Annotated in this window: 52 protein-coding genes (1 of these 52 cut by a window edge); 34 read left to right on the top strand and 18 right to left on the bottom strand. The window is 70.6% G+C overall.

Going from position 1 to position 56,185, the window contains the following annotated elements; genetic code table 11:
- The 6 genes from QZ772_RS23280 to QZ772_RS23255 form a co-directional block, all read left to right on the top strand.
- Positions 1-176 carry the 3' portion of an ABC transporter ATP-binding protein gene (locus QZ772_RS23280; protein ID WP_295531745.1) on the top strand. It extends 871 nt beyond the left edge of the window, so the window shows 176 of its 1,047 coding nt (coding positions 872-1,047); the start codon falls outside the window, past its left edge; its stop codon occupies positions 174-176.
- 14 nt (positions 177-190) lie between these two features.
- On the top strand, positions 191-1,240 hold the full coding sequence (locus tag QZ772_RS23275; protein ID WP_295531741.1) for an oligopeptide/dipeptide ABC transporter ATP-binding protein: 1,050 nt from the start codon (positions 191-193) through the stop codon (positions 1,238-1,240).
- Between the two features lie 81 nt (positions 1,241-1,321).
- Positions 1,322-2,971: an amidohydrolase gene (locus tag QZ772_RS23270; RefSeq protein ID WP_295531738.1), complete on the top strand. Its 1,650-nt coding sequence runs from the start codon at positions 1,322-1,324 to the stop codon at positions 2,969-2,971.
- A gap of 43 nt (positions 2,972-3,014) precedes the next feature.
- Complete coding sequence (locus QZ772_RS23265) at positions 3,015-4,031, top strand: GTP-binding protein (RefSeq protein WP_295531735.1); 1,017 nt, start codon at positions 3,015-3,017, stop codon at positions 4,029-4,031.
- A gap of 52 nt (positions 4,032-4,083) precedes the next feature.
- The gene (locus QZ772_RS23260; protein WP_295531732.1) at positions 4,084-5,019 is read left to right on the top strand and encodes an EamA family transporter; all 936 of its coding nucleotides are present in this window, start codon (positions 4,084-4,086) and stop codon (positions 5,017-5,019) included.
- Between the two features lie 47 nt (positions 5,020-5,066).
- Positions 5,067-5,951 carry a DMT family transporter gene (locus QZ772_RS23255; RefSeq protein ID WP_295531729.1) on the top strand — a complete coding sequence of 295 codons (885 nt, stop codon included), beginning with the start codon at positions 5,067-5,069 and terminating at the stop codon, positions 5,949-5,951.
- 33 nt (positions 5,952-5,984) lie between these two features.
- Here the strand turns inward: QZ772_RS23255 and andR are convergent, their stop codons facing one another.
- Positions 5,985-7,019, bottom strand: a complete 1,035-nt coding sequence (gene andR, locus QZ772_RS23250) for an anthranilate 1,2-dioxygenase regulatory protein AndR (protein ID WP_295531726.1) — start codon at positions 7,017-7,019, stop codon at positions 5,985-5,987.
- Positions 7,020-7,239: 220 nt separating this feature from the next.
- Here andR and andAc point away from each other — a divergent pair, with 220 nt between their 5' ends.
- The 7 genes from andAc to QZ772_RS23215 all read left to right on the top strand — a co-directional run bounded on the left by andAc (position 7,240) and on the right by QZ772_RS23215 (position 13,718).
- The gene (gene andAc / locus QZ772_RS23245) at positions 7,240-8,526 is read left to right on the top strand and encodes an anthranilate 1,2-dioxygenase large subunit AndAc (RefSeq protein WP_295531723.1); all 1,287 of its coding nucleotides are present in this window, start codon (positions 7,240-7,242) and stop codon (positions 8,524-8,526) included.
- Between the two features lie 13 nt (positions 8,527-8,539).
- Positions 8,540-9,055 (top strand): anthranilate 1,2-dioxygenase small subunit AndAd, encoded by a 516-nt coding sequence (gene andAd / locus QZ772_RS23240; RefSeq protein WP_295531720.1) that lies wholly within the window; start codon positions 8,540-8,542, stop codon positions 9,053-9,055.
- Between the two features lie 99 nt (positions 9,056-9,154).
- Positions 9,155-10,333: an ABC transporter substrate-binding protein gene (locus tag QZ772_RS23235; RefSeq protein WP_295531717.1), complete on the top strand. Its 1,179-nt coding sequence runs from the start codon at positions 9,155-9,157 to the stop codon at positions 10,331-10,333.
- Positions 10,334-10,346: 13 nt separating this feature from the next.
- Complete coding sequence (locus QZ772_RS23230) at positions 10,347-11,267, top strand: branched-chain amino acid ABC transporter permease (RefSeq protein ID WP_295531715.1); 921 nt, start codon at positions 10,347-10,349, stop codon at positions 11,265-11,267.
- 5 nt (positions 11,268-11,272) lie between these two features.
- Entirely contained in the window at positions 11,273-12,250 is a 978-nt protein-coding gene (locus QZ772_RS23225) for a branched-chain amino acid ABC transporter permease (RefSeq protein WP_295531712.1), read from the top strand.
- A complete protein-coding gene (locus QZ772_RS23220) occupies positions 12,247-12,999 on the top strand; it encodes an ABC transporter ATP-binding protein (protein WP_295531709.1) in 753 nt (250 codons plus the stop codon). The genes QZ772_RS23225 and QZ772_RS23220 overlap by 4 nt, the downstream gene beginning before the upstream one ends.
- Positions 12,996-13,718, top strand: coding sequence for an ABC transporter ATP-binding protein (locus tag QZ772_RS23215; RefSeq protein WP_295531706.1), 723 nt, complete (start codon positions 12,996-12,998; stop codon positions 13,716-13,718). Before QZ772_RS23220 ends, QZ772_RS23215 begins: the two co-directional genes overlap by 4 nt.
- A 60-nt stretch (positions 13,719-13,778) precedes the next feature.
- Here QZ772_RS23215 and QZ772_RS23210 read toward each other — a convergent pair whose 3' ends face one another.
- Complete coding sequence (locus QZ772_RS23210) at positions 13,779-14,663, bottom strand: acyl-CoA thioesterase II (protein ID WP_295531703.1); 885 nt, start codon at positions 14,661-14,663, stop codon at positions 13,779-13,781.
- Between the two features lie 185 nt (positions 14,664-14,848).
- On the opposite strand from QZ772_RS23210, the gene QZ772_RS23205 reads away from it, so the two are divergent.
- A complete protein-coding gene (locus tag QZ772_RS23205) occupies positions 14,849-15,349 on the top strand; it encodes a GNAT family N-acetyltransferase (protein ID WP_295531700.1) in 501 nt (166 codons plus the stop codon).
- On the opposite strand, the gene QZ772_RS23200 is transcribed toward QZ772_RS23205, so the two are convergent.
- On the bottom strand, positions 15,292-15,726 hold the full coding sequence (locus QZ772_RS23200) for a VOC family protein (protein WP_295531697.1): 435 nt from the start codon (positions 15,724-15,726) through the stop codon (positions 15,292-15,294). The two genes, QZ772_RS23205 and QZ772_RS23200, sit on opposite strands and share 58 nt — an antisense overlap.
- Before the next feature lie 125 nt (positions 15,727-15,851).
- Between QZ772_RS23200 and QZ772_RS23195 the strand changes: the two genes are divergently transcribed.
- A complete protein-coding gene (locus tag QZ772_RS23195; protein WP_295531694.1) occupies positions 15,852-16,838 on the top strand; it encodes a hypothetical protein in 987 nt (328 codons plus the stop codon).
- A 148-nt stretch (positions 16,839-16,986) separates the two neighbouring features.
- Here the strand turns inward: QZ772_RS23195 and QZ772_RS23190 are convergent, their stop codons facing one another.
- The 6 genes from QZ772_RS23190 to QZ772_RS23165 all read right to left on the bottom strand — a co-directional run bounded on the left by QZ772_RS23190 (position 16,987) and on the right by QZ772_RS23165 (position 24,146).
- Entirely contained in the window at positions 16,987-18,339 is a 1,353-nt protein-coding gene (locus QZ772_RS23190; protein ID WP_295531691.1) for an FAD-dependent oxidoreductase, read from the bottom strand.
- Between the two features lie 144 nt (positions 18,340-18,483).
- Positions 18,484-19,458 (bottom strand): tripartite tricarboxylate transporter substrate binding protein, encoded by a 975-nt coding sequence (locus QZ772_RS23185; RefSeq protein WP_295531688.1) that lies wholly within the window; start codon positions 19,456-19,458, stop codon positions 18,484-18,486.
- Positions 19,459-19,587: 129 nt separating this feature from the next.
- Positions 19,588-20,562: a tripartite tricarboxylate transporter substrate binding protein gene (locus QZ772_RS23180; RefSeq protein ID WP_295531909.1), complete on the bottom strand. Its 975-nt coding sequence runs from the start codon at positions 20,560-20,562 to the stop codon at positions 19,588-19,590.
- Between the two features lie 156 nt (positions 20,563-20,718).
- The gene (locus QZ772_RS23175; protein ID WP_295531685.1) at positions 20,719-21,861 is read right to left on the bottom strand and encodes a cupin domain-containing protein; all 1,143 of its coding nucleotides are present in this window, start codon (positions 21,859-21,861) and stop codon (positions 20,719-20,721) included.
- Positions 21,862-22,033: 172 nt separating this feature from the next.
- On the bottom strand, positions 22,034-22,735 hold the full coding sequence (locus QZ772_RS23170; RefSeq protein ID WP_295531681.1) for a fumarylacetoacetate hydrolase family protein: 702 nt from the start codon (positions 22,733-22,735) through the stop codon (positions 22,034-22,036).
- A gap of 184 nt (positions 22,736-22,919) precedes the next feature.
- A complete protein-coding gene (locus QZ772_RS23165; RefSeq protein ID WP_295531678.1) occupies positions 22,920-24,146 on the bottom strand; it encodes a 3-hydroxybenzoate 6-monooxygenase in 1,227 nt (408 codons plus the stop codon).
- A 123-nt stretch (positions 24,147-24,269) separates the two neighbouring features.
- Between QZ772_RS23165 and QZ772_RS23160 the strand changes: the two genes are divergently transcribed.
- From QZ772_RS23160 to QZ772_RS23135, 6 genes are all read left to right on the top strand, one after another.
- The gene (locus tag QZ772_RS23160; protein ID WP_295531676.1) at positions 24,270-25,178 is read left to right on the top strand and encodes a LysR family transcriptional regulator; all 909 of its coding nucleotides are present in this window, start codon (positions 24,270-24,272) and stop codon (positions 25,176-25,178) included.
- Positions 25,179-25,220: 42 nt separating this feature from the next.
- Complete coding sequence (locus tag QZ772_RS23155; RefSeq protein WP_295531673.1) at positions 25,221-25,697, top strand: acyl-CoA thioesterase; 477 nt, start codon at positions 25,221-25,223, stop codon at positions 25,695-25,697.
- A gap of 381 nt (positions 25,698-26,078) precedes the next feature.
- Positions 26,079-27,425, top strand: coding sequence for a dicarboxylate/amino acid:cation symporter (locus tag QZ772_RS23150; RefSeq protein WP_295531670.1), 1,347 nt, complete (start codon positions 26,079-26,081; stop codon positions 27,423-27,425).
- Between the two features lie 48 nt (positions 27,426-27,473).
- Entirely contained in the window at positions 27,474-29,444 is a 1,971-nt protein-coding gene (locus QZ772_RS23145; protein WP_295531667.1) for an ATP-binding protein, read from the top strand.
- Entirely contained in the window at positions 29,441-30,802 is a 1,362-nt protein-coding gene (locus QZ772_RS23140) for a sigma-54 dependent transcriptional regulator (RefSeq protein WP_295531664.1), read from the top strand. Before QZ772_RS23145 ends, QZ772_RS23140 begins: the two co-directional genes overlap by 4 nt.
- Positions 30,803-30,929: 127 nt before the next feature.
- Positions 30,930-32,129: a Fic family protein gene (locus QZ772_RS23135; protein WP_295531661.1), complete on the top strand. Its 1,200-nt coding sequence runs from the start codon at positions 30,930-30,932 to the stop codon at positions 32,127-32,129.
- 63 nt (positions 32,130-32,192) lie between these two features.
- Here the strand turns inward: QZ772_RS23135 and paoC are convergent, their stop codons facing one another.
- From paoC to paoA, 3 genes are read right to left on the bottom strand one after another with little or no spacing between them, the layout of a single operon-like run.
- The gene (gene paoC / locus QZ772_RS23130) at positions 32,193-34,406 is read right to left on the bottom strand and encodes an aldehyde oxidoreductase molybdenum-binding subunit PaoC (protein WP_295531659.1); all 2,214 of its coding nucleotides are present in this window, start codon (positions 34,404-34,406) and stop codon (positions 32,193-32,195) included.
- Positions 34,403-35,362 carry a xanthine dehydrogenase family protein subunit M gene (locus QZ772_RS23125; RefSeq protein ID WP_295531656.1) on the bottom strand — a complete coding sequence of 320 codons (960 nt, stop codon included), beginning with the start codon at positions 35,360-35,362 and terminating at the stop codon, positions 34,403-34,405. The genes paoC and QZ772_RS23125 overlap by 4 nt, the downstream gene beginning before the upstream one ends.
- Positions 35,359-35,952, bottom strand: coding sequence for an aldehyde dehydrogenase iron-sulfur subunit PaoA (gene paoA / locus QZ772_RS23120; protein ID WP_295531653.1), 594 nt, complete (start codon positions 35,950-35,952; stop codon positions 35,359-35,361). The genes QZ772_RS23125 and paoA overlap by 4 nt, the downstream gene beginning before the upstream one ends.
- Before the next feature lie 387 nt (positions 35,953-36,339).
- On the opposite strand from paoA, the gene QZ772_RS23115 reads away from it, so the two are divergent.
- The 10 genes from QZ772_RS23115 (at position 36,340) to QZ772_RS23070 (ending at position 46,192) form a co-directional block, all read left to right on the top strand.
- Entirely contained in the window at positions 36,340-37,323 is a 984-nt protein-coding gene (locus QZ772_RS23115) for an amidohydrolase family protein (protein ID WP_295531650.1), read from the top strand.
- The gene (locus tag QZ772_RS23110; protein ID WP_295531646.1) at positions 37,320-38,306 is read left to right on the top strand and encodes a tripartite tricarboxylate transporter substrate binding protein; all 987 of its coding nucleotides are present in this window, start codon (positions 37,320-37,322) and stop codon (positions 38,304-38,306) included. Before QZ772_RS23115 ends, QZ772_RS23110 begins: the two co-directional genes overlap by 4 nt.
- A gap of 56 nt (positions 38,307-38,362) precedes the next feature.
- Positions 38,363-39,049, top strand: coding sequence for an RraA family protein (locus QZ772_RS23105; protein WP_295531643.1), 687 nt, complete (start codon positions 38,363-38,365; stop codon positions 39,047-39,049).
- Positions 39,046-39,960, top strand: a complete 915-nt coding sequence (locus QZ772_RS23100; protein ID WP_295531640.1) for a hydroxyacid dehydrogenase — start codon at positions 39,046-39,048, stop codon at positions 39,958-39,960. The genes QZ772_RS23105 and QZ772_RS23100 overlap by 4 nt, the downstream gene beginning before the upstream one ends.
- Before the next feature lie 38 nt (positions 39,961-39,998).
- Complete coding sequence (locus QZ772_RS23095; protein WP_295531637.1) at positions 39,999-41,015, top strand: MBL fold metallo-hydrolase; 1,017 nt, start codon at positions 39,999-40,001, stop codon at positions 41,013-41,015.
- A 4-nt stretch (positions 41,016-41,019) separates the two neighbouring features.
- Positions 41,020-42,012 carry a tripartite tricarboxylate transporter substrate binding protein gene (locus QZ772_RS23090; protein WP_295531634.1) on the top strand — a complete coding sequence of 331 codons (993 nt, stop codon included), beginning with the start codon at positions 41,020-41,022 and terminating at the stop codon, positions 42,010-42,012.
- A gap of 170 nt (positions 42,013-42,182) precedes the next feature.
- Positions 42,183-43,133 (top strand): tripartite tricarboxylate transporter substrate binding protein, encoded by a 951-nt coding sequence (locus tag QZ772_RS23085; protein WP_295531905.1) that lies wholly within the window; start codon positions 42,183-42,185, stop codon positions 43,131-43,133.
- 192 nt (positions 43,134-43,325) lie between these two features.
- Complete coding sequence (locus QZ772_RS23080; protein WP_295531631.1) at positions 43,326-44,228, top strand: amidohydrolase family protein; 903 nt, start codon at positions 43,326-43,328, stop codon at positions 44,226-44,228.
- Positions 44,229-44,241: 13 nt separating this feature from the next.
- Entirely contained in the window at positions 44,242-45,159 is a 918-nt protein-coding gene (locus QZ772_RS23075) for an SMP-30/gluconolactonase/LRE family protein (RefSeq protein ID WP_295531628.1), read from the top strand.
- Positions 45,160-45,214: 55 nt separating this feature from the next.
- Positions 45,215-46,192, top strand: coding sequence for a tripartite tricarboxylate transporter substrate binding protein (locus tag QZ772_RS23070; RefSeq protein ID WP_295531626.1), 978 nt, complete (start codon positions 45,215-45,217; stop codon positions 46,190-46,192).
- A gap of 27 nt (positions 46,193-46,219) precedes the next feature.
- Here the strand turns inward: QZ772_RS23070 and QZ772_RS23065 are convergent, their stop codons facing one another.
- The gene (locus QZ772_RS23065; protein WP_295531623.1) at positions 46,220-46,984 is read right to left on the bottom strand and encodes an IclR family transcriptional regulator; all 765 of its coding nucleotides are present in this window, start codon (positions 46,982-46,984) and stop codon (positions 46,220-46,222) included.
- 109 nt (positions 46,985-47,093) lie between these two features.
- Between QZ772_RS23065 and QZ772_RS23060 the strand changes: the two genes are divergently transcribed.
- The gene (locus tag QZ772_RS23060) at positions 47,094-48,065 is read left to right on the top strand and encodes a tripartite tricarboxylate transporter substrate binding protein (RefSeq protein WP_295531620.1); all 972 of its coding nucleotides are present in this window, start codon (positions 47,094-47,096) and stop codon (positions 48,063-48,065) included.
- A gap of 115 nt (positions 48,066-48,180) precedes the next feature.
- Here QZ772_RS23060 and fahA read toward each other — a convergent pair whose 3' ends face one another.
- The 3 genes from fahA to hmgA all read right to left on the bottom strand — a co-directional run bounded on the left by fahA (position 48,181) and on the right by hmgA (position 51,859).
- Entirely contained in the window at positions 48,181-49,452 is a 1,272-nt protein-coding gene (gene fahA, locus QZ772_RS23055) for a fumarylacetoacetase (RefSeq protein ID WP_295531617.1), read from the bottom strand.
- 23 nt (positions 49,453-49,475) lie between these two features.
- Positions 49,476-50,399, bottom strand: a complete 924-nt coding sequence (locus tag QZ772_RS23050; protein ID WP_295531614.1) for a tripartite tricarboxylate transporter substrate binding protein — start codon at positions 50,397-50,399, stop codon at positions 49,476-49,478.
- A gap of 134 nt (positions 50,400-50,533) precedes the next feature.
- On the bottom strand, positions 50,534-51,859 hold the full coding sequence (gene hmgA / locus QZ772_RS23045; protein WP_295531611.1) for a homogentisate 1,2-dioxygenase: 1,326 nt from the start codon (positions 51,857-51,859) through the stop codon (positions 50,534-50,536).
- A gap of 174 nt (positions 51,860-52,033) precedes the next feature.
- Between hmgA and QZ772_RS23040 the strand changes: the two genes are divergently transcribed.
- Positions 52,034-52,858, top strand: a complete 825-nt coding sequence (locus QZ772_RS23040) for an IclR family transcriptional regulator (RefSeq protein ID WP_295531608.1) — start codon at positions 52,034-52,036, stop codon at positions 52,856-52,858.
- Positions 52,859-52,991: 133 nt separating this feature from the next.
- Entirely contained in the window at positions 52,992-54,527 is a 1,536-nt protein-coding gene (locus QZ772_RS23035) for an EAL domain-containing protein (protein ID WP_295531605.1), read from the top strand.
- A gap of 44 nt (positions 54,528-54,571) precedes the next feature.
- On the opposite strand, the gene pyrF is transcribed toward QZ772_RS23035, so the two are convergent.
- Complete coding sequence (gene pyrF, locus QZ772_RS23030) at positions 54,572-55,399, bottom strand: orotidine-5'-phosphate decarboxylase (RefSeq protein ID WP_295531602.1); 828 nt, start codon at positions 55,397-55,399, stop codon at positions 54,572-54,574.
- 98 nt (positions 55,400-55,497) lie between these two features.
- Positions 55,498-56,185 (bottom strand): uracil-DNA glycosylase family protein (locus QZ772_RS23025; protein WP_295531599.1); only part of this gene is annotated, 688 nt, incomplete at its 5' end.

The raw sequence follows: 56,185 nt of genomic DNA, 5'->3' as shown, positions 1-56,185 counted from the left end.
GCGCCTTCCGCGAGCGCTGCCCCCAGGCCCATGCCCGCTGCGCGGCCGAGGTGCCGCCCATGTTCGAGGCCGAGGGTGCGCCCGGCCACGGCGCGGCCTGCTGGCTGCTGGCCGAGGCGGCGGGTGCCGCGTCGCCCGTCACTGCAGCGTCTGCGGCCGAAGCGGCGCGTGCCTGAACCCCGGTGCCGCCATGAGCCAACTCATTCCCTTCCCCAACATGCCCGCTCCCGTCACGCCCCCGCCGCCGGTGCTGCTGTCCGTCACCGACCTCAAGGTGCACTTTCCCAGCGCCGGTGGCCGCGTGGTGCGCGCGGTGGACGGCGTGAGCTTCGAGCTGCGCCGCGGCACCACGCTGGCCGTGGTGGGTGAATCGGGCTCGGGCAAGACCACCACCGCCCTGGCCGTGATGCGGCTCGCGCCCATCACCGAAGGCGGCATCCGCCTGGGCACCACCGAGCTGAGCCTGGTCAATGGCGAGAACCTGCGCCGCGCGCGCAGCCGGCTGCAGATGGTCTTCCAGGACCCGTACTCCTCGCTCAACCCGCGCCAGCGCGTGGGCGAGGCGGTGCGCGCGCCGCTGGACCTGATGAAGATCGGCACGCCCGCCGAGCGCGCGGCCCGCGTCGACGAACTCTTCCACGCTGTCGGCCTGCGGCCCGAGCAGCAGCACCTGTTCCCGCACCAGTTCTCGGGCGGGCAGCGCCAGCGCATCAACATCGCACGTGCGCTGGCCACCAACCCGGAGCTGGTGGTCTGCGACGAGCCGGTCTCGGCGCTGGACATCGCCATCCGCGCGCAGATCCTCAACCTGCTGGCGCGGCTGCAGCGCGAGCTGGGGCTGACCTACCTGTTCATCTCGCACGACATGGCGGTGGTGGAGCACATCTGCGACGAGATCGCCGTCATGTACCTGGGCCAGATCGTGGAGCGCGCACCGCGCCGCACCTTCTTCGCCCAGCCGCTGCATCCCTACAGCGTGGCGCTGATGTCGGCCGTGCCCACGGTGCGCGGCGGCCGGGCGCGGGCGGCGCAGCGCATCCGGCTGGTGGGCGATCCGCCCAGCCCGCTCGATCCGCCCGCGGGCTGCCGCTTCGCCGGCCGCTGCCCGGTCGCCGAGCCGGCCTGCACGCAGCCGCAGCAGCTGCGCGAGGTGCAGCCCGGCCACTGGGTGGCCTGCCACAAGGTCACGCTGCAGGCGGGCCGGCCGGTGCCGCCGCTGGCGCTGCCGGATGCCGCCTGAGGCAGCCCGAGGCGACCTGAACATTTCAACGCCGTGGCCACCGCACAGCGGCCCTGGCCCTTCATCCGACACCACGACCCCATGTCCCCCATCACCGTCTTCCAGGCCCGCCAGATCCTCACCATGAACCCGCGCCAGCCGCAGGCCACGCATGTGGCCGTGCGCGAGGGCCGCATCCTGGGCGTGGGCGACCTGGCGCGCATGCAGGCCTTCGGCGACTTCACGCTCGACACGCGCTATGCCGACAAGGTGCTGATGCCCGGCCTGGTCGAAGGCCATTCGCACCTGATGGCCGGCGGACTGTGGAAGTTCAGCTTCGTCGGCTACCACGCACGTACCTCACCCGACGGCCGCGTGTGGGAGGGCTGCCGCAACTTCGACGAGGTGATCGCCCGCCTGCGCGCCGCCGACGCCGCGATGGCGGACCCCAAGGCGCCGCTGCTGGCCTGGGGCTTCGACCCGCTCTTCTTCGGCACCGAGCGCATGACGGTGGAGCACCTGGACAAGGTCTCCACCACGCGGCCCGTGGTCATCCTGCATGCCAGCCAGCACCTGATGAACGTCAACCGCGCCGCACTGGCCGCGGCCGGCATCGACCGCGACACCGACATCGAGGGCATCGCCCGCTTCGCCGACGGCGAGCCCAATGGCGAACTGCAGGAGTTCGCGGCCATGTTCCCCATCACGCGGCTGGTGGGCAACATCTTCCGCATCAACGGCTCCTCGCCCGAGAGCCTGCGCCTGTTCGGCCAGATGGCGCGGCTGGCCGGCGTGACCACCGCCACCGACCTGGTCAACGACCTGGCCGAGCCCAACCATGCGGCCATGATGCAGGTCACCGGCGAGCCCGGCTTTCCGGTGCGGCTGGTGCCGGCCTACCTGTGCCTGGACGGCAGCCTCAACCGCACGCAGGGCGCCGCGCGCATCCGCCAGCGGCAGGCCGAGGCCGAAGGCAATGCCAAGCTGCACTACGGCCTGGTCAAGATCGTGGCCGACGGCTCCATCCAGGGCTTCACCGCCCGTGTGCGCTGGCCGGGCTATCACAACGGCGCGCCCAACGGCATCTGGATCCTGCCGCCGGCGGAGCTCAAGGCCGCCATCCGCGACTTCCATGCGCAGGGCTTCCAGCTGCACATCCACACCAACGGCGACGAGGCCACCGAGCTGGCGCTGGACGGCATCGAGGAGGCCCTGGCCGCGCACCCGCGCGCCGACCACCGCCACACGCTGCAGCACTGCCAGATGGCCGACGCGGCGCAGTTCCGCCGCATGGCCACGCTGGGCGTGTGTACCAACCTGTTCGCCAACCACATCTACTACTGGGGCGAGGCGCACCTGGCCCAGACCATGGGCCCCGACCGCGCCTTCCGCATGGACGCCTGCGCCACCGCGCTGGCGCACGGGGTGCCGCTGGCCATCCATTCCGACGCGCCCATCACGCCGCTGGCGCCGCTGTTCACTGCCTGGTGCGCCGTCAACCGGCTCACGTCCAGCGGCCGGGTGCTGGGCGAGGCCGAGCGCATCGGCGTGCCCGAGGCGCTGTGGGCCATCACCCAGGGCGCGGCCTACACCCTGGGCCTGGACGACCGCATCGGCTCCATCGAGGTCGGCAAATGGGCCGACTTCTGCGTGCTGGACGAGAGCCCACTGGCCGTCGCGGCCGAGGCGCTCAAGGACCTGCGCGTGGCCGGCACGGTGATCGGCGGCGTGCCGACCGAGGCGACCGCGTGAGGCGCGGCGCTTCTGTCGTCACGCGACACCTCGGGGCGCGGGCATGAGGCCGCGCATCCCGCTCACCGTCATCGGCGGCTTCCTCGGCGCCGGCAAGACCACGCTGCTCAACCACCTGCTCGCGCAGTCGGGCGACCGGCGCATCGCCGTGCTGGTCAACGACTTCGGCGCCATCAACATCGACCGCGCGCTCATCGCCAGCGAAGAGGCCGGCGCCATCGAGCTGACCAACGGCTGCGTCTGCTGCGCCATCGGCGACGACCTGACCACCGCGCTCATCGGCCTGATCGAACGGCCGCAGCCGCCCGAGGCCATCGTGATCGAGGCCAGCGGCGTCTCCGACCCCTGGCGCATCGCCCAGGTGGGCCTGGCCGACCCCGCGCTGGCACTGGACGCCGTGCTGGTGCTGGCCGACACCACCGTGCTGCGCGAACAGGCGGCGGACCCGCTGCTGACCGACAGCATCCGGCGGCAGCTGGATGCGGCGGACCTGCTTGTGCTGAACAAGACCGACCTCGTGGACGAGGCCACGCTGGCCGACCTGCGCGGCTGGCTCGACACCGAATGGCCCGCAACGCCGCGCTTCGAGGCCGTGCAGGCCCGCGTGCCCTTGACGCTGCTGCAGGCGCCGCGCCTGCCGCGGGCAGACGAAGGCACTGCGCATTGCGCAAGCTGCGGCGGCAAGCACGGGCACGAGCACGGCCACGGCCACGGACATGCGCCTGGTCATGGTCACGACCATGGTGCCGTGGCGCATGCCGAGGTCTTCGAGACCTGGGCCCTGCGCGATGCCCCGGTCTTCCACGCGCCGGCCCTGCGTGCGTTGCTCAAGGCCATGCCGGCCGGCGTACTGCGGCTCAAGGGCCTGGTACGCACCGATGCGCATGCGGGCCTGGTCGAACTGCAGTTCGCCGGCCGCCACGGTGTGCTGCGCGCGGCGCCCGGCGCCGCGCCCGAGGCCGCCGACACGCTGGTGGCCATCGGCCTGCGCGGTCGGCTGCCGGCGCACGAACTGGCACAGCGGCTGCGCGCCGCTGCCGCCGTGAGGGAGGCCGCATGAGCGTTCGCCCGGCCATGACCACGACGACGCCCCATCCGCCCAAGGACGCCCGATGACCCGCCCCGCCAGCACCTTCGCCGGCCTGGACCTGCTCGCCGCCCTGGGCGTGGTCGTCATCTGGGGCCTCAACTTCGTGGCGATGAAGTATTCGCTGCGCGACTTCACGCCCTTCCAGCTGGGCTTCTTCCGCTACGTGTTCGCGGTGCTGCCGCTCGTCTTCATCGTGCCGCGGCCACGCCTGTCCTGGCGCTGGCTGGTGCCGGCGGGCCTCGCGCAGCTGGGCCAGTTCGGCCTGCTGTTCGTGGCGCTGCAGGTGGGCATGACGGCGGCCCTGGCCTCGGTGCTGATGCAGACGCAGGTCTTCTTCACCACGCTGCTGGGCGTGGCCCTGCTGGGCGAGCGGCTGTCCGGGCCGCTGCGCGCCGGGCTGGTGCTGGCGGCCGTGGGCCTGCTGTGCTTCGGCCTCAACTTCGCGGGCGGCAGTGCCACGGCCGGCATCACCGTGCTGGGCCTGGTGCTGAACCTGGGCGGCGCCTTCATGTGGGCCGCCTCCAACATCGTGGCGCGCAAGGCCCAGGCCGCGCAGCCGGGCTATGACCCGCTGCAGTTCGTGGTGTGGATGTCGCTGGTGCCCATCCTGCCCTTCGGCCTGATGGCCTGGTTCTTCGAGCCCGCGGCCACGCACGACCAGTGGCGCCACGCCAGCCTGGGCGGCTGGCTGGGCGTGGCCTACCTGGGCTGGTTCGCGACCATCGCTGCCTACGCGATGTGGACCGGCCTGCTCAAGCGCCACCCGGCCAACCGCGTCGCGCCCTTCAGCCTGGGCGTGCCGGTGATCGGCCTGGCGGCCGGCATGCTGACCCTCGGCGAGCATGTCACGGCCTGGCAGTGGGCGGGCAGTGCCTGCGTCGTGGCGGCGCTAGGGGTGGTGATGTTCGGTGGGCGCTTTGGGACGCGGCGGCGGCCCGCCGCGGTGCGGGGACTCTGACCCGGTCTCCGGCGTCCGAGGCGGCGGACGTCCACAATCGCCCGCCCATGGAGACACTCACCCGCCGCCAATGGGCGCTGCTCATTCCGCTGACCATCGCCTGGGGCATCAACTGGCCGATCATGAAGGTGGGGGTGACCGATCTGCCGCCCCTGACCTTCCGCGCCATGTCGCTGTGGCTGGGCGTGCCGGTGCTGGCGGTGGTGCTGCTGGCGATGCGCCTGCCCTTTCGCGTGCCGCGTCGCCACTGGCCCGAGCTGCTGTGGCTGTCGGCCACCAACATGTTCGTCTGGCACGTGTGCATCATCATCGCGCTGCGCCACCTGTCGGGCGGGCGTGCGGCCATCCTGGGCTACACCATGCCGGTGTTCTCGGCCATCCTGGGTGCGCTGCTCTTCAACACCCGTCTGTCGGCGCGCGCCTGGATGGGTGTGGCGGCGGCAGCGTTGGGCGTGGCCTTCCTGCTGTGGCACGAGTTCACCGGCCTGGCCGGCAGCCCCGGCTTCGTTGCGCTCGCGCTGGGGGCTGCCGCCACCTGGGCGCTGGGCACGCAGCTGCTGCGACGCACGCAGCTGCCGGTGCCCACGCTCACGCTGTCGTTCTGGATGACCACGCTCACGGCCCTCGTGATGGGCGCGCTCTCGGCCCTGGCCGAACGCAGCGAATGGCACATGCCGGGCCCGGCGGCCTGGGGCGCCATCGTCTACAACGCCGTGGTGATCTTCGGCTTCGCCCACGTCGCCTGGTTCGTGCTGGCCCGGGGTCTGCCGCCCGTGGCGTCGACCATCAGCGTCATGATGATCCCGGTGCTGGGCGTGCTCAGCAGTGCGCTGTGGCTGGGCGAGGCCATCTACTGGCAGGACTGGATGGCCATGACCCTGCTGATGGTGGCCATCGCCGCCGTGCTGCTGCCGGCGCGCGCCAGGTCCTGAGAGGGGCGCAGCAACAACCCCGCGCCGCCTGCCTCAGCCGGCGGCGCGCAGCGTGTCCGAGGGCGACTCGCCGAAGCGCAGGCGGTAGGCCTGCGCGAAGCGGCTCAGGTGCGCGAAGCCGCAGTCCAGCGCCACGGCGGCGACGGTGATGCCGTCCTCGCCCGCGCGCAGGCGCTGGCGGGCGCGCTCCAGCCGCAGGTCGCGCAGGGTGTGCATGGGGCTCTCGTCGCGCACACGGCGGAAGGCGTCGAGCAGCGTGCGCACCGATACACCGGCGGCCGCCGCGATGTCGGCGAGCCGCAAGGGCTCGTCGGCATGCGATTCCATGTGGGCCACCGCGCGTCGCACGCAGGCCGCCTGGCTGGGGCCCGCACCTGCACCGGCACCTGCGGGCCGGGTGGCGATGCGCAGCGGCACGTCGTCGGTCCAGGGCTGGCCGGCCAGCAGCAGGTGCACCAGCAGGCGCTCCATCTCGGCCGCGACGATGGGGCTGGCCTGCACCGCCTGCATCAGGGCCTCGGAACTCAGCAGCAGGTGCAGCTGGGCGCGCCAGGCCTGCAGGGCCGGGCGCTGCAGGTCCAGCCCGGCCTCGAAGCGCAGCGGCCGGCCGGTGTGCGATTCGAGCATGCGGCGGTCCAGCCGCAGCACGAACTGCTCGCAGTCGGGCGACAGGTCGGCCAGGAATCTGCTGCCGGGAGCGCACACCATGCCGTGGCGACCATCGGCCTGCAGCGGCCGGTCGTCGGCCAGCACCTCGGCATGGCCCTGCAGGCAGAACATGAGCAGGTGATAGTCCTCCACATGGGACACGTCCACCCGCGTGGTTTCGCCGAAGCGGATGGTGCCCAGGCCGATGCCGCCCACGCGCACGAAGTCCATGTGCGAGCGCCCGCCGCGCGGGCGCTCCAGCGCCTGCAGCCGGTGCGGCTGCATCACGCGCGAGATGCGCTCGCGCGCATCGTCCAGGTCCGAGGACTCGAACAGGCGGTACGCGCGCAGCAGCCCCGGCGTGAAGGCGCCGGGGGCGGGGGAGAGGTCGACGACAGTGGAGGCGGCGGCTGGACGCATGGTCTGGCGGGGCTTCCGATCAGGACCTGATGCAGCGCAAGAAGCGCGCCAGCCGCTTGTGGCAGCCGCCGGTGCGCGCATCCGGCGCAAGTCCTGCGCAATCCGGACATCCGCGGCGCGGATCCCGCGCGAATCGGATAGCCGCCGCGGCAGCGGCCTTCGACCATGCGTCCCATGACGCCCGGCAGCCGCCGGGCCCGCACAAGGAAGGAGTCTTGCCATGAATCAACCGGTCGATCCTGGTGCACTGCAGGCCGCCGCGGCCGAGCAGGCGCAGCGCGTGGTGCACTTTCCGCAGGCCGACGGCTCGCGCGTGCCCTATGCCGTGTTCAGCTCGCAGGAGGTGTTCGAGCGCGAGCAGGAGCGCATCTACCGCGGCCCCACCTGGAGCTTCGTCGCGCTGGAGGCGGAGATTCCCAACCCCGGCGACTACAAGAGCACCTTCGTCGGCGACACGCCCGTGGTGGTGACCCGCGCGCCCGACGGCGAGCTGGCCTGCTGGGTCAACCGCTGCGCCCACCGCGGCGCCATGGTCTGCCGCAATGCGCGCGGCAATGCCAAGGTGCACACCTGCGTCTACCACCAGTGGGGCTTCAGCGCCAAGGGCGACCTGCAGGGCATCCCCTTCAAGCGCGGGCGCGACGGCGCGCCCGGCATGCCGCCGGACTTCGACAACAAGGCGCACGGCCTGCGCAAGCTGCGCGTGGACAGCTACAAGGGCTTGGTCTTCGCCAGCTTCAGCGACGAAGCGCCGACCTTGTCCGACTACATCGGCGAGCAGATGCGGCCCTGGGTGGACCGCGTGATGCACAAGAAGGTGGTGTACCTGGGCTGCACCCGCCAGTACGCGCGCAGCAACTGGAAGCTCTACTACGAGAACGTCAAGGACCCGTACCACGCGAGCCTGCTGCACCTGTTCCACACCACCTTCAACATCTTCCGCGTGGGCATGAAGGCGCGTTCGATGGCCGACAGAACGCACGGCCTGCACAGCATCATCACCGCCACCAACATCGAGGAAGAGGGCGACACCGCCACCGCCTACAAGCAGCAGGCGATCCGCTCGATGGACGACGGCTTCCACCTGGAAGACCCGTCGGTGCTGGGCTTCATCTCGGAGTACGAGGAAGACTGCACCAACCACATCCAGACCATCTTTCCGCAGCTGGTGCTGCAGCAGATCCACAACACGCTGGTGGCGCGGCAGGTGCTGCCCAAGGCGCCGGGCGAGTTCGAGCTGGTCTTCCACTTCTTCGGCTACGAGGACGACACGCCCGAGCTGCGTGCGCTGCGCATCAAGCAGGCCAACCTGGTGGGGCCGGCAGGCTACATCTCGATGGAGGACACCGAGGCCACCGAGCTGGTGCAGCGCGGCACCGCGCGCGATGCCGACGCCACCTCGGTGCTGGACCTGGGCCGCACCGACCCGAACCGGGAGGACACCATGATCACCGAGAACCTGATCCGGAAGTTCTGGACGGGATACCAGAAGCTGATGGGGTATTGAGATGAGCACCGTGATGGAAGCACCCCAGACCGCCGCCGCCGCTGCGGCGACGCCCGACGTCGACATCGCCCTCTGGTTCCAGATCCATCAGCTGAACGAGCGCTACTGCGCCCTGCTGGACAACGACCGCCTGGAGGACTGGACCCGCCTCTTCACCGAGGACTGCCTCTACGAGATCGTGCCCAAGGAGAACGCCGACATGGGCCTGCCCATCGGCCTCGTGCACTGCACCAGCGCGGGCATGCTGCGCGACCGCGTGGTGGCGCTGCGCCACGCCAACATCTACGAGTCGCACAGCTACCGCCACATGACCAGCGGGCTCACGCTCCCGGCGGTCGATGCGCAGACCGTGACGGCCGAGTCCTCGTATGTGGTGGTGCAGACGCGCACGAACGGCGAGTCCTTCATCTTCCAGGCCGGGCGCTACCTCGACCGCGTGGTGCGCACGCCCGCGGGCTGGCGCTTTGCGCAGCGGCGCGTGGTGTACGACACCTCGCGCGTGATCACGCTGCTGGCCACGCCCATCTGACCGATCCGCCTTCGCGCCATGCCTACGGGCCGCGCCCGATGGCACGCCGATTGCTGACTGCAGTCCATTCCATTCACGCATTCCCCGGAGAGGAAGCCCATGACCCCCGTTCGCACCCGGCCGCTGCTGGCTGCCGCCCTGGCCCTGGCCTTCGCCGCGCCCGCCCTTGCCGCCGATCCCATCAAGGTGGGCCTGGCGCTGGACATCTCCGGCCCCTTCGCGGCCGGCGGCGCGGAGACGCGCGACGCCATCAACCTGGCTATCAAGCTGCTCGACAACAAGCTGGGCGGCTACCCGGCCGAATTCATCCAGGCCGACACTGCGGGCAGCCCGGACCAGGCCAAGCAGATCGTCGACCGCTTCATCCAGCAGAACAAGATCGACTTCTTCACCGGGCCCGTGCCGTCCAACGTGGCCCTGGCCGTCGGCCCGGCGCTGTTCGCGGCCAAGGTGCCGTTCATCACCGCCAACCCCGGCCCGAGCCAGTACGCGGGCGCGCAGTGCAATCCCTACTTTTTTGGCCAGAGCTATCAGAACGACACCTGGGACGAGGCCGCCGGTCAGTGGGCCAGCGACCAGGGTTTGAAGAGCGCCTTCATCCTCGCGCCCAACTACCCGGCGGGCCGCGACCACCTCACCGGCTTCAAGCGCACCTACAAGGGCAACGTCGTGGCCGAGGTCTACGGCAAGGTCGGCCAGCTGGACTACGCGGCCGAGCTGGCACAGATCCGCGCCGCCAAGCCCGAGGCGGTGTTCTTCTTCCTGCCCGGCGCCATGGGCATCAACTTCATCAAGCAGTTCGTGGCCTCGGGCCTGTCGAAGGACGTGCGGCTGGTGACCAACCCCGCCTCGGCCGACGAGGACACCATCGCCGCCGTGGGCGAGCCCATGCTGGGCCTGTTCTCCACCTCGCAGTGGTCGCACGACCTGCCCAACGCCGCCAACCAGAAGTTCGTGAGCGAGTTCCGCAAGGCCTACAAGCGCTACCCCACCTTCTATGCCGCCCAGGCCTACGACGCCATCCTGGCCATGGACGCCGCGGCCCGCGACGTCAAAGGCGACGTGAAGAACAAGGAGGCCGTGCTCAAGGCGCTGAAGGCCGCCAACTTCCAGTCCATCCGCGGGCCCTTCAAGTACGGCAACAACAACTTCCCGATCCAGGACTACTACCTGCGCGTGATCGGCAAGGACGCCGAAGGCAAGATCACCAACAAGACCTTGTCTACGCCGCTGAAGGGCTCCCGCGATGCCTACCACCAGCTCTGCAAACTGAAGTGACAGCGCACCCGCGATGACCGCCATCCTCTTCATCGAGCAGATGCTCAACGGCCTGGGCTACGGGCTGATGCTCTTCCTGCTGGCGGCGGGGCTCACGCTGGTGTTCGGCATCATGGACGTGATGAACCTGGCCCATGGCTCGCTCTTCATGGGCGGGGCCTACGTGGCCGCCACGGTGCACACGGCCAGCGGCTCCTTCGTGATGGCGGTGGCCTCGGCCGTGCTGCTGGTCGTGGTGCTGGCGGTGCTGCTCGAATGGCTGCTGGTGCGCCACCTGTACGGGCGCGATCACCTGTCGCAGGTGCTGGCCACCTTCGGCGTGATCCTGGTGGCCGACGACGTGGCCAAGATGATCTGGGGCCCGGCGCCGGTCATGGCCTCGGCACCGCAGGCGCTGTCGGGTGCGGTCGAGCTGATGCCCGGCCTGCCCTATCCGGCCTACCGCCTCGTCATCCTCGCGGCCGGCGTGCTGGTGGCGCTGGGCCTGTATGCGCTGGTCAACCACACGCGCATGGGCATGCTGGTGCGGGCCGGCGCCTCCAACCGCGCCATGGCCGAGTTCATGGGTGTGCGGGTGGATCGGGTGTTCTCGCTGGTCTTCCTGCTGGGCGCCGCACTCGCGGCCCTGGCCGGCGCGCTGATGGGGCCGCTCACCGCCGTGCAGGTGGGCATGGGCGAGGAGATCCTCATCCCCTCGCTGGTGGTGCTGGTCATCGGCGGCATCGGCTCGGTGCGCGGCGCCTTCGTGGCGGCGATGCTGGTGGGCCTGGTGGACACCATCGGCCGCGCCTTCGTGCCCATGGCGCTGCGCGGCGTGCTGCCGCCCACGCTGGTGTCGGACCTGGGGCCGCTGATCGCGGGCCTGACCACCTATGCGCTGATGGCGGTGGTGCTGGCCGTCAAGCCGACCGGGCTGTTCCCGGCGCGGGGGTGAGCGGCATGGCACGCGCATTCCCCTGGATCGCCCTGGCACTGCTGGCGGCCTTTCCGCTGCTGGCGCCGCTGGTGGGGCTGGACTACTACGTCAACTTCGTGCGCCGGGTGCTGATCTTCGCGCTGGCCGCGGCCAGCCTGAACTTCATCCTGGGCTTCGGCGGCCTGGTGGCGCTGGGCCACATGGGCTTCGTGGGCGTGGGCGCCTACACGCTGGTGGCACTTGCCGATGCCGGTCAGGTCTCGGCCTGGCTGCTGTGGCCGGCCGCGGCGGTGGTGGCCGGCGGGGTCGCCGCGCTGGTGGGTCTGGTGGCGCTGCGCACGCGCGGCGTCTACTTCATCATGATCACGCTGGCCTTCGCGCAGATGCTCTATTTCGCGGCCGTGTCGCTGCGCGCCTATGGCGGTGACGACGGCTACAACCTGATGCAGCGGCCCGAGCTGGGCCTGAGCATCGACCTCGCCAACGAGCCGACCTTCTACTGGGTGGTGCTGGTGCTGTTCGCCGCCGTGATGACGCTGATGAACCGCGCCACGCGGGCGCGCTTCGGCCAGGCGCTCGTGGGCATCCGCGACAACGAGGTACGGATGCAGGCCATGGGCTATCCGGTGTTCCGGCTCAAGCTCGTGGCCTTCGCGCTGGCCGGTGCCGTGGCTGGGCTGGCGGGTGCGCTGCTGGTCACACACAACAACTTCGTCAGCCCGTCGGTCATGCACTGGACGCAATCCGCCACGCTGATCGTGATGGTGGTGATCGGCGGGGTCGGCCACCGCTGGGGCGGCCCGGTGGGCGCAGCCGTGTGGATCGGGCTCGAAGAGATCGTGCGCCGCTTCACCGATTACTGGCACCTGCCGCTGGGGCTGCTGTTGATCGCCATCGTCTTCCTGGCGCCGCGTGGGCTGGCGGGTCTGCGCCTGCCGGTGCGGCGGCGGACCGCGACGCATGCCGCCACGGCCGCCATGCCCGAAGGGAGCGCGACATGAGCCTGTTCGAGGTCGTAGGCCTGCGCAAGAACTTCGGCGCCCTGCGCGCCACCGACGACGTGTCGCTCACCGTCGATGCCGGCCAGATCCATGCGCTGATCGGGCCCAACGGCGCGGGAAAGTCCACGCTGGTCAACCTGATCTCGGGGTTGATCGCGCCCGATGCGGGCTGCGTGCGACTGAATGGCGTGGACCTCACGCCGCTGCCCATGCATGCCCGCGTGCGTGCGGGCCTGTCGCGCTGCTTCCAGATCACCAGCATCTTCCGGCAGTCCACCGTGATGGAGAACCTGCTGCTGGCCGCGCAGGCGCATGCCGGCAGCAGCCTGCGCTTCCTGGGCGAGCGCAACCGCGAAGCTGCATTGCGCGCCACGGCCGATGAGCTGGCCGCACGCGTCGGCCTGTCACAGGCGCTGGACCGCATCGCCGGCACGTTGCCGCATGGCGCGCAGCGGCAACTGGACGTGGCGCTGGCCCTGGCCGCGTGCCCGAAGCTGCTGCTGCTGGACGAGCCCATGGCCGGCATGGGCCCGGAGGATTCGCAGCAGATGACCGCCCTCATCCACGAACTCAAGCGCGACATGGCGATCCTGCTGATCGAGCACGACATGAAGGCCGTCTTCGAACTGGCCGACTGCATCTCGGTGTTGGTCTACGGCCGCGTGCTGGTGGCCGGCAGCGTCGACGAGATCCGCGGCAATCCGCAGGTGCAGGCGGTGTACCTGGGCACGGAAGAGGTGGACGCATGAGCGAAGGCGCGACCCTGCTGCTCGAAGCCCGCGGCCTGGAGGCCGGCTACGGCGCCAGCCAGGTGCTGTTCGGCATCGACCTCGACATCCGCCATGGCCAGGTGCTCACGCTGCTGGGCCGCAACGGCATGGGCAAGAGCACCACGCTCAAGACGCTGATCGGTGCGCTGGCATTGCGCCACGGCAGCATCCGCTTCGGCGGCGAGGCGGTGCACGGCCGCCGGCCCGACGCCATCGCGCGCATGGGCGTGGCCATCGTGCCCGAGGGTCGGCAGTGCTTTCCCAACCTGACGGTGCGCGAGCACCTGGTGGCCTTCGCGGACCAGCGCAACGGCCTGCGCGACGGCTGGACGCTCGACAAGCTCTATGCGCTCTTCCCCCGCCTGGCCGAGCGCGCGGACAACCTGGGGCATCAGCTGTCGGGCGGCGAGCAGCAGATGCTGGCCATCGCCCGCGCGCTGTCGACCAACCCGCGCCTGCTGATCCTGGACGAGGCCACCGAGGGCCTGGCGCCGGTGATCCGCGAGGAGATCTGGCGCTGCCTGCGCCAGCTGAAAGAAGCCGGCCAGACCACGCTGGTGGTCGACAAGTACATCGACCGCCTGCTGGGCCTGGCCGACCGGCATGTGGTGCTGGAACGTGGCCGCGTGGTGTGGCAGGGCGACTCGGCGGCGCTGGATGCCGACCGGGGGGTGTGGTCGCGCTACCTGGGCGTGTAGTCGGACAGGCGCCGAGGCCGAGGCGAGGAGGCGGCGAGCGTCGGGGTTGGGCGGCGGGCCTCAGCCGCGCCGCTCGCGCACCCGCAGCATGCCTTCCTGCGCGGTGGAGGCCACCAGTCGGCCGTCGCGCGAGAACACGCTGCCGCGGCACAGCCCGCGCGCGCCACCGGCGCTGGGCGAGTCGATCACGTACAGCAGCCAGTCGTCGAAGCGGAAGTCCCGGTGGAACCACATGGCATGGTCCAGGCTGGCGGCGCGGACCTGGCCGGTGAGAAAGCTCAGGCCGTGCGGAATCATGGCGGCGCGCAGCAGGCCGTGGTCCGAGGCATAGGCCAGCAGCGCGCGGTGGATGTGGGGGTCGTCGGGCAGCGGGGCCACGGCGCGCATCCAGACGGCGCTGCCGCCTTCGCGCGGCAGGGGGGCGAGCAGGTCGTCCTGCTCGACGGTGCGGAACTCGATGCCATGCGGCTGCGTGCCCTTCACGCGGAAGGGCTCGGGCAATTGGTCACCCAGTGCGCGGCGACGTTCGCGGTCGCTGGCCAGGGCCTCGGGCGGCGCCACCTCGGGCATGGCCAACTGGTGCTCCACGCCGCGGTCGCGCGTCTGGAACGAGGCCGCCATCTCGAAGATGATGCGGCCCGACTGCCGCGCCAGCACATGGCGGGTGGTGAAGCTGCGGCCATCGCGCACGCGGTCCACGCTGTAGTCGATGGGTGCATGCTCACCCGGCAGCAGGAAGTAGGCATGCATGGAGTGCACCGGCCGGTCGGGCTCGACCGTCAGGCAGGCCGCCATCAGCGACTGGCCCAGCACCTGGCCGCCGAAGACGGCCAGCGTGCCGATGTCCTCGCTCTGCGCGCGGAAGCGGCCCTCGCCCAGCGGTTCCATGCGCATGAGGGCGACGAGGTCTTCGACGAGGCAGGCGGTGGTGGGGGCGTCGGTCATGGCGTGGGGCAGAAGCGGAGCAGCCCCTCACGTTAGCAAAGCCTGGGCCGGCGGGCAGCCACGCGGGCGACGCCGATCGCATCGGTGCCCCGGCTTCGACAGGCTCAGCCCGAACGGTCTTTGGTCCACTGCCCGCATCGCCCGCCGCATCCCACGCATGGATGCGGGCCGCCCACAATGCCGCCATGCGCCGACCTGCCACGCCCGCCGACCTTGCCGCCGTCCATGCGATCTACATGCACCCTGACGTGGTGCCCTTCCTCACGCACGAGCCGATGCCACTGGAGGACTTCCGGCCGGTGTTCGACGAGCTGCTCGCCTCGGGCTGCTTCTTCGTGTGGGAGGTAGAGGGCCAGGTGGCCGGCTTCTACCGCGCCGTGCGCCATGCAGGGCGGGCCCGCCATGTGGCCTTGCTCGGCACGCTGGCGGTGGACCCGCGCCACCATGGCCGGGGCGTGGGCCGCGCCATGATCGACGATGCCCTCGCCCGTCTGCGCGACGAGGGCGCGCTGCGCGTGGAGCTCTTCGCCGAAAGCGACAACCCGCGCGCACTGCGCTTCTACCAGTCGCTGGGCTTCGTGCACGAGGGCACGCTGCGCGGCTTCTACAAGCGCGCCGCGCAGGACCACTACGTGGACGAATGGGTGCTGGGGCTCTGGATGGGCCCGCCCCCTTCGGGTGTGTGACAGGCCAGGCCCAGCTTGTTGCCGTCCAGGTCGCGGAAGTAGGCGCCGTAGTAGTTCGCGTGGTAGTGCGGGCGAAGGCCCGGCGGGCCTTCGCAGCGGCCGCCCAGTCGCAGTGCCAGCGCATGCACCTCGTCCACCTGGCGGCGGCTTTCGGCCAGCAGGGCCAGCATCGCGCCGTTGCCCGCCACGGCCGGCTGCCGGTCGTAGGGACGGCCCAGCAGCAGCAGGGGTCGCGCCACGCCGGGCTGCTGCCAGCCGGCCCAGGGATGGTCGCGTTCGATGAAGCGCTGCTGCAGGCCCAGCGCCGCCAGTAGCGATTGGTAGAAGGCCAGCGCGCGCTCGAAGTCGCTGGTGCCCAGGAAGACGTGCGAGATCATGGCCCAGCATAGGCGGCGCGGGCCTGCATCGTCCAGCCATGGGGGGTTGGCACAATGCCCCGCCGACCGGCGCCCTTGTTGCATGCGGGACGTCGGCCCATCACCACCAAAGACGGGAACTCTTGATGACATCGACACTTCGCCTGTCCCTGCTCGCCGCCGCTGCAGCCTCCGCCTTGCTCGCGGGCTGTGCCTCCAGCGGCAACAGCGCCAGCAGCGGCAATACCGCCAGTGCCGCCACCCCGGGCGCTGCAACACCGGCGCCGGCCGTTGCGCCCGCCCCGGCACCCGCCCCCGCGGCACCACCCAGGCTGCCCGGCCTGGATTACGCCGCTATCCGCGATGCGGCCGATGACAGCAGCGCCGTCAAGATCCGCAAGGCCCTGGTCGGCGAGACCGTGTCGGTGGAACTCGCCCGCGCCACGGGCCGGGGCGTGCCTGCCGGCGCCTATGCCGTCGATGCGGAGGATGGCATCTTCTTCCGCTGCGCGACCTCCGAGCGTGGCTTCAAGGGCGGCACGGTGACGGCCAAGGTGCGTTCGGTGCAGGTCACGGCCAAGCCGAAGCATCGCGTGCTGGAGCTGGACCGTTGCGCCGAGGTGGCGGCTGCCGCACCAGTGCCTGCACCCGCGCCTGCCCGCGCAGCGGCACCTGCGCCCGCGCCCGCCGCTGCGGCCGCCGCCCCGGTGACCGCAGCCTTGTCCGCCAAGGGGTCCGGCACACGCGGTGCCGGCAAGCCGGGCATGGACGCCAACGGCAACGTGGTCGATTCGTCCAAGGTCGAGGCAGGCAGCGGCATCACCGTCAAGGGCATCAACGACTACGAAGGCGAGATCACCGGCAACCCGGCCGCCAACAGCAAGTTCACCAAGCTGCAGATCGGCATGCCCGTGCGCCAGGTCACCGACCTGATCGGCCCGCCCACCGACCAGGGCGCCTACATGACCGGCAAGGCCTGGATCCCCTTCTACTTCGGCGGCGACCGCCACCGCTTCGAGATGACCTACAAGGGCCAGGGCCGGCTGATCTTCGCGGGCGGCGGCATGGGGGACTTCACGAGCGGCTACCTGATCTGGATCATTCACAACGCCGCCGAGCCTGGGTACAGGTAAGCACCCCCCATGCCGCTTACGCGGCTCCCCCACTCTCTGGCGCCTTCGGCTTGGAGGGGGGCGCACCCAGAGGCCTGGCAAAGCCAGTTCCTCGGGTGCCCTGGCGTGGCCTGCTCCGCGGCCATTCGATTTTGGGTTGAGCCGAGATTCAGTCGAGCGCGTGGTCCAGGTCCGCGCCATCGGCCCGCAGCCGCTGCTGCAGCGCGGGCACATCGACATCGGCGAAGCGGCCCGCGCCCAGGTGCGCGGCCGCGGTGCCGGCGGCCTGGCCCATCGCGAAGCAGCCGCCGCTGGCGCGGGCGGCCGACTGGCCCTCGTGGGTCATGCTGGCGCAGCGGCCGGCCACCAGCAGGTTGTCCACGCCCTGCGGCACCAGCATGCGCCAGGGCAGGTGGTGGTAGGCGTTGTCGCTGTCGCGCGGAAAGCCCCACTCGATGCGGCCGTCGGCATGCAGCTCCATCGGCCAGGCGCTGAGGCCGATCACGTCGTCGAACTTCGCCGAGCCCAGGATGTCCTCGCCCGCCAGCGCGTAGAGACCGCGGATGCGCCGGGTCTCGCGGATGCCCACCTGGGGTGCGATCTCCACGATGGCGGACTGCGCGAAGCCGGGGATCTCGGCCTTGAGGAAGCGATGGAACTCGGCGATCTGCCGCCGACCCTCCAGCTCGCCTTCACTCAGCTGCCGCGCATCCACGCCGTTCATCGCGCGGCCTTCGGCATTGCGGATCTGGGTGACGTTGACGCGCCATTCGCGCGGGTCGATGTTGGGCCGCAGGATCGCGCCCTCGCGCGCGAAGCGGTACTCGCCCGGCTTGGCCGCCTTGACGCGTTCGATCCAGTCGTTGATGGCCTTGAACTCGCCGACCGCCGCAAGCGCCGGCCCGGCCTCGACCTGGCCCACGCGGAACATGGTGGTGGGAAAGAGCCCGCTGCCATGGCCATCGCCCACTTCGAAGGGCACGCCCGCGAAGGCCGCCACGTCGGCATCACCGCTGGCGTCGACGAAGGCCGCGGCGCGGATGGCCTGCCGGCCCGACTTGGTCTCGACCACCAGGGCGGCGATGCGCGGCCCCTGCATCACCACGGCCGCGGCCCAGGCGTGGAAGAGCAGGTCCACGCCGGCATCGGCCAGCAACTGGTCGGCGGCGCACTTGTAGGCCGAGGTGTCGTAGGAGCGCACGCGGATGCGGCCCTGCATGCCGTCCTGCGGCCGGTTGAGGCCGCCCAATGCGTCGATGCGCGCCAGCAGCTCGTCGGCCACGCCGCGCACCAGCAGTTGCATCTCGCCGCCGCGCCGGCCATAGAGGCCCGCGAAGTTGGTTACGCCGCCGGCCGTGCCCATGCCGCCGAGAAAGCCGTAGCGTTCCACCAGCAGCGTGCGGGCGCCGTTGCGCGCGGCGCTCACTGCGGCGGCGATCCCGGCCGGGCCGCCGCCGACGACCACGACGTCCCATTCGCCGAAGAGGGGGAGGGTGCGGGCGGGTTCCTGAAGTGAGGGCATTCGGTCGGTCATCGAGTTTTCATGCGAGGTGGGTGCATCACCTGGACGTAAGAGGGGGTGTTGCCTTTCGGGCGACATTCGTCGCCATTCAGGCGACAGCAGCCACAGAGCCGCTGCTGCCTGCAACGCAATGAAGTCAGGCCTTCACTGCAGCTTGATCCCGCGCGCCTGGATGATCTTGGTCATGATCGCCGCCTCGTCCTGCACGCGCAGGCGCATGCCCTCGGGCGAGGTGCCGACCGGCTGCCAGCCCTTGTCGAAGAGCTGCTGGCGCACCTCGGGGTTCTTCATGATGACCGCGATCTCCTTGGTGATGCGGTCGCGGGCGGCGGGCGACAGGCTGGCGGGGCCGAGCAGGGCGGTCCACACCTCCAGGTTGAAGTCGCGCACGCCGATGTCGGCCAGGGGGGCGTACTCCGGCGCCAGGGTGCTGCGGCCGCTGGTCAGGCCGATGGCCTTGAGCTTGCCGGCCTTGACCTGCGGAATCGCGATGGCCGGCGGCACCAGGGCCAGCTGCAGCTGGCCGCCGATCATGGCCGTCACCACCTGCGGGTTGCCCGCGTAGGGCACATGCGTGGCGTCCATGCCGGGGATGCGGTTCTTGAGCAGCTCCATGCCCAGGTGGCCCACCGAGCCCACGCCCACCGAGCCGTAGTTCCACTTGGTGCCCGAGGCGCGCGCCGCGGCCAGGAAGTCCTTGCCCGTGGGAATGTCGTTGCTGGCCACCAGCACCAGCGGCGCGGTGGCGATCAGCGAGAGGTAGCTGAAGTCCTTGGCCGGGTCGTAGGGCAGCTTGGAATACAGCATCTTCGACGACGTGAGGTTGCCGTTGATGACGATGCCCAGCGTGTGGTCGTCGGTGGCCTTGGCCACGGTGTCGGCCGCGATGTTGCCGGAGGCGCCCGGCTTGTTGTCCACCACCACCGGCTGGCCCAGGGCCTTGGCCAGCGGCTCGGCCAGCACGCGCGCCGCGATGTCGGGCGTGGAGCCGCCCGGAAAGCCCACCACCAGGCGGATCGGCTTGGTGGGCCAGGGCGCGGCAGCGGTCTGCGCCTGCGCACCGCTGGCGGCCAGCAGGGCACAGGCGGTGGCGAGAAGGGTTCTGCGTGCAATCGACATGGGATCGGTCAGGTGCCGGAAAGGAAGGGAGGCGCCGAGTCTAGGGGGCTTGCGCGACGGCTGCAGCGGCACTTCGACAAGCTCAGTGCGAACGGATCGGGGCCCGGCCCCGCCTGCCGCTGCGCGCCCTCAATCCAGGCTGATGTTCCCGCGCCGCACCAGCTCGCCGTAGACCTTGGACTTGATCTCGGCCTGGCGCGCGATCTCCTCGGGCGACCAGTCCAGCGGCTCGAAGGCGAAGGTGTCGAAGCGGGCACGGATCTCGGGGTCGGCGATGACCTTGGCCACGTCTGCGTTGATCTTCTTCTTGATGGCGTCCGGCACACCCTTGGGCGCCAGCAGCGACACGAAGGAGTTGACCTCCAGCTCGGCCGGCCCGCCCGACTCGGCCATGGTGGGCACGTCGGGCATCTGCGGCACGCGCTTCTTGGCCGCCACGGCCAGGTACTTGAGCTTGCCGGCCTTGTAGATGCCCTGGCTGGACGGGATGCTGGCGAAGGCCCACGGCACTTCGCCCGTGCCCACGTTGGCGTACAGCTGCGACACCTCGCGGTAGGGCGCATGGTTCATCTGCGTGCCGGTGAGCGCGTCCAACTGCTGGCCGCCCAGGTGGCCCGGGCTGCCCACGCCCCAGGAGCCGTAGGTGATCTGGCCCGGCTTGGCCTTGGCGTCGGCGATCAGGTCGCGCATCGACTTCCACTTCGACTCGCTGCTCACCGCCACGAAGAAGGGCGTGCGGAACAGCGCCGCCACCGGGTCGAAGTGCTGCAGGGTCACGAAGTTGCGCGACTTGTACAGGTGCGGCAGCGCGGCCAGGTGCTCGCTGTCGAACTGGATCAGCGTGTAGCCGTCGGGCGCGGCGCGGCGGGCCGCGTCGATGGCGATGAAGCCGCCGCCGCCGGGCTTGTTGTCGATGGTCACGCGCTGGTTCCACAGCTTGCCCAGCTTGTCGCTGACCAGGCGCAGCACGGCGTCAGGGCCGCTGCCGGCCGCGAAGGGCGTGACGATGGTCACGGGCTTGGTGGGGTAGTCAACGGCGGCCTGGGCGAAGGCGTCGGAAGCCGCAAAAGTGGTGGCCAGGCCGGCGGCCAGGGCGGGAAGCAGGAATTTCAAGGATGTCTCCGGTGTTGTTGGCAGGAATGGGAAAGCGGTTTCGGGCCGGCGCGCAAGCATGCGGTCAGTGGACCCACGACCGTTCGGGCTGAGCCTGTCGAAGCCAGGGCAAGCGCGGGTCGATGTGCTGCCTGATGGGCATGGCGCTCAGGCGACAAGATCGTCGACCTGCAGGCGGTACTGGTTCAGCGCCTCGAAGATCGGCGCATCGCCGAAGCGGAACAGGTCCAGCGAGGCGGCCTGCGCATCGCAGGTGGCCGAGAAGGGTTGCCACGAGGGCACGACGAACAGGTCGCCGCGTTGCACGCGCCAGGTCTTGTCGCCCACGGTCACGCTGCCGGTGCCGTCGAACACCTGGTACACCGAGCCGCCCACCTCGCGCCAGGTGCGGGTGCGGCCGCCGGCGCGCACGCGGTGCATCTCGCAGCGCATGGTGGGCAGCACGTCGCGGCCCGTGCCCGGGTGGGTGAAGCGCACGGCCGCATGGCCGGGGCTCAGCACGCCGGGGTGGCCTTCGTCCTCCAGTTCGACCTGGTCGGCCAGGGCGCGGTCGGTGTCGGCCCAGCGGTAGGCCAGCAGCGGCGTGGCGGGCGTGTCGGCTTGCTGCGAAAGGGGCCGCAGACCCGGATGGGCCCACAGCCGCTCGGAGCGCGAGCGCTCGGGCGTGGCGCATTCGGCCTCGCTCAGATGGTCGCGGCCATGCTCGAAGAACTGCGACTCGGTGTAGTAGGCGAAGGGAATGTCCAGCCCGTCGATCCAGGCCATGGGCTCGGTGGCGGCGTTGTGGTGGGCATGCCAGTTCCAGCCGGCCTGCGGCAGGAAGTCGCCGCGCGCCATGCGCACCGCGTCGCCGTTGACCACGGTCCACACGCCTTCGCCTTCGACCACGAAGCGGAAGGCGTTCTGCGTGTGGCGGTGCTCGGGCGCATGCTCGCCGGGCATCAGGTACTGGATGGCGGCCCACAGCGTGGGCGTGGCATAGGGCTGGCCGCCCAGGGCAGGGTTGGCCAGGGCGATGGCCCGGCGCTCGCCGCCGCGGCCCACGGGCACCAACTGGCCGGCCTCGGCCGCGAGTTGCTTGAGCCGCTCCCAGCGCCACAGGTGCGGCGCCGCCTTGCTGCGCGGATGCGGTGGCATCAGGCTGCCGATCTGCGTCCACAGGGGCACCAGCAGCTCCTCTTCGAAGCCGCGGTAGAGCTGGCTCAGGGCGGGCGTGGGCTCGGGCTGGCCGGGCGCGGCCACGGCCTGCAGCCGCACGGGGGAGGGAACGGTGTCGATCACGGCAGCCATATGAAGCGTCTCCTGGTGGGGGCACCCTCTGCCGGTGGGAGAGGGTGGGGGTGAGGGCCCGCGGCGATGGTGCAGCTGCAGAGCGTGAGAGGTCCGCGGCCCCTCACCCAGCCTCTCCCCGAAGGGGAGAGGAGCGGGGGCCGCGCGCACGCTGCAGTCGCGCCGGCCGCCATCATGCCGCGGAGCCGATGGCCAGGGCGATTTCGCCCACGCCCTGCACATGCCCGGTGATGCGGTCGCCGGGCAGCACTGGTCCGACGCCTTCGGGCGTGCCGGTGTAGATCAGGTCGCCGGGCTGCAGGTGGTAGTACTTCGACAGGTCCTCGATCAGCTCGGGGATGTTCCAGATCAGCTTGTCGAGGTCGGACTTCTGCTTGGTCTCGCCATTGACCTGCAGCGCGATCGCGCCCTGCGACAGCACGGTGCCGGACATGGGCACGACCTCGGAGCAGACGGAGGACTGCTCCACGTCCTTGCCCAGGTCCCAGGGCCGGCCCTTGTCGCGAGCCACCAACTGCAGGTCGCGACGCGTCATGTCCAGGCCGCAGGCGTAGCCGTAGATCAGGCGGCCGGCGTCTTCGCGCGCCACGCGGAAGCCCGCCGCGCCGATGACCACCACCAGTTCCATCTCGAAATGGAAGTTCTGCGTGCCGGGCGGGTAGGCCACGGTGGCGCCGGATTCGACCAGCGTGGAAGGCGCCTTGGTGAAGTAGAAGGGCTGCTCCACCGACTTGTCGACGGGGCGGCCCATCTCGACCGCATGGGCGTGGTAGTTGCGGCCGACGAAGAAGAGGCGGTTCACCGGCAGGCGGCGGCTGTCGCCACGCACGGGCAGGGAGGCGACGGGGGGTGGGGTCCAGAGGTAGTCGGTCATGGGGTGAGGGGGGAGAGGATGAACAGGTGGAGGCGGCGCTTCGACAGGCTCAGCGCGAACGGTGGGGGGTGACGCGGCGCGAACGGCTGGACGTGATTCGGCGCCAACGGCTGGGGTGATTCAACGCTGACGGTTGGGGCGATTCAGCGCCAAAGGGGCGTGCGGCGGTACGGCGTACACGGCTTCATGACGCGAGACAGTTCTTCTCGGTCCACCCGTACAGCCACTCCATCGCGTCATAGAAGCGCTCCGGCGTGCGGCCTTTCCACAGGTCGTTGCGCACCAGGCGCTCCACCCCCTTGGCGTGGAAGATGCGCCCCATCTCGCGCGCCGACAGCACCACGCGGGCCGTGCGGGCCACGCGCGAGCGCTGGTAGAGGGCGAAGGCCTTGTCCCACTGGTTGTCGTGCACGCGCAGGGCCTCGCCCAGCGTCACGGCGTCTTCTATGGCCATGCAGGCGCCCTGCGCCAGGTACTGCAGCGTGGGATGGGCGGCATCGCCCAGCAGGGCGGCCCGGCCGAAGACCCACTGCCCGATGGGCTCGCGGTCGGCCGTGGCCCAGCGCTTCCAGTCCTTGGGCAGGTCGATCAGCTGGCGGGCGCGGGCGCAGATGCCCTCGAAATAGCTCTGCACCTCTTCGCGGCTGCCTTCGCGCACGCTCCATTCCTCCTGCTCGCGGCTGTGGAAGGTGACGACCACGTTGTACTGCTCGCCGCCGCGCAGCGGGTAATGCACCAGGTGGCAGTTGGGCCCCACCCAGATGCTGGCGGCATTCCATTGCAGGTCGGGCGGAAAGTCGGCGCGGTCCACCACGGCGCGGTACACCACATGGCCGGAGACGCGCGCGTCGTCGCCCACGTACTGCCGCCGCACGGCGGACTTCACGCCATCCGCGCCGATCAGCGCGCAGCCGCGGAAGCTGCGGCCATCGCTGCTGACCACGGTCACGCCCTCGTCGTCCTGCGCGATGCGCTGCACCTGCGTGGCGGTGGCGATCTCCACCCGGCCGGTGGCATGGGCGCCTTCGAGCAGCGAGCCGTGCACGTCGGCGCGGTGGATCACGGCATAGGGGTTGCCGAAGCGCTGGCGGAAGGCCTCGCCGGTGGGGATGCGGCCCACAAGCGTCTCGTCCAGCGCGTCGTGCATCACCATCTCGTCGGTGTAGACGGCGCGGGCGCGGGCGATCTCGCCGATGCCCAGCGCGTCGAAGGCCGCGAAGGCATTGGGCCCCAACTGGATGCCGGCGCCGATCTCGCCCAGCTGGGCCGCCTGCTCCAGCACCATCACGTCGAAGCCGCGGCGCACCAGCGCCAGCGCCGCGGCGATGCCGCCGATGCCGCCGCCGGCCACCAGCACCGGCAGGGCGGAGGAAGAAGTGGATGCGCGTGGGGATGCTGCGAGGGATGCCATGCCTGTCTCCGGCTGTTCTGCATTGATGCCTGTCAATGGCGCGGATTGTTCGCAGGCCCCACTATTGCCTCAAGCGCTGTGGCCGATACTCGGCATCGCGTTTTTCGATAGTGGGGTGCGCGCATGTCCAAGCTGGACCTGGAATGGCTCAAGGTGTTCGACGAGGTCTGGCAGACCGCCAGCGTCTCCAAGGCGGCCGAGCGCCTGGGCATCGCGCAGGCGGCGGCCAGCACCGCGCTCAACAAGCTGCGCGCGCATTTCGACGACCGCCTGTTCGAGCGCACGGCGCTGGGCATGCAGCCCACGCCGCACGCGCAGAAGATCCAGCCGGCCCTGCGCGAAGCCCTGGCGCAGATCGAGCAGGCGCGCGCCAGCCGCGAGGCCTTCGACCCGGCGACGGCGAAGCGGCGCTTTCGCATCTGCCTCACGGACATCAGCGAGGTGGTGCTGCTGCCGCGTCTGCTGGACCACCTGGGCCGCGAGGCGCCGGGCGTGCAGGTGGAGACCGAGATCGTCTCGGCCGCCAGCGCGCGCCGGCTGGAGGACGGCGAAGTGGACCTGGCCGTGGGCTTCATGCCGCAGCTGGAGGCCGGCTTCTACGGCCAGACGCTGTTCCGCCAGAACTTCGTCTGCCTGGTGGCCCAGGACCATCCGCGCATCGGCAGCAAGCTGACGCGCAAGGCCTTCGCGGACGCGTCGCATGCGGTCATCGCCTCGTCGGGCACCGGCCATGCCATCGTCGACAAGACGATTGCCCGCGCCGGCATCGAGCGCAAGGTGGCGGTGCGGCTGTCGAGCTTTCTGGGCGTGGCGCGCATCGTGGCGCAGACCGAGCTGGTGGTGATCGTGCCGCGCGTGCTGGGCCAGATCCTGGCCACGCAGGAGCCGGTGCGCATCATCGAGCCGCCCTTCGCGCTGCCCGCGTATGCGGTCAAGCAGCACTGGCATGCCCGCTTTCATGCCGACGATGGCAACGCCTGGCTGCGGCGGACGATGGCGCAACTGTTCGGCGGTGGCGCCGCGCCCGGATAATCCGCCGCTCCCACCCCACTGTCACTTGCGAGACTCGCTGCCATGTCCTCCATCGTCCTGCGCTTCCTGGCCGAACCCAGCACCGTCAACTTCGGCGGCAAGGTCCACGGCGGCACCGTCATGAAGTGGATCGACGAGGCCGGCTACGCCTGCGCCACGGGCTGGTCGCACAACTACTGCGTCACGGTGTTCATCGGCAGCATCCGCTTCCACCGCCCGATCATGATCGGCGACCTGGTCGAGGTGGAGGCCCGCATGGCCTACACCGGCAAGACCAGCATGAACATCTCGGTGGAGGTGCGCAGCGGCGACCTCAAGGGCGGCCAGATGGTGCGCACCACCGAATGCCTGATCGTCTTCGTGTCGGTCGATTCGCACGGCCGCCCCCTGCCGGTGGACGCCTACCAGCCCAAGACCCCCGGCGAGATCGCCCTGGCCGAACGCGCCCGCGCCCATCTGGACGCCGCCCGCACGGTGGCGGACGCGCCGCCGCCCAGCCTGAGCGGATCGGCGGACTGAACCGCCTCCAGGGCCGCGGCGCTTCGACAAGCTCAGCGCGAACGGTGGACAACCCGGCTCGGCACGAAGAGTGAAGAACCCGCTCACCCCCCACCCGTTCGGGCTGAGTCAATCCCACCCGTTCGGGCTGAGCCTGTCGAAGCCGGGCTCGACGCCCAAGTCCTAGGGTTTTCCCGAAAGTTTGCGTCCGGCGCGCCGGACGCACCTGCGGCGAGCAGTCCGGGTGCGGCTTGGCCACGCGCCGCAAGGCTTCAAAAAGCCGTTCAAAAACAATAACTTGCATCGCCTCCGCCGCCCGTCTGGGCTGGCACCCTCCTTGCGCTGATCAGCGGCCGTCATCGATGGCGCCCATCCCGCAACGGAGACACCCCAGGAGCCCGCATGCAAGACCCCACACCCGCCCCCCGCCAGCCGCTATACCGGTCCCTCTATTTCCAGGTCATCGTCGCCATCGTCATCGGCGTGCTCCTGGGCCACTTCTATCCCGCCCTCGGCACCGACATGAAGCCGCTGGGCGACGGCTTCATCAAGCTCATCAAGATGATCATCGCGCCGATCATCTTCTGCACCGTGGTGGTCGGCATCGCGGGCATGGAGGACATGAAGAAGGTCGGCAAGACCGGCGGCTACGCCCTGCTGTACTTCGAGATCATGAGCACCGTGGCGCTGATCATCGGCCTGATCATCGTCAACGTGGTCAAGCCCGGCGTGGGCATGAACGTGGACCCGGCCTCGCTCGACACCAAGGCCATCGCCGCCTACACCGGCCCGGGCAAGATGCAGAGCACCACCGAGTTCCTGCTGGCCATCATCCCCAACACGGTGGTGGACGCCTTCGCCAAGGGCGAGATGCTGCAGGTGCTGCTGGTGGCCGTGCTCTTCGGCTTCGCGCTGCACCGCTTCGGTGGCCGCGGCACGCTGGTGTTCGACATGATCGAGAAGTCCTCGCACGTGCTCTTCGTGATCGTGGGCTACATCATGAAGGTGGCGCCCATCGGTGCCTTCGGCGCCATGGCCTTCACCATCGGCAAGTACGGCGTGGGCTCGCTCAAGCAGCTGGCCTTCCTGATGGGCACCTTCTATGCCACCTGCTTCGTCTTCGTGTTCCTGGTGCTGGGCATCGTGGCGCGCCTGCACGGCTTCAGCATCTGGAAGCTGGTCAAGTACATCAAGGAAGAACTGCTGATCGTGCTGGGCACCAGCAGCTCCGAAGCCGCGCTGCCGCGGATCATGGCCAAGCTGGAGAACCTGGGCGTGCGCAAGTCCACGGTCGGCCTGGTGGTGCCCACGGGCTATTCCTTCAACCTGGACGGCACCTCCATCTACCTGACCATGGCCGCGGTCTTCATCGCCCAGGCCACCAACACCCAGCTGGACATCACGCACCAGATCACGCTGTTGCTGGTGCTGCTGCTCACCTCCAAGGGCGCCGCCGGCGTCACGGGCAGCGGCTTCATCGTGCTGGCGGCCACGCTGTCGGCCGTGGGCCATGTGCCGGTGGCCGGTCTGGCGCTGATCCTGGGCATCGACCGCTTCATGAGCGAGGCCCGCGCCCTGACCAATCTCGTGGGCAACACCGTCGCCTCGGTGGTGGTCGGCAAGTGGACCGGCGACCTCGACGAGAGCCGCATGCACGAGGTGCTGAACAACGAGAGCACGCTCGAAGCCGATGCGCCGGAGCAGGTGCTGGACGCTACCACCGCGCGCTTCCCCACGAAGGCGGCCTGAGAAGCCACGGCAGCGCCGGCTGCCGCCCGCCACGGCCATACTCGCGCCGTGGCATCCAACTCCCCGGGGGCGCGACGCGCCCCTTTTTCATTCCTGCCGACCGGCGCCGGGCGCACCCGCCTCGGTCCGGCGCTGGCCGTGCTCGCCCTGGTGGCGCTGGCCGCCTGGGGCGCCTATGCCCTGGCGTTGCGCATCGGCCTGGACCGGCTGGGCGAGGCGGCCGACCACCGGCTGGACATGGAGGTCGGCCGCATCGAGGCCGAGCTGGCCCGCTTCGACTACCTGCCCGCGCTGCTGGAGACCTCGCCCCAGGTGCAGCAGCTGCTGGCCAGTCCCTTCGACCCGGCGCTGCGCGCGCAGGCGAGTCACTACCTGCATGCGCTCAACGCCATCGCCGGGGCCGAGACGCTCTACGTGCTCGAACCCGGTGGCGTGGCCGCCGCGGCCAGCGACGATGGCCAGCTCGGCACGCCCGCCGGCCAGAATCTGTCGTACCGGCCCTACCTGCGCGAGGCCCTGGCGGGTGGGCGCGGGCGCTTCTACGGCATCGGCGTCACCAGCCGCGTGCCGGGCTACTACCTGGCCTATGCGCTGCCGCGCGGCGGCGGCACGGTGCGCGGCGTGGCCACCGTCAAAATCGATCTGCGCCCCGCGGCACTGGCCTGGCGCCAGCTGCCCGGCGAGATGCTGCTGCTCGACGAGCACCAGGTCGCCATCCTGGCCTCGCGCGAGGACTGGAAGTACCGCCCCATCGCGCCGCTGCCCGAGGCCGAGCGGGCCGAGGCCGCCACCTCGCGGCGCTATGGCGACGCCCCGCTCACGCCCCTGTCGTGGCGCATGGCCGGCGACGGGCCGCTGGAACCCGGCCCGGTACGCGAGGTGCGCCTGGACGGCCGGACCTATGCGGCGACCGTGCACCGGCTGGACGCCGGGCGCTGGCGCCTGGTGCTGCTGAGCGACGAGGGGCCGGTGCGGGCGGTCGCTGCAGCGGCGGCGGGTGGTGCCGCGCTGGCGGCCGCCGCACTGCTGCTGGGCCTGCTGGTGCTGCGCCAGCGCCGCCGGCTGGTGCGCCAGCAGCTGGCCAGCCGCACGGCACTGCAAGCCGCCAATGATTCGCTCGAACGCCGCGTGCAGGAGCGCACCGCCGAACTGAGGGCCGCCCAGGCCGAGCTGGTGCATGCGGGCCAACTGGCCGTGCTGGGCCAGATGTCGGCCGGCATGGTGCACGAACTCAACCAGCCGCTGGCGGCCCTTCACACCCTGTCGGACAACGCGGTGCTGCTGCTCGAGCGTGGCCGCACCGACGACGCACGGGCCAACCTCTCGCGCATCGCGCAGCTGGTGCATCGGCTGGGCCGGCTCACCGCCCAGCTCAAGGTCTTTGCGCACAAGCGCACCGAGCCGCCGGTGCCCGTGCCGCTGGAGCGCGCATGGCGCGAGGCCGCGCTGCTGCACGCGCCCCGATTGCGCGAGCTGGGCGTGGAGCTGCGTGCCGACCACCTGCCGGCAGATCTGGCCGTGATGGCCGAGGAGACGCGCCTGGTCCAGGTGCTGGCCAACCTCGTCGGCAACGCGGCCGATGCATTGGCCGAAGTGCCGGCCGGGACGCGATGGATCGCCGCGACGGCGCAGTGCGGCGATCCCCTGCGCATGGATGCGGCGGCCGAAGATTCCCGTCCGTCTGCGGCCAGCCTCGGGCAGCGGCAGGAGTCCGATCGCGACAGCGCCGCCGTGCTCTGCCGCATCGTCGTCGCCAACAGCGGCCCGCCCATCCCGCCCGAGGCGCAGGCGCGGCTGTTCGAGCCCTTCTTCACCACCAAGCCTGCCGGCCGCGGCCTGGGCCTGGGGCTGATGATGTCGGCCCATATCATCCAGGCCTTCGGCGGCAGCCTGCGCCTGGCCCGGCCCGACGAGATGCCCGACGGGGCCGGCGCCGCCTTCGTCATCGAGCTGCCCGCCGAAGTCGCCGCCGACGCACCCGCACCCGCCCCCGCCCCCGCCCCCCGCGAACAACCATGAACGCCCCCACCCATCCCATCCGCGTGCTGCTGGTCGAGGACGACGAGGACGTGCGTCTGGGCGCTGCCCAGGCCCTCGACCTGGCCGGCTTCGAGGTCCAGGCCTTCGGCGCCGTCGAGCCCGCGCGCGCCGCCATCACCGAGGGCGTGCCGGCCGTGGTGGTGTGCGACGTGCAGCTGCCCGGCCAGAGCGGCCTGGGCTGGCAGGCCGAGCTGCACAAGGCCGACCCGCAGCTGCCCGTGATCCTGGTCACCGGCCATGGCGACATCGCCATGGCGGTGCAGGCCATGCGCGACGGCGCCTACGACTTCATCGAGAAGCCCTACGCCTCGGACCGCTTGGTGGCGGTGGTGCGCCGCGCCGCCGAGCAGCGCCGGCTGGCGCTGGAAGTCGAATCGCTGCGCCGCGCACTGGACGACTGGAGCGGCATCAAGGCCACGCTCATCGGCCGCTCCGCCGCCATGGAGCGGGTGCGGCAGGCCGTGCGCACGCTCGCGGCCACGCCGGCCGACGTGGTCATCTATGGCGAGACGGGCACTGGCAAGGACCTGGTCGCGCGCTGCCTGCACGAGCGCAGCAGCCGGCGGGGCGGTCATTTCGTGCCGGTCAACTGCGGCGGCCTGCCCGAGAACCTGGTCGACAGCGAACTCTTCGGCCATGAGGCCGGCGCCTTCACCGGCGCCGTCAAGCGCCGCATCGGCAAGTTCGAGCATGCGCACGGCGGCACGCTGTTCCTCGACGAGATCGAAAGCATGCCGATGGCAGTGCAGGTCAAGCTGCTGCGTGCGCTGCAGGAGCGCACCATCGAACGTGTGGGCTCCAACCAGCACGTGGCGGTGGACTGCCGCGTGATTGCGGCGAGCAAAGTGGACCTGCGCGAGGCCAGCGAGCAGGGGCGTTTTCGCGCCGACCTGTACTACCGCCTGGGCGTGGCCTTCATTGAGCTGCCGCCGCTGCGCGAGCGGCGCGAGGACATCCCGCTGCTCTTCGAGCACTTCACGCTGCAGGCCGCCAAGCGCTACGGCCAGCCGGCGCCGGTGCCCGACACCCAGGCGCTGTCGGCGCTGCTCGGCCACGCGTGGCCCGGCAACGTGCGCGAGCTGCGCAACGTGGCCGACCGCTATGTGCTCGGCCTGCTGGGCGACAGCTTCTCCGACGCCCTGGGCGGCGGCCAGCGCGGCGTCTCGCTGCCCGAGCACTTGGAGCAGATCGAGCGCACCCTGCTCAGCGAGGCCCTGCGCCGCCTGCAGGGCGACGTGCCTCAGGCCGCCAAGGAACTGGGCATTGCCAAGGCCACGCTGTACGACAAGCTCAAGCGGTTGGGGATCGATGCGGCGGGGTATAGGCGAGAGGAGTAGCGGCTGGGGCCACCGAAGAAAGAGCCGGAAAAAGAACCGGAATCACGATGTGGCTATCTGATTCATAAGTTGCTGTCATTCAATGACATATTCATAGAATGAGCAGAAACTGAACCGGAAATTCGTGGTGTCTACTCCCATCGCTGTCTTCGACCAGCCGCATCAGTTCGAGCCCCTGGTTCCCGCCCAAAGGCTGGGCCTGCTTCGGGAGCGGACACGGGAGGTGTTCGAAAAGTCGGCCGCCCTCAAGGCTGCGGCCAGCGAGCCGGTGCGGGCTGGTCTGCGCGAGATCGTGCGATCCATGAACTCGTACTACTCCAACCGAATCGAGGGGCAGAGCACACATCCCGCCCACATCGAACGGGCGCTTCGGCAGGACTTTTCAGCGACACCCGATGTGGCGCGGCGGCAGCGGCTGGCGCTGGCGCACATCGAGGCCGAGCGGGCGCTCGAACCGCTGGTGAGCACGGAGGCACAGGCGCTGTCCAGCGGCTTTGTGCAGCAGGCCCATCGCCAGCTCTACGAGCGACTTCCGGCGGCGGACCGGCGTACCGACGATGGCCGCGAGATCCTGCCCGGCGAACTTCGCCGGCACGACGTGGCCGTTGGCCGCCACCAGCCGCCGATCTGGTCTTCAGTTCCGCTATTTCTCGAGCGGATGGACGAGGTGTATGGCCGCCTGAAAGGCGTCGATGCGCTGCTCTACACCGTGGCCGCCGCCCATCACCGGATGATGTGGACCCACCCCTTCGAGGATGGCAACGGCCGTGCGGTGCGCCTACAGACGCACTGCGCCCTGTTTCTTTTGAGTGGCGGACTCTGGTCGGTCAATCGGGGGTTGGCGCGGGACCGGGACCGCTACTACCTGATGCTCGACGGCGCTGACGCCATGCGTCAGGCCGGCCTAGACGGTCGCGGCAATCTCAGCGAGAAGGCACTCTGGGACTGGTGCAATTACTTCCTGGAAGTCTGCGCGGACCAGATCAGCTTCATGGCGCACATGCTGGACCTGAGTCGCCTGCGCGAACGTCTGCAAGCCTGGGTGCTGGTGCGACGAGCGGGTGGTGATTCGACGCAGTACCGCGAAGAAGCGGTATTGCCGCTCCAGATGCTCGCCGCCGCTGGGACCCTGTCGCGCGGCGAGTTCAGCCGCATGACGGGATTGGAAGAGCGCACAGCCCGGAAGGTGATTTCGCGCTTCCTCAAGGATGGGCTGTTGCAGAGCGACAGCCATCGTGGTCCGCTGCGGCTTGCCTTCCCGCTGCACGCCCTGAACATCCTTTTTCCCAGCCTCTATCCGGAGGCTGCGGCGGCCGTCACTGAATAAGAGTCTGGCGAATGGCAGGAGCAGACAGCACGGCGCTGGCGCTGCATGCTCCTTGCCGGCACCTTACGCCGCCGCCGGCCATTGCGCGATCAGCTTGTCCAGCGTGACCGGATAGTCCCGCACCCGCACGCCCGTGGCGTTGTAGACGGCGTTGGCCACGGCCGCCGCCGCGCCGCACAGGCCCAGCTCGGCGATGCCCTTGGCGGCCAGGGGCGAGGCCATGCCGTCCGGCTCGTCGAGGAACACCACCTCCTGCTCGGGAATGTCGGCATGCACCGGCACCTCGTAGCCCGCGAGGTCGTGGTTGATGAAGAGGCCCAGGCGCGTGTCCACCGCCAACTCCTCCATCAACGCGGCGCCGACGCCCATGGTCATGGCGCCGATCACCTGGCTGCGGGCCGTCACCGGGTTCAGGATGCGGCCGGCGGCACACACCGCCAGCATGCGGCGCACGCGGATCTCGGCCGTGTCCACATGCACCGCCACTTCCACGAAGTGGGCGCCGAAGGTCGAGTGCTGCCATTGCTTGGACAGCGACTCGTCGTACTCGATGCCGTCCTCGGCGGTCAGCGGCTCGCCGTCCTTCACCGCATCGGTCAGGGCCACGCTGCGGCCACCGCTTCGGACCTCACCGTCCACGAACTCGGCGCCCTCGGCCTCCAGCCCCAGCCTGCGGGCGATGGCGTCGCGCAGCTTCACGCAGGCTGCATAGACGCCGCCCGTGGCATTGGCCGCGCCGAACTGGCCGCCCGAGCCGGCCGACACGGGCCAGTCCGAATCGCCCAGCTTGACGTCCACGCGATCCAAGGGCACGCCCAGCAGGTCGGCCGCCGTCTGCGCCAGGATGGTGTAGCTGCCGGTGCCGATGTCGGTCATGTCGGTCTCGACGGTGACGCGGCCATCGGGCGCCAGGCGCACGCGCGCGGCAGACTTCATCAGCATGTGGTTGCGGAAGGCCGCCGCCATGCCCACGCCGATGGCCCAGCGGCCCTGGCGCTTGAGACCGGGCTTGGCTGGGCGCTGGTCCCAGCCGAAGCGCTCGGCGCCTTCGCGCAGGCAGTTCGCCAGGCGGCGCTGGGTGAAGCGGCGTTCGGGATGCTCCGGGTCCACCTCCGTGTCGTTGCGCAGGCGCAGCTCGACCGGGTCGATGCCGAGGCGCTCGGCCAGCTCGTCCATGGCGACTTCCAGCGCCGCCATGCCGGGCGCCTCACCCGGTGCGCGCATGGAGTTGCCTTCCGGCAGGTCCATCTCGGCCAGGTACATGGCGGTGCGACGGTTGGCGCCGGCGTAAATCAGCCGCGTCTGGTTGACGGCCGTCTCCGGCTGGCCCTCGGGCTGATCGCCGGACCAGCTCTCGTGCGCGATGGCGCTGACGCGCCCGTCCTTGTGCGCGCCCAGGCGGATGCGCTGGATCGTGGCGGGGCGGTGCGTGGTGTTGTTGGCGATCAGAGGACGATGCAGTCCGACACGCACAGGGCGGCCCACCGCGCGCGACGCCAGGGCCGCCAGCAGCGCATCCGCACGCAGGAACAGCTTGCCGCCGAACCCGCCACCGATGAAGGGCGAGCGCACGTGCACCTTCTCCTTAGGCATCTTCAGCGTGGTCGCGAGGTCGGTGCGGCACCAGTCGACCATCTGGGTCGAGGTCCACACCGTGAGGCGATCGCCCTCCCAGGAGGCCAGCGTGGCATGCGGCTCCATCATGGCGTGCGATTCGTCGGACGTGGTGTAGGTGGCGTCGAGCTGCACGGGCGCGGCAGCGAAGGCGGCGTCGAAATCGCCGACCTCGGTCTTGGCATCGTCGCCCGCGATCTCGGCATGCTCGCGTTCGGCGTCCAGGTCGAAGCGGCCGGACACGGTCTCGTAGCGCACGCGGATCAGCGCGGTGGCCGCGCGGGCCTGTTCCAGCGTCTCGGCGACCACCACGGCGATGGCCTGGTGGTAGTGGTCGATGACAGGGCCGCCGAGCAGCCGGGCCGTGTTGCGCTTGGACTTGTCGAGCGAGCCGGCGTCCGCGGCCGTGACGACGGCCAGCACGCCCGGCGCGGCGCGCGCGGCTTCCAGATCCATGCTGGCGATGCGGCCCTTGCCGATGCCGGCGCCGAGCACCCAGCCGTACGCGGCGTCGCGCACATGGGCGTCGAATTCGGGATGCCATTCGCCCGCATAGGGCGCGGTGCCGGTGGTCTTGCGCGGCCCATCGACGCGGTGCGTGGCCTGGCCCACATGGCGCAGGTCCTCGCCGGGCACGGCGGTGGTGGAGGGATCGAATTTCACGGCTGCATCTCCTTCGCGTCGGCCAGCACGGCCGCCAGGGTGCGCTGCGCCAGCGGCAGCTTGAAGGCGTTGTCGGGGCGCGGATGGGCGTCGGCGAACAGGCGCTCGGTCACGGCGTGCGGACCGTTCGGCAGTTCGGCCTCGGCGGCTTCCATGCGCCACGGCTTGGGCGCGACGCCGCCGAAGGCGACGCGGCCCGTGCCGTCCGGCTGCACGATGGCCGCCACCGACACCAGTGCAAAGGCGTAGGAGGCGCGGTCGCGCACCTTGCGATAGACATGCGTGCCACCGACGGGCGCGGGCAGCGTGACGGCGGTGATGAGCTCCGCCGGCGCGAGCACGGTGTCGCGCTCCGGCGTGTTGCCCGGCAACCGGTGGAAGTCGGCAATCGGAATGGTGCGGCGCTGGCCGCCCGGCTGCACCGTCTCGACCTGGGCATCGAGCACGCGCAGGGCGACTGACATGTCGCCCGGATGGGTGGCAATGCAGTGCTCGCTGCCGCCCACCACCGCCAGCTGGCGGCTGTAGCCCTGCAGCGCACCGCAGCCGCTGCCGGGCTCTCGCTTGTTGCAGGGCAGGGCGGTGTCGTAGAAGTAGGGGCAACGCGTGCGCTGCAGCAGGTTGCCGGCGGTGGTGGCCTTGTTGCGCAGCTGACCCGAGGCACCGGCCAGCAGCGCGCGCGAAAGCACGCCGTAGTCGCGCCGCACGCGGGCATTGGCGGCCAGGTCAGTGTTGCGTACCAGCGCGCCGATGCGCAGGCCGCCGCCGTCGATGGGCTCGATGCGATCCAGCCCAAGGCCGTTGATGTCGATCAGGTGCGTGGGCGTTTCCACCTGCAGCTTCATCAGATCCAGCAGGTTGGTGCCGCCGGCGATGAAGCGGGCGTCCGGCGTGCGGGCGAGGGCCGCGACCGCCGCTTCGGGCGTGGCCGCGCGTTCGTAGCTGAAGGCTTTCATCGGGTGGCCTCCGCGGCTTCGGCGATGGCCTGCTGGATGTTGCTGTAGGCGCCGCAGCGGCAGATGTTGCCGCTCATGCGCTCGCGCATCTCGTCAGGCGACAACAGGGGTTGGGCCTGCAGGTCGCTGCTCACATGGCTCGGCACGCCGTCGCGCAGTTCGCGCAGGGCGCCGACAGCCGAGCAGATCTGCCCCGGCGTGCAGTAGCCGCACTGGAAGCCGTCGTGGCGCACGAAGGCCTCCTGCATGGGGTGCATGGCCTCGGGCGTGCCCAGGCCCTCGATGGTGGTGACCTCGCTGCCTTCGTGCATCACGGCCAGGCTCAGGCAGGTGTTGATGCGCCGGCCGTCGACCAGCGCGGTGCAGGCGCCGCACTGGCCGTGGTCGCAGCCCTTCTTGGTGCCGCACAGCTGAAGGTGCTCGCGCAGGGCATCGAGCAGGCTGGTGCGGTTGTCGAGCGTGAGGCTGCGTGCCTGGCCGTTGACGACCAGGCGGACGGTGGTCTGCAAGGCGGCGGCGGGCGCGTTGCCACCGGGCGCGGCTTCCGGTGCGCGGTCGCGCAGCGGTGGGGACTTGGACGTGGGGGCCATGTGAACTCCGTGGGGATGGGCCGCCTGGAACAGGGTGGGGCGCGAACAGCGATGCGTGGCGAGGCAGTCGGCGGCAGCAGATCACTGTGCGGTGCCGCCGCCGCCGCCCGACTCGGTGCAGGGACCAGCAGGTCGACGGTTGAAGGCGCGCGGCGATGTGGGACGCGCCGGACAGGCGCGAGCCACGCTGCCGTGACTTTGTGGGATCGGGCTACCGCGGTCGGCCGGGAACAAGAGGGGGTCGGAACGTCGCCAAGGGATCGTCCTTAGTCTCGTTTCACGGACCACAACATGTTTCGCTGTACGAATCGGCATTGTGATTAGTGCAACGCGTGTCTAGAGTCCGCGGCATCGCAGCGCCAAGACGCCGCGCATGGAGACGACCGGATGACCTTGCCTCTGCCCCTGCCCACCGCGCAGCCGCCCTTCGATGGCGCAGTCACGGGCGCGGGTGCGCGCGCGCACGCCGGTCGTTCGACGGAGGTGCCCTTCAGCGCTGGCACGCAGCCGCCCGCGGCGCCGCTGCCGGCCGGCGCCTGCGACTGCCACCTGCATGTCTATGACGGCGCCTTCCCGGCCGTTTCCGGTGCCCGGCTGCTGCCGCCCGATGCCTCGGTGGCCGACTACCGGCTTCTGCAGCGCCGCACCGGCCTGCAGCGGGCCGTGGTGGTCACGCCCTCCACCTACGGCTCTGACAACCGGCCGATGCTCGCGGCCTTGCGCGCCCTGGGCGACGCTGCCCGCGGCGTGGCCGTGATCGACGGCAGCGAGTCCGACGGGTACCTGGCGCAGCTGGATGCGCAGCGCGTGCGCGGCGTGCGGCTGAACCTCTCGCTGGGCGTGGGCACGCATGCGGACATGCTGGCGCCCATCGCACAGCGCATCGCGCCGCTGGGCTGGCACCTGCAGCTGCTGATGCCGGCCGATCTGCTGCAGGCCCAGGCCGCCGTGCTGGCCGCACTGCCCGTACCGCTCGTCTTCGACCATTTCGCGCGGCTGTCGCCCGGCGATGCCGGCCGCCATCCCGCGCATGCCGTGGTGCTGCAGCTGCTGCGCGCCGGCCGGGCCTGGATCAAGCTGTCCGGCGGCTACCTGGTGAGCCCCACGCGCAGCACCGAGGACCCGGCGCTGGACGACCTCGCACGCAGCTTTCTCGACGCCGCGCCGGAGCGCGTCGTCTGGGGCAGCGACTGGCCCCACGCCACCGCCTCGGCCGGCCTGCAGCCCCTGCCCGACGACGCCTGCCAGCTCGACCGGCTGGCGCAGTGGACCGGCGGCGCCGAGCGCCTCGCGCAGGTGCTGGTGCGCAACCCGGCGGCGCTGTACGGCTTCGGCCCTTCCATCGAATTCCAAGGAGACCCAGACACATGAACCCGACCTTCCTCACCCGCCGCTCTCTCATCGCTGGTGCTGCCGCCCTGCTGGCTACCGGCAGTGCCCTGGCCCAGGGCGACTGGCCCACCGGCCGCGTCATCACCTGGGTCGTGCCCTACCCGCCCGGCGGCAGCACCGACGTGCTGGGCCGCGCCGTGGCACAGAAGCTCGGCGGCTCGCTGGGCACCAACATCATCGTGGACAACCGCGCCGGCGCCACCGGCACCATCGGCGCGGCCTACGTCGCCAAGTCGGCGCCGGACGGCTACACGCTGCTGGGCACCTCCATCGGGCCGCAGGCCATCGCGCCGCACCTGATGGGCAAGCTGCCCTACGACCCCATCGGCAGCTTCGCGCCGGTGATCACCATCGGCACCATCCCGCACATCCTGGTGGTTGGCGCCAACCAGCCCTACCGCAGCGTGGCCGAGCTGCTGGCCGCGGCCAAGGCGCAACCCGGCAAGCTGGCCTTCGCCTCGGGCGGCACCGGGACCATCCTGCAGATGCAGGGCGAGCTGCTGGCGCAGCAGACCGGCAGCCGCTTCATCCACGTGCCCTACAAGGGCGACACCCCCGCGCTGCAGGACACGCTGGGCGAGCAGGTGAACTTCATGTTCGCCCCGGCCGCGGCGGCGCTGCCGCATGTGCAGTCGGGCCGGCTGCGCGCCCTGGCCGTCACCTCGGCCGCCCGCCTCAAGGCCCTGCCCGACGTCCCCACCATGGGCGAGGCCGGCATCAAGGACTTCGTCGTCGAACAGTGGCAGGCCGTCTTTGCGCCCGCCGGTACGCCCGCTCCCGTGGTGGACCGCCTCAACCGCGACATCAATGCCGCCCTCAAGACGCCCGACCTGATCGCCCTGGCCGACAAGCTGGGCATCACGCTGGTGGGCGGCACGCCCGCACAGCTGGGCGCGCTGCAGAAGTCCGACTCGGCCAAGTGGGCCGAGGTCATCCGCAAGGGTGGCATCAAGGCCGACTGATCTTTTTTCTCCTCCCTTCTTCCTTCTTCCTTCTTCTTTCGAACCGAGCCAACGCCATGAGCCAACTCCCCGACATCGTCCGCGACATCGAGCGCGTCTCTTCCGAAGTGGTTGCCAAGGCCGCGACCTTCCAGGCCGCCATCCTGGCCGACGTGGCCGGCCGCCGCGGCACCATGAATGCCCGCGTCGCGCCCGTGCACCACAGCATGGCCGTGGCCGGCCCGGCCTTCACCGTCGAAGTGCGCCCCGGCGACAACCTGATGATCCATGCCGCCATCGCGCTGGCCCAGCCGGGCGACGTGCTGGTGATCGACGGCAAGGGCGACCAGACGGCCGCGCTCATGGGCACGCTGATGCTCAGCGCCTGCAAGAAGCGCGGCCTGGCCGGCGTGATCGTCGACGGCGTCATCCGCGACAAGCTGGAGCTGCTGGAGCTGGACTTCCCGGTCTTCAGCGCCGGCTTCAACCCGGCCGGCCCCACCAAGTTCGTGCCCGGCCGCATCAACCATCCGATCTCGGCCGGCGGCGCCAGCGTCAACCCCGGTGACCTGGTGGTGGGCGATGCCGACGGCGTGGTCGTCATCGAGCGCGAGAAGGCGCCCGCCATGCTGGCCCTGGCCGACAAGAAGGTGGCCGACGAAGCCGCGCGCCTGGATGCCATCTCGCGCGGCGACACGGCCTCCAAGTGGCTGCCCGCCGCGCTGCGTGCGGCCGGCGTGCTGAAGGAAGGCGAAGCGTTGTGAGCACCGTCCTCGTCACCGGCGCCGACCTGGCGCCGCAGGCCCTGGCCCTGCTGAACAACATGGAGGTGGTCTACGCCGGCAAGGCGCCGACCGAGGACGACCTCATCGCGCTGTGCCAGCGCCACGACCCGGTGGCCATCATCGTGCGCTACGGCAAGGTCGGCGCGGCGGTGATGGACGCGGCGCCTTCGCTCAAGGTCATCTCCAAGCACGGCAGCGGCACCGACACCATCGACAAGGTGGCGGCCAAGGCACGCGGCATCGAGGTGGTGGCCGCCGTGGGCGCCAACGCCGCGGCCGTGGCCGAGCAGGCCCTGGCCCTGATGCTGGCCTGCGCCAAGTCGGTGGTGCCGCTGGACGCGCGCATGCACGCCGGCCACTGGGACAAGGCCACGCACAAGAGTCTGGAACTGGGCGGCCGCACCGTCGGCGTCGTGGGACTGGGCGCCATCGGCCAGCGCTTCGCGCGCATGGCGCACGCGATGGACATGCGGGTGCTCGGATTCGACCCCTTCGCCAAGAACCTGCCCGACTACATCCAGAGCGCGGACCTCGCCACGATCTGGCGCGAGGCCGACGTGATCTCGCTGCACTGCCCGCTGACCGACGAGAACCGCGGCATGCTCAATGCCGACACGCTGGCCCAGTGCAAGCGCGGCGTGATCGTGGTCAACACCGCGCGCGGCGGCCTGATCGACGAGGCCGCGCTGCTGGCCGCCGTGCGTTCGGGCCAGGTGGCCAGCGCAGGCCTGGACAGCTTCGCGGTCGAGCCGATGACGGCGGGCCACCCCTTCCAGGGCCAGGAGCGCATCGTGCTGAGCCCGCACATCGGCGGCGTGACCAGCGACGCCTACATCAACATGGGCGTGGCGGCAGCGAAGAACCTGCTGGCCGTGCTCGCGCGCGGCTAAGCCCCGCCCTGCGGCGATCCACAAAGGAGACAAGAACCATGATCCATCGCCTTCCGCGCGGCCTGTTCGTCGCCGCGTTCGCGACCGCCCTGTGGGGCTGCGCCAGCCCGCCCCCCGTGGCGCAGCGGCCCTCCGAGGCCAGCATCGCCGCTCACGTTGCTGCCGCCACGCGCGCGGCCGGCACCGACCTGGGCGAGGTGCTCACACTGTGCAAGCCGGTGCCCACCGCCCGGCCGGTGCAGAACGAGGATTCCGACCGCGGTCTGCGTGCCCTCATCAACCGTCCGCCGCCGCCCCCAGGCCGGGCCTTCGACAACCTGTACTTCGTGGGCGGCGACTGGGCCAGCGCCTGGGCCGTGGACACGCCCGAGGGCATCATCCTGATCGACGCCCTCAACAACCAGGCCGAGGCCGCGGCGCTGATCGAGGGCGGCATGCGCAAGCTGGGGCTGGACCCGGCGCGCATCCGCTACATCGTGGTCACCCATGGTCATGGCGACCACTACGGCGGCGCGCCCTACTTGGCGCAGAAGTACGGTGCCCGCGTGGTCATGAGCGACACCGACTGGACCATGATGGAGACCCGGCTCGAATTCGCCACGCCCATCTGGGGTGCGCCGCCCAAGCGCGACATCAGCGTCAAGGACGGCGACAAGCTGACGCTCGGCGGCACCAGCCTCACGCTGTACGTGACGCCCGGCCACACCTGGGGCACGCTGTCGCCGGTGTTCGACGTCACCTGGCAGGGCCAGAAGCACCGCGTGCTGCTGTGGGGCGGCACCGGCTTCAACTTCGGCGCCGACATTCCGCGCATGGAAGCGTATGGCAACTCCACGCAGCGCATGGCCAAGGTCGTGCGCACCGAAGGCGTCGACGTGATGCTGTCCAACCATTCGCGCGTGGACGGCTCCCAGGGCAAGCTCGCCAGGCTGCGTCAGGCGGGCACCACCGGCCCCAACCCCTTCGTGGTGGGCGAGCCCACGGTCGAGCGCACGCTGACCGTGATGAACGAATGCTCGCTGGCCCAGCGGGACCGATTCGCCCTGCTGCCCTGACGCCATGAACACGACTTCGCTCAAGGCCTCCGGCCTGCTCGCCGCTGCCCTGTTCGGCCTTGCGGCCGCCGCACCCGATGCACGGGCCCAGCCGCCCGCCTACCCGACCAAGCCCGTACGCCTGGTCGTCGGCTTCTCGGCCGGCGGCCCCACCGACGTGGTGGCCCGCGCCTTCGCGGACTACGCCGCTCGCACGCTGGGCCAGCCCTTCCTGGTGGACAACAAGCCGGGCGCCAACACCATCCTCGCGGCCGAAGCCGTGGCCGGCGCCCCGGCCGACGGCTACACGCTGCTGCTGGGCGCCACCAACCACACCATGATCCCGGCGCTCTACAGCAGCCGCGTCAAGTTCGACGCCGTGCGCTCCTTCGCGCCGGTGTGCAGCCTGGCGGTGAGCCCCACGGTACTGGTGGTGGGCCCGTCGATGAAGGTGCCCGATCTGGCCACCTTCCTGCAGCAGGTGAAGGCCGCGCCGGGCCAGCGCACCTATGCCACGCCGGGCGCCGGCAGCTCGGGCCACTTCGCCAGCGAGCAGTTCACGCGGCTGACCGGCACGCGCATGAACCACATCCCCTACAAGGGCGCGGCGCAGGCCGTCACCGACCTCGTGGGCGGCCAGGTGGACAGCTCCTTCGCCACCCTCGGCTCGGTGCTGCCGCAGGTGCAGGCCGGCAAGCTCACGGCGCTGGCCGTGGCCGCGCCGCAGCGCTCGCCTTTGTTGCCGCAGGTGCCCACCTTCGACGAGGCGGGCGTCAAGGGCTACCGGGCCGATGCCTGGTACGGCCTGCTGGCGCCGGCCGGCACGTCGCCCGCCGTGCTGGCGCTGCTGCAGAAGACCGCGCAGGACTTCGTGCGCCAGGGCGCCACGCAGCAGAAGCTGCGCGGCCTGGGCATGGAAAGCCAGCATGTGTGCGGCGCCGATTTCGGCGAACAGCTGGCGCGCGAGGTCAAGGCCTACGGCCAGCTCGCGCGCGAACTCGACCTCAAGCCCGAGTGAGCCTGCGGGGCCCGGCGTCGGCGCGACCGAGGCGCCGGTGCCGAGGGCACCCACCGGGTGGCCGTGCAGGCTGCCCTCGCTGCGATGAAGGCGGCCGTCCGTGCTGCCCCCTTTTTTTCCTTCCAACCAATGACTCCGGAGATATGCGTGTGGCCTCTTCCAAGTTCTCGTTGATCCGTCGCCTGCTCGTCGCCAGCCTGGCGACGGCGGCCTTCGCCGCGCACGCGGCCTATCCCGAGCGCCCGATCACCATCGTCGTGCCCTACGCCCCCGGCGGCGCGGCCGATGCCATGGCGCGTGTGATCGCGGCCAAGCTGGGCCCGAAGCTGGGCACCAGCGTGATCGTGGACAACCGCGCCGGCGCCAGCGGCACCATCGGCGCCGCCTATGCGGCCAAGGCTGCGCCCGATGGCTACACCGTGCTCTACGACGCCACGCCCTACGCCATCAACCCGCACCTGTTCCCGCGCATGCCCTATGCGGCTGATGCGCTGCAGCCGCTGTCGCTGGTGCTGACCATGCCCAACATGCTGGTCACCAAGGCCGATTCGCCGTACAAGACGGTGGCGGACCTGGTGGCCGCGGCCAAGGCCCAGCCCCACAAGATCAACTTCGCCTCGGGCGGCGCCGGCACGGTGCAACGTCTGGCGGCCGAGCTTTTCCGCCAGAAGCTGGGGCTGGACATGGTGCATGTGCCCTACAAGAGCGGCGGCCCGGCCATCACCGACACGATGGCGGGCCAGGTGGACTTCATGTTCGCCACCGTGGCGGCCAGCTATCCGCTGGTGTCGTCCGGCAAGCTGCGCGCCCTGGCCGCGACCTCGCCCCAGCGCTCGCCGCGCCTGCCCGACGTGCCCACCGTGGCCGAGACCGTGGTGCCGGGTTACGAGGCCTATGAATGGAACGGCATGCTGCTGCCCGCCAAGACGCCCAAGGACATCGCCGACAAGCTGCAGAAGGCCTTGGCCGAGGTGCTGAAGGACGAGGAGGTGCTGCAGCGCATGAAGGACCTGGGCGCGCAGCCCATCGGCTCCACGCCCGCCGCCTTCGCCGATTTCCTGAAGAAGGAAGACGCCAAGTGGGGCGAGGTGGTGCGCAAGGGCGACATCAAGCTGGATTGAAATGAGACCACCCCGTTTGGACTTCCTCACTGCGTGTGGAAGTCCCATCCCCCTCAAGGGGCGCACCCGGCGGCCGGGCCAAGCCCGTTCCGCGGGTGCACTGGCGTGGCCTGCTCCGCGGCCATTCGATCAGGAGTGTGGCGCCGGTTTCCAGGCCATGCGGGTGTCGCGTCGGCGCGGTGGACCACTGACATGGCCGCCGCGCTGACGCTGCTGCAAACGGTGCCCCATTCGGCCGGCGTTGCGCGGCCGGGCTTCGCATTGCCTGCCGGGGCCTGCGACAGCCACATGCACATCTTCGACCCGCGCTTCGCGCCGTCGAAGCACTGGAAGCGCCAGCCGCCGGATGCGCCGGTGGCGGTCTATCGGCAGCTGCAGGCGCGGATCGGCACGCAGCGTGCTGTGGTCGTGACGCCCTCCACCTATGGCACCGACAACGCCTGCACGCTCGACGCGCTGGCGCAGATGGGCGGGGCCGCGCGCGGCGTGGCGGTGGTCGAGGCGGGCGTGGATGCGGCCGAGCTGCAGCGGCTGCATGGCCTGGGTGTGCGGGGTCTGCGCGTCAACTTCGTGACGCCGCAGTCCTGGGGCACGACCACGCCCGACATGCTCGCCACGCTGGCGGCCAAGGTCGCGCCGTTGGGCTGGCACATCCAGGTCTTCGTGCATCCGGAGCAGCTGCTGGCCATGGCCGCGCTGCTGCGCAGCCTGCCCGTGCCGCTGGTGGTGGATCACATGGCGCGGCTCGACCCGGCGCAGGGCGCGAGCGGCGATGCCTTCGACCTGCTGTGCCGCCTGCTCGATGCGGGCAACACCTGGGTCAAGCTGTCGGGTGCCTACATGCGCTCGGCCATCGGCGGCCCCGGCTACGACGACACCGTGGCCGCGGGGCAGGCGCTGGTGCGCCGCGCGCCCGAGCGCCTGGTCTGGGGCAGCGACTGGCCCCACACCACCGAGACGCCGGGCAGCGTGGACGATGCCGCCCTGGTCGACCTGCTCGCCCGCTGGTGCGAGGGCGATGCGGCGCGCATCGCGCGCATCGTGGTCCACAACCCGGCGAAGCTCTACGACTTCGGCTCCGTGCCTTCCGCCTGAAAGAACGCGAACCATGTTCCTTCTCCAACCGCCCCAGGTGCGCGAACTCTCGCTGTTCAGCGCCATGCCCGACGAGTTCCGGCGTCCGCGCCGCAGCGACTGGGCCGACGCCAACCGCGGCGGCACGCCCACCGACTCTTTCCTCGAAGGCCCGGTGCTGGGCGACGACGGCCATCTCTACCTCACCGACATTCCCTGGGGCCGCGTGTTCCGCGTCGACCCGCAGGGCCGCTGGTCGCTGGTGACCGAGTACGACGGCGAGCCCAACGGCATGAAGTTCCTCGATGCCGGCACGCTCCTCATTACCGACTACAAGAACGGCCTGATGCAGCTGAACGTGGCCAGCGGCCGCGTCACGCCCTTCCTGGCGCGGCGCAACAGCGAACGCTTCAAGGGCGTGAACGACCTGGTGTTCGACCGCGCCGGCAACCTGTACTTCACCGACCAGGGCCAGACCGGCCTGCACGACCCCACCGGGCGGCTCTACCGCCTCACGCCCGACGGCCGACTGGACCAGCTGCTGGGCAACATCCCCAGTCCCAACGGCGTGGCGCTGTCGCCGGACGAGAAGGTGCTTTACCTGGCCGTGACCCGCGGCAACTGCGTCTGGCGCGTGCCGTTGCTGCCGGACGGCAGCGTCTCGAAGGTGAGCCAGTTCTTCACCTCCTACGGCCCCAGCGGCCCCGACGGCCTGGCCGTGGACGCGCAAGGCCGCGTACTGGTGGCCAACCCCGGGCTGGGCTACCTGTGGGTGCTCAACACGCGGGCCGAGCCGGTGCAGGTGCTGCGCGGCCCCGCGGGCGCCTCCATCACCAACCTGGCCTTCGGCGGTCCGGAGCGGCGCACGCTCTTCGTCACCGATTCCACCCACGGCCGCGTGATGACCGCCGAGATGGACGTGCCGGGCCTGCCGCTGGCGCGGCGCGGCTGAGGCGCCCTCCACGGCGCCTGCGCCGAACACATTGCATTACCACCGGAGACATCACTTGCGAATTTCACGCCCCTGGCTGGCCGCCGCACTGGCCGCCTTCACCGCCTTTGCCACGCCTCTTTCCTGGGCGCAAGGCGCCTATCCGACCAAGCCGATCCGCGTGATCGTGCCTTTCGCCGCCGGCGGCCCGGCCGATGTCGTGGCGCGCGAGCTGGCCCAGTCGCTGGCGCCCACGCTGGGGCAGCCACTGGTCGTCGAGAACCAGGGCGGCGGCGCGGGCGTGCCGGCGCTGGGCACGGTGTCGCGTGCGCCGGCCGATGGCTACACGCTGCTCTTCGCCGCGTCCGGCAACGTGGTGATCCAGCCGCTGCTGACGAAGACCCGCGTCGACGTTCTCCAGCAGCTGTCGCCCGTGGCCATGGTGACCACCAGCCCCCATGTGCTGGTCGTGTCGAGCAAGCTGCCCGTGCACACGGTGAAGGAGTTCGTCGCCTATGCCAAGGCCCACCCGGGCGAGGTCAACTTCGCATCGGCCGGCGTCGGTGGCCTGGCGCATCTGGGCACCGAGCTGTTCCAGCGCGCCGCGGGCATCGATGCGCGTCATGTGCCCTACAAGGGGACCTCGCAGGCCATGTCCGACCTGGCCGGTGGCCAGGTCCAGGCCATGTTCAGCAGCCTGCCTTCGATGAAGGGCCTGATCGACAAGGGCGTGATCCGCGTGATCGGCGTCACGGCCCCTTCTGCCTCGCCGGCCTACAAGGGGATTCCGGTCATCAAGGACGCCGGTGTCCCCAACTTCGAATACACGACCTGGTATGGCCTCTACGGTCCCGCCGGGCTGCCCGCGGCGGTGGTGGACCGGCTCGGCGCCGCGCTCGCCGGCCTTGCCGCCGACAAGGCCTTCGACGAGCGGCTGCTGGCCCAGGGCGTCGACCTGTCGATCAGTTCGGCCAAGGAGTTGGGCGAGCGCACGCGCCGCGAAACCGCCACCTGGGACAAGGTGATCCGCGACGCGGGCATCCAGCTGAACTGAACTGAGCCCGCGCGCTGGCTGCCCGCATCAGGGATGCCAGCGTGACACGACGGGCGGCGTGGCTGGCGAGCGCCCGCCCGCGAGCGCATACGACAGCTGGTTGGCCGCCGCCACCACGCTGAGCGCGTACTTCTCCAGCCGCTCCTTCGTGAGCCGCGAGCTGGGGCCTGAGATGCACATCGAGCCCAGCAGGTGCCAGCCGGTGCGGAACACCGGCGCGGCCACGCTCGACACGTCGGGCTCGCGCTCTCCCAGCGACATGTGGAAGCCGCAGGTGCGGATCGTCTCGTAGGGCTCGCCCTGTGCGCCGCTGAAGGCCAGGATCACCCGCCCCGGCGCGCCCAGGTCCAGCGGCAGCCGCGCGCCGATGCGCACGTGGTGCCGCACCGACTGCGGCCCCTCCACCCGTGCCACGCAGGCCCGGATGTCGCCCTCGCGCACGTAGAAGGACGCGCTTTCGCCCGTGAGCTTGACCAGCTCGTGCAGCGCCGGTTCGACCACGTTGTTGACGTCGAAGCCGGCCTGGTAGCGCGCGCCCAGCCAGCCGGCTGCCGGCCCCAGTCGCCATTGCCCGGCGTCGGTCTGCACCATGTAGTGCGACTGCGCCAGGGTGCGCGCCAGCCGCAGCACGGTGGTCTTGTGCATGCCGCAGCGGCGGCTCAACTCGGCCAGGGTAAGGGCCGACTCGCCCACCTCGAAGGCTTCCATCAGCGACAGGGCGCGCGTGACGGCGATCACGCCGCCATCGCCACGGGCTTCGGTCGCTTCTGTTGGGGTGGATTCGTTGCGCATGTCGGACCTCGGTTCGCTGAACGAAACGACATTGTATGGATTGAAACCCCCACCTAGAGTGCGGTCCGGACGCAATCCTTGCGTTCAATACACAGTCGGAGACAGACCCGTGAAGACATCCCGCCGCGCCGCGCTGGCGTTCGCCGCCGCATCCCTCCTCGCCGCCACCGTGGCCCAGGCCGACACCTGGCCCTCCCGCCCCATCCGCCTCGTCGTGCCCTTCCCGGCCGGCGGCGGCACCGACATCATTGCCCGCGAGCTGACCAACAAGCTCACCAGCTACGGCTACAACTTCGTGGTGGACAACAAGCCGGGCTCCGGCGGCAACCTGGGCGTGGACGCCGCCGCCAAGGCCGCGCCGGACGGCTACACGCTGGTGCTGGGCCAGACCAGCAACCTGGCGATCAACCCCACGCTCTACGCGAAGCTGCCCTACGACCCGGTGAAGGACCTGACGCCGATCAGCCTGGTGGCGACCTCGCCGCTGGTCATCGTGGCGGGCACTGCGACGCCCTACAAGACGCTGGACGACCTGGTGAAGGCGGCCAAGGCCAAGCCCGACAGCATCAACTTCGCCTCGTCCGGCAACGGCACGGTGTCGCACCTGGCGATGGAGTCCTTCCAGAAAGCCGCGGGCATCAAGCTCACGCACATTCCGTACAAGGGCGCGGCCCAGGGCATCACCGACGTGATCAGCGGCCAGGTGCAGCTGTACGTGTCCTCGGTGCCCACGCTCCAGGCGCACATCAAGTCCGGCAAGATGCATCCGCTGGCGATTACCTCGCTGCAGCGCGCGGCGGACCTGCCGCAGGTGCCCACCGTGGCCGAGTCCGGCTACAAGGGCTTCGAGGCCATCACCTGGTTCGGCATCGCGGGCCCGGCCGGTCTGCCCAAGGACATCGTGGCCAAGCTCAACACCGACATCAACAAGGCGCTGCAGGACACCGCACTCAAGCAGAAGCTGTCGGGCCAGGGCGCCGACGTGCAGGGCAGCAGCGCCGCCGACTTCGCCAAGCTGATCCGCGACGACATCCCGCGCTGGGGCAAGCTGGTGAAGGATTCGGGCGCGAAGGTGGATTGAGGTCCGGCCCGCGCGCGGACGGCGACAGCAAAGAAGAAGGCCCTGCCGCGGCGATGCGGGCAGGGCCTTTTCTTTGGGTGAGCGGCACGCAGGCCGCTCGCGGGATCGTCCGCCTTCAGGCGAGCACGGTGCCGCTCGCTTCGCCCAGGCCGATGCGCACCGCACCTTCGCGCTCGCACCAGCCGCGCAGGATCAGCGTGTCGCCGTCCTGCAGGAAGGTGCGCTGCTCGCCGTTGGGCAAGGTGATCGGCTGCTTGCCGCCCACGCTCATCTCGGCCAGGGAGCCGGCGGTGTCCAGCGACGGGCCCGACAGCGTGCCCGAGCCCATCAGGTCGCCGGGCTGCAGATTGCAGCCGTTGACCGTGTGGTGGGCCACCAGCTGCGCCGGCGTCCAGTAGGCCGCTTCCTTGAGCTTGCCGAGCGACAGGCGCGTGGGCGCCTGGCCGTCGGCGCGCATCTTGGCGGTCTGGATCAGCACCTCCAGCTGCATGTCGATGTGGCCGTGCGCGCGGTTGGCGGCGCCGTCCAGGTAGGGCAGCGGCTGCGGGTCGCCCTCGGGCCGGCTGAAGGGCGCGCGAAAGGGCGCCAGCGCCTCCATGGTCACGATCCACGGCGAGACGGTGGAGCCGAAGTTCTTCGACAGGAAGGGGCCCAGCGGCTGGTATTCCCAGGCCTGGATGTCGCGCGCCGACCAGTCGTTAAAGAGAGCCACGCCGAAGAGGTGGCCCTCGGCCTGGTCGATGGCCACGGGCTCACCCAGTGCATTGCCCTGTCCGATGAACCAGGCGAGCTCCAGCTCGTAGTCCAGCCGCTTGCAGGGGCCGAAGCTGGGTTCGGCGGCGTCGGGCGCCTTGGTCTGGCCCCGCGGGCGCTTGAAGGCGGTGCCGCTCGGAATGATCGAGCTGGCGCGGCCGTGGTAGCCGATGGGCACCCACTTGTAGTTGGGCAGCAGCGGGTTGTCCGGGCGGAACTGGCGGCCGATGTTGGTGGCGTGGTGCACGCTCGTGTAGAAGTCGGTGTAGTCGCCCACCTTGCAGGGCACCGCGAGTTCGCAGGCCGACTGCGGCACCAGCGCCGCGGCCCAGGCGGCCTTCTGCGTGCTGCCCTGGGCCAGGCCGTCGGACAGGCGCTGGCGCAGCGCCACGCGCTCGGCGGGCGCGGCGGCCATCAGCGCATTCATGTCGTCATGGTCCACCAGGCCGGCGGCGCGCAGGTCCAGCACCTGGTCGCCGATGGCGACGCCGATGCGCAGGCTCGTGTCGCTGCTGCCGGCTCGGCGGAAGCGGCCGAAGGGCAGGTTCTGGATCGGGAAGTCGCAGCCCGCCACGTTGGCGGATTCCACCCAGCTGCGCAGGTGGGGGTTGTGGGTCTTGTCGAGAAGGGTCATGGCAGAAGAAGGTGGTGCGGGTGTCAGTCGGCGGTCATGCCCGCCTTGCGGGCCACCTCGCCGAGGCGTTGGTATTCGGACTGCGTGAGCGCGGCCAGTTCCTCGGCCGTGCTGGCGCGCGGCGTGAAGCCGGCGTGCAGCAGCTTGTCGCGCACCGCGGGTTCGGCCAGGGCTTCGGCGAAGGCCTGGTTGAGCGTCTTGACGATGGCCGGCGGCAGGTTGGCCGGGCCGTAGACGCCGAACCAGGGCTCCAGCGCATAACCCTTCAGGCCCGTCTCGGCGATGGTCGGCACGTCGGGCAGCGAAGGCGAGCGCGTCGGCCCGGCCACCGCCAGCGCGCGCAGCTTGCCGGCCTGGATGTGCGGCAGCGAGGCCGGCAGGTTGTCGAACATCACGCCCACCGTACCGCCCAGCAGGTCGGTGATGGCCGGGCCGCTGCCCTTGTAGGCCACGTGCGTGAGCTGCGTGCCCGTCATCTGCGCGAACAGCACGCCGGCCAGGTTCATCGAGGTGCCGGCGCCCGCCGTGGCGTAGGGCAGGCCGGGCGTCTTCTTCGCGGCGGCGATCAGCTCGGGCACCGACTTGATGGGCGAGCTGGTCGGCACTTCGAGCACGATGGTCGAGGTGCCCAGCAGGCCGATGGCGGTGAAGTCCTTGCGGGGGTCGAAGGGCACCGACTTGTAGATGTGCGGATTCAGCGCGTTGGTGGAGATGGCGCCGAAGCCGATGGTGTAGCCGTCGGCCGGGGCTTTGGCCACCACGTCCATGCCGATGTTGCCGCCCGCGCCGCCGCGGTTGTCGATGACCACCGGCTGGCCCAGCTTCTCGGCCACGCGCTGACCGACGGTGCGCGCCACGAGGTCGGTGGTGCCGCCGGCGGTGTAGGGCACGATGAAGCGGATCGGCTTGGAGGGGAAGTCGGCCGCCTGAGCCTGACCGCCAAGCACCGCGCCGATGCCCAGTACGCATGCGGCTCCAATGCGGGAGACGCCGCGGAACCGGCTTCGCCGGGCCGCTGGCGGCGCCCCCTTGAGGGGGGATCGGCTTGCGCGGTGGGAGCAAGAAACGGGGGGGAGCTTGTTCATGCTTTGAATTGGTCCTTCAGGCCCGCCCAGCAGTCGGCGTAGTCGTGGTCCAGCGGGGCGGTCTCCATCGCGAAGGCGGTGGGCACGAAACGGTAGCGGCTCTCGAACATGAAGGCCAGCGTGTTGTCCAGCTTCTGCGGCTGCAGGTTGGCGCTGGAGGCCTTCTCGAAGGCCTCTTCGTCGGGACCGTGCGGCACCATGGCGTTGTGCAGGCTGGCGCCGCCGGGCTTGAAGCCGCCCGGCTTGGCGTCGTATTCGCCATACACCAGGCCCATGAACTCGCTCATCAGGTTGCGGTGGTACCAGGGCGGACGGAAGGTGTCCTCCATGACCAGCCAGCGCGGCGGGAAGATCACGAAGTCGCAGTTGGCGGTGCCCGGCGTGTCGCTGGGCGAGGTGAGCACCGTGAAGATGGACGGATCGGGATGGTCGAAGCTGATCGAGCCGATGGTCATGAAGTTGACCGTGTCGTACTTCACCGGCGCCAGGTTGCCGTGCCAGGCCACCACGTTGAAGGGTGTGTTGCTGGCCGGCGCGCGCCAGAAGCGGCCGCCGAATTTCTTGATGAGTTCGTAGGGGCCGGCCGCGTCTTCATAGGCCGCCACGGGCGCCTGGAAGTCGCGCGGATTGGCCAGGCCGTTGGAGCCGATGGGCCCCAGCTCCGGCAGGCGGAACTGCGCGCCGTAGTTCTCGCACACGTAGCCGCGCGACGGGCCGGCGCCGGCCTCGGTGTCGGGCAGCGCCACCTTGAAGGCCAGGCCGCGCGGCAGCAGGGCGATCTCGCCCGGCTTCACGTCGAGCACGCCCAGCTCGGTGGTGATGCGAAGGCGCCCCTGCTGCGGCACCACCAGCAGCTCGCCGTCCGCATTCACGAAGGCGCGGCGGTCCATCGACTTCGTGGCCAGGTACACGTGGGCGGCCACGCCCGTCTGCGCATCGGCGTCGCCGTTGGCGGCCAGGGTGCGCATGCCTTCGACGAAGTCGGCTTCCACGCCAGCCTCGAAGGGGATCGGGTGCCAGCGCAGCGGCTCGGGGGCCAGCGCAGCGGCCCGGTCGCCGCCGGTGGTCCACAGCGGCTGGGCCCAGGCCTGGTAGCGGCCGGCCACCACGCTGGGCTGGCGACGGTACAGCCAGCTGCGGCGGTTCTGGTGGCGCGGTGCCGTGAAGGCGGTGCCGGAGATCAGTTCCGGGTACAGCTGCAGCGGCGCGCGCTGCGGGCTGTTGCGGCCCTGGGGCAGCGCGCCGGCCACGGCCTCGGTGGCGTATTCGTTGCCGAAGCCGCTCTGGTAGCGCAGGGAGGAAGAGGTGTCGGAGGCGGTCATGGAAATCCTCGCAAGTGGGACGGGCCGGCCTCACACCACAAAGTGCGCGTCCGTCCGGGGTTGGCTCCAATTGGTTTTAGTGAAATGCGTTCGACTATGCCGAACTGGTGGCCAGTGTAGGCCGGGCATCTGGTAATGTCTAACGATTTACAAATCAGCGAATTCAGGCGGGCCATGGCGGAAGACGGCGAACGCGGCGTGCAGCGCGGCATCCAGAGCATCGAGGTGGGTGGGCAGTTGCTGCAGGCACTGGTGCACACCGGCCGGCCGATGCCGTTGAAGGTGCTGGCGCAGGAGGCCGGCATGACGCCTGCCAAGGCGCATCCTTATGTGGTGAGCTTCGGGCGCCTGGGCCTGATCGAGCAGGACGGTGCCACCGGCCACTACCAGCTCGGCCCGCTGGCACTGCAGCTGGGGCTGATCGCCATGGCGCAGACCAACCCGGTGCAACTGGCCGCGCCGGTGATCGAGGCGCTGGCGCGCCGCACGGGCCACACGATGGCCCTGGCGGTGTGGGGCGAGCGCGGGGCCACCATCGTGCGCACGGCCGAGTCGCCCGCGGCGGTGCATGTGGCCATGCGCCACGGCACGGTGTTCTCGCTCACGGGCACCGCATCGGGCCGGTTGTTCGGAGCCTATCTCGACGAGGCCGTGGTGCGCGCTGCGCTGGAGGCCGAACGCGCCCGCGTCCAGCAGGGCCGCGCCGACGCCGAGGCCGGCATGCCCGCGCCGCCGCCGCTGCCCGACTGGGCCGCCTTCGAGGTCCAGCTGCGTGAGGTGCGCAAGCGCGGCCTGTCGCGTTCCGAAGGGGAGGTGCTGCCCGGGATCAGTGCCATGGCCGCGCCGGTCTTCGATGCCGCCGGGCGCATCGTCATCGCGCTGACGGCCATCGGCGCCTCCGCCGTCTTCGACACGCGCTGGGATGGCCGGCTGGCGAAGGCCCTGCGCGAGGCGGCGGCGGACATCTCGACGCGTCTGGGCGCCCGCAGCGCCGGCTGACCGGCCGCTGCGGCATCGCTGCAACGGCCCCCCCCACAAGGCAGTCGGCCGTCGCGCAGAGAGGCGCCAGCCCCGGCGATACTCGCGCTTTTTCCAGACGACGGTCCTGCGGCCGTCCCCCTTGCCCGCGCCCATGTTCAGAAAGCCACTGACGCGCCATGTTCTCTGCATGTCCGGTGGGGCGGTGCTGGCCGTGGTGTTGTGCCTGGCCTTCGGCTACTGGTCCGTGCAGCGCGACCGGGCCGAGCAGGCCGGCGAACTGGCCGACAGTTACGTCAATCTGGCCCGCCGGATCACCGGCGAGGCGGTCGAGGCCATCGAGGCCATCCACGCCGCCTCGGCCGCATGCGGGCCCGAGGACATCGCGCGCCTGCGCTCCCTCATTCTCAACAGCCGCTTCCTCAAGGCCGCCGCGCGCCTGGAGAACGGTCAGGTGGTCTGCAGCTCGATCGTGGGCCGGGTGGACCCGCCGACGCCGCCTCCGCGCGTGGACCTGGCCGGCGCGGGCGGGCGGCGCATCTCCTTCAACGTGGCCGAGCTGGGCGCGCCCGACAGTCGCTCGATGGTGATCCGCGAAGGCAATGCCATGGTCTCCATCCATGCGCGCACCTTCATCGACCTGGCCGATCCGCGGCTGGATTTCGCCCTGGTGGCCAAGGACGGCGACGTGGGGCGGCTGCTGTACACCAACACGCCGGCGCTGCAGGGCCTGGAGCGCGTCTCCGGCACCGAAGGGTCCCTCACCTTCAACGGGCATCGCTACGAGGTGCGCTGCCTGCATGCCTACATCGGCTGCATCGTGGCGGCACTGCGGGCGCCGCAGGGCGTTTGGGGTTCGCCCGTGATGCTGGAGATGGGCGCTTTCGGCCTGTTGCTGGGCCTGAGCGGTGGCTTCGCCGCCAGCGCCTTCATGGGGCGCTCCCGCTCGCTCAGCCGCCAGTTGCTGCTGGCCATGCGCAGCGGCGAGTTGCGCGTGGTCTACCAACCCATCGTTCGCCTGTCCGATCGCCGCCGCGTGGGCGCCGAAGCACTGCTGCGCTGGACCGATGCCACCGGCAAGCCGGTGAGTCCCGACGCCTTCATCAGCGAGGCCGAGCGCAACGGCATGATCGGCCAGGTCACCCGCTTCGTGATCAGCCGCGTGCTGGAAGACCTGGGCGACGGGTTGCGCCGACGGCCCGACTTCCAGGTCACGGTCAACGTCTCGGCCGACGACCTGATGGACAGCGGCTTCCTGCCCTTCCTGTCGTCACGGCTGCAGGCCGCGCGGCTGCAGGCCTGCAGCATCGGGCTGGAGCTCACGGAGCGCACCACGGCCAACAGCCGCGAGCTCAGCCGCGTCATCGCCCGCGTGCGCGAGGCGGGGCACAAGGTCTACATCGACGACTTCGGCACCGACTATTCGAGCCTGTCGTACCTGTCGCGACTGCGGGTGGACGCCATCAAGATCAACCGCACCTTCATGCAGGCGCTGCACGACCAGAGCGACCAGGACACCATCGCACCGCAGATCGTGGTGATGGCCGAGGTGCTGGGCCTGACCATGGTGGTGGAGGGCATCGAGGAAGAGCAGCAGGCCGCCTACTTCCACACCCTGGCGCCCGATGCGCTGGCGCAGGGGTGGCTGTTCAGCAAGCCGGTGGAGGCTTCGCATCTGTTCACGGCATGACCTAGAGAGTCACCCCCCATGCCGCTTCGCGGCTCCCCGCGAACTCAGCCCTGCTTGGCCGCTTCCAGCACGTCCCGCGTGCGCTCGGCTTCGCGACGGGCGGCGGCGGCGAAGTCGGGGCCGCTGCTGGCGTAGCAGATGGCGCGGGAGGAGTTGACGATGATCGGCGCGTCCTCGCGCCAGCCGGCGCGCACGGTGGCGACGGCATCGCCGCCCTGGGCACCCACGCCGGGGATCAGCAGCGGGACCGTCGGCGCGAGCTCGCGCACGCGGCGGATCTCCTGCGGATAGGTCGCACCCACCACCAGGCCGAGCTGGCCGTTGAGGTTCCACGGCCCTTGCGCCAGCGCGGCCACATGCTCGTACAGCAGCGGCTGGCCCGGCACGTCGGCCAGGCGCTGGCCCTGCAGGTCGGCGCCGCCGGGGTTGCTGGTGCGGCACAGCAGGAAGGCGCCCTTGTCGGGATAGCGCAGGTAGGGCGAGACGGAATCGAAGCCCATGAAGGGCGACAGCGTCACGGCGTCGGCGCCGTAGCGCTCGAAGGCCTCGGCCGCGTACTGCTCGGCGGTGGAGCCGATGTCGCCGCGCTTGGCATCGAGGATGACCGGCACCTGCGGAGCCACGGCCCGCATGTGGGCCATCAGGCGCTCCAGCTGGTCCTCGGCGCGGTGCGCCGCGAAGTAGGCGATCTGCGGCTTGAAGGCGATCACCAGGTCGGCCGTGGCCTCGACGATGGCGGCGCAGAAGTCGTAGATGCGGCTGGCATCGCCCTTCATGCCGTCAGGAAAGCGGGAGGGCTCCGGGTCCAGCCCCACGCACAGCATGGAGCGGTTCTGGCGCTGCGCGGCCTGCAGCTGATCGAGGAAAGACATGGGGCGCGATTCTAGGAGGCGCCCTCGGGTCGGCTGTGCCGGCGCCGGGCGCCCGCGCGGGGGGCGGCCTGCGGGCTGCGGCGCCGCGCGCCGTGCGCTCAACCGGCTGCGGCGGCCAGGCGCTCGAACTCGGCCGCCGCCAGGCACAGGTCGGCCCAGGCGCGTGCCTTGTCGGCCGGGGTGCGCAGCAGGTAGGCCGGCGCATAGCTGGCGACCACGGCAGTGCGGCCGTCGGCGCAGCGGCCGACCTGGGCCCGCAGCCGGCCCAGCGGCTGGGCGCCGAGCAGCTGCTGCGCCGCCAGCGGGCCCAGCGCCAGCACCATGCGCGGCGCGAGTTCGCGGCAGGCATGGTCGAAGCCGGCCTCGAAGGGCTCGTCGTCCTCGCCTTGCGGCACGCCTGGCGCGGGACGGTGCACGCGCTGCAGGTGCACGGGCGCAGGGCCAGCGTGCAGACGCAGAGCGCGCAGCATCTGGTCGAGCAGGCGGCCGGCATCGCCGGCGAAGGCGGCGCCATGGCGGCCATCGGGGCCGGGCGGCATGTCGACCAATACCAGCCAGCCGCGGGGTGCGGGCGCATCGCCGCCGGCACCCGGCGGCAGGTACAGGCGTTGGGCCGGCTCGATGCGCACGGCGGGTGCGGCGCTGCTTCGCGACGATGGGGCGGGCGCGGCCCCACGCGGTGCGTCGGTCGCGGCACGGCGCACGGGCGCGGCCGGGGCGGCATCCTGGCGGAAGGCGGGCGGCTCGGTGGCCGGCGGCGGCATGTCCTGCGGCGGCATGTCGTCG

Source organism: uncultured Pseudacidovorax sp. (genome assembly GCF_913773995.1).
In the GTDB taxonomy this organism is placed as follows: Bacteria; Pseudomonadota; Gammaproteobacteria; order Burkholderiales; family Burkholderiaceae_C; genus Xenophilus.
Note: the sequence above shows the minus strand (reverse complement) of the source record. Positions and strands in the feature narration are given on the sequence as shown.

What these genes read in the sequence shown, in the direction of transcription:
- QZ772_RS23260 (WP_295531732.1), top strand. Translation starts at nt 4,084, where the DNA reads ATGACCCGCCCCGCCAGCACCTTCGCCGGCCTGGACCTGCTCGCCGCC.
- pyrF (WP_295531602.1), bottom strand. Translation starts at nt 55,399, where the DNA reads ATGTCTTTCCTCGATCAGCTGCAGGCCGCGCAGCGCCAGAACCGCTCC.
- QZ772_RS23195 (WP_295531694.1), top strand. Translation starts at nt 15,852, where the DNA reads ATGACATCGACACTTCGCCTGTCCCTGCTCGCCGCCGCTGCAGCCTCC.
- QZ772_RS23150 (WP_295531670.1), top strand. Translation starts at nt 26,079, where the DNA reads ATGCAAGACCCCACACCCGCCCCCCGCCAGCCGCTATACCGGTCCCTC.
- andR (WP_295531726.1), bottom strand. Translation starts at nt 7,019, where the DNA reads ATGCGTCCAGCCGCCGCCTCCACTGTCGTCGACCTCTCCCCCGCCCCC.
- QZ772_RS23225 (WP_295531712.1), top strand. Translation starts at nt 11,273, where the DNA reads ATGGCACGCGCATTCCCCTGGATCGCCCTGGCACTGCTGGCGGCCTTT.
- QZ772_RS23140 (WP_295531664.1), top strand. Translation starts at nt 29,441, where the DNA reads ATGAACGCCCCCACCCATCCCATCCGCGTGCTGCTGGTCGAGGACGAC.
- fahA (WP_295531617.1), bottom strand. Translation starts at nt 49,452, where the DNA reads ATGACCCTTCTCGACAAGACCCACAACCCCCACCTGCGCAGCTGGGTG.
- QZ772_RS23040 (WP_295531608.1), top strand. Translation starts at nt 52,034, where the DNA reads ATGGCGGAAGACGGCGAACGCGGCGTGCAGCGCGGCATCCAGAGCATC.
- QZ772_RS23215 (WP_295531706.1), top strand. Translation starts at nt 12,996, where the DNA reads ATGAGCGAAGGCGCGACCCTGCTGCTCGAAGCCCGCGGCCTGGAGGCC.
- QZ772_RS23035 (WP_295531605.1), top strand. Translation starts at nt 52,992, where the DNA reads ATGTTCAGAAAGCCACTGACGCGCCATGTTCTCTGCATGTCCGGTGGG.
- QZ772_RS23230 (WP_295531715.1), top strand. Translation starts at nt 10,347, where the DNA reads ATGACCGCCATCCTCTTCATCGAGCAGATGCTCAACGGCCTGGGCTAC.
- QZ772_RS23200 (WP_295531697.1), bottom strand. Translation starts at nt 15,726, where the DNA reads ATGATCTCGCACGTCTTCCTGGGCACCAGCGACTTCGAGCGCGCGCTG.
- QZ772_RS23190 (WP_295531691.1), bottom strand. Translation starts at nt 18,339, where the DNA reads ATGCCCTCACTTCAGGAACCCGCCCGCACCCTCCCCCTCTTCGGCGAA.
- QZ772_RS23210 (WP_295531703.1), bottom strand. Translation starts at nt 14,663, where the DNA reads ATGACCGACGCCCCCACCACCGCCTGCCTCGTCGAAGACCTCGTCGCC.
- QZ772_RS23090 (WP_295531634.1), top strand. Translation starts at nt 41,020, where the DNA reads ATGAACACGACTTCGCTCAAGGCCTCCGGCCTGCTCGCCGCTGCCCTG.
- andAd (WP_295531720.1), top strand. Translation starts at nt 8,540, where the DNA reads ATGGAAGCACCCCAGACCGCCGCCGCCGCTGCGGCGACGCCCGACGTC.
- QZ772_RS23185 (WP_295531688.1), bottom strand. Translation starts at nt 19,458, where the DNA reads ATGTCGATTGCACGCAGAACCCTTCTCGCCACCGCCTGTGCCCTGCTG.
- QZ772_RS23275 (WP_295531741.1), top strand. Translation starts at nt 191, where the DNA reads ATGAGCCAACTCATTCCCTTCCCCAACATGCCCGCTCCCGTCACGCCC.
- QZ772_RS23220 (WP_295531709.1), top strand. Translation starts at nt 12,247, where the DNA reads ATGAGCCTGTTCGAGGTCGTAGGCCTGCGCAAGAACTTCGGCGCCCTG.
- andAc (WP_295531723.1), top strand. Translation starts at nt 7,240, where the DNA reads ATGAATCAACCGGTCGATCCTGGTGCACTGCAGGCCGCCGCGGCCGAG.
- QZ772_RS23205 (WP_295531700.1), top strand. Translation starts at nt 14,849, where the DNA reads ATGCGCCGACCTGCCACGCCCGCCGACCTTGCCGCCGTCCATGCGATC.
- paoA (WP_295531653.1), bottom strand. Translation starts at nt 35,952, where the DNA reads ATGGCCCCCACGTCCAAGTCCCCACCGCTGCGCGACCGCGCACCGGAA.
- QZ772_RS23125 (WP_295531656.1), bottom strand. Translation starts at nt 35,362, where the DNA reads ATGAAAGCCTTCAGCTACGAACGCGCGGCCACGCCCGAAGCGGCGGTC.
- QZ772_RS23105 (WP_295531643.1), top strand. Translation starts at nt 38,363, where the DNA reads ATGAGCCAACTCCCCGACATCGTCCGCGACATCGAGCGCGTCTCTTCC.
- QZ772_RS23080 (WP_295531631.1), top strand. Translation starts at nt 43,326, where the DNA reads ATGGCCGCCGCGCTGACGCTGCTGCAAACGGTGCCCCATTCGGCCGGC.
- QZ772_RS23115 (WP_295531650.1), top strand. Translation starts at nt 36,340, where the DNA reads ATGACCTTGCCTCTGCCCCTGCCCACCGCGCAGCCGCCCTTCGATGGC.
- QZ772_RS23065 (WP_295531623.1), bottom strand. Translation starts at nt 46,984, where the DNA reads ATGCGCAACGAATCCACCCCAACAGAAGCGACCGAAGCCCGTGGCGAT.
- QZ772_RS23075 (WP_295531628.1), top strand. Translation starts at nt 44,242, where the DNA reads ATGTTCCTTCTCCAACCGCCCCAGGTGCGCGAACTCTCGCTGTTCAGC.
- QZ772_RS23110 (WP_295531646.1), top strand. Translation starts at nt 37,320, where the DNA reads ATGAACCCGACCTTCCTCACCCGCCGCTCTCTCATCGCTGGTGCTGCC.
- QZ772_RS23165 (WP_295531678.1), bottom strand. Translation starts at nt 24,146, where the DNA reads ATGGCATCCCTCGCAGCATCCCCACGCGCATCCACTTCTTCCTCCGCC.
- QZ772_RS23170 (WP_295531681.1), bottom strand. Translation starts at nt 22,735, where the DNA reads ATGACCGACTACCTCTGGACCCCACCCCCCGTCGCCTCCCTGCCCGTG.
- QZ772_RS23175 (WP_295531685.1), bottom strand. Translation starts at nt 21,861, where the DNA reads ATGGCTGCCGTGATCGACACCGTTCCCTCCCCCGTGCGGCTGCAGGCC.
- QZ772_RS23235 (WP_295531717.1), top strand. Translation starts at nt 9,155, where the DNA reads ATGACCCCCGTTCGCACCCGGCCGCTGCTGGCTGCCGCCCTGGCCCTG.
- hmgA (WP_295531611.1), bottom strand. Translation starts at nt 51,859, where the DNA reads ATGACCGCCTCCGACACCTCTTCCTCCCTGCGCTACCAGAGCGGCTTC.
- QZ772_RS23160 (WP_295531676.1), top strand. Translation starts at nt 24,270, where the DNA reads ATGTCCAAGCTGGACCTGGAATGGCTCAAGGTGTTCGACGAGGTCTGG.
- QZ772_RS23155 (WP_295531673.1), top strand. Translation starts at nt 25,221, where the DNA reads ATGTCCTCCATCGTCCTGCGCTTCCTGGCCGAACCCAGCACCGTCAAC.
- QZ772_RS23095 (WP_295531637.1), top strand. Translation starts at nt 39,999, where the DNA reads ATGATCCATCGCCTTCCGCGCGGCCTGTTCGTCGCCGCGTTCGCGACC.
- QZ772_RS23255 (WP_295531729.1), top strand. Translation starts at nt 5,067, where the DNA reads ATGGAGACACTCACCCGCCGCCAATGGGCGCTGCTCATTCCGCTGACC.
- QZ772_RS23265 (WP_295531735.1), top strand. Translation starts at nt 3,015, where the DNA reads ATGAGGCCGCGCATCCCGCTCACCGTCATCGGCGGCTTCCTCGGCGCC.
- QZ772_RS23270 (WP_295531738.1), top strand. Translation starts at nt 1,322, where the DNA reads ATGTCCCCCATCACCGTCTTCCAGGCCCGCCAGATCCTCACCATGAAC.